The sequence below is a fragment of the Moraxella boevrei DSM 14165 genome, assembly GCF_000379845.1.
GTDB lineage: Bacteria > Pseudomonadota > Gammaproteobacteria > Pseudomonadales > Moraxellaceae > Faucicola > Faucicola boevrei.
In genome coordinates this window covers 1-57,671 of the sequence record NZ_KB903777.1, presented here as the reverse complement: position 1 = coordinate 57,671, position 57,671 = coordinate 1, and the positions used below count along the sequence as shown (strand labels likewise).

Sequence of the window (57,671 nt, the reverse complement as noted above, 5' to 3'; positions counted from 1 at the left end):
GATTTTCTTTATAATAGTGCCAATTTTTTATAATTTGGACAAAAAATGACACCTTATATTTGGCAAAAAACCAACTTAACCGAAGCGGTTAAAGCGTTAAATCCGAGCATTGTCGGGGATTTTGACAAAACTGCCACACGCATTATCACTGACACCCGCAAAATTAATCAAGGTGATATTTTTCTTGCTATTCAAGGTGATAATTTTGACGGGCATGATTATGTAGAGACTGCTAAAGATAAAGGGGCGGTGCTTGCCATTGTCAGCCGTCAGATTGACAGTGATATACCCCAACTCATCGTCAATGATACCAAACTTGCCTTAGGTCAGCTTGGCAAATATCGCCGTGATGCCCACCCTGATTTGACCGTCATCGCCATCACAGGGTCTAGTGGTAAGACGACTGTGAAAGAAATGCTTGGCAGTATTTTTAGCCAAATTGCCCCAACGCTGATTACTCGGGGTAATCTCAACAATGATTTGGGCGTACCGATGATGTTACTTGAGCTGACCGATGAGCATAAATTTGCGATCATGGAGCTAGGGGCGAACCATGTTGGCGAGATTGCTTATACCACCCGCCTTGTTAGCCCTGATGTTGCGTGTGTGTTGAATATCGGTACGGCACATTTGGGCGAGTTTGGGGGACGAGAAAATATCGCCAAAACTAAAGCCGAGATTTTTGAAGGCTTACAAGATCAAGGTATTTCGGTGCTACCGTTTGGCGATGAATTCTTTGACGTGTTAGCTGATAAAGCAAGTCAATTTAGCAATCACATCATCACTTTTGGTGAACGTCAAGTTCCACTCAAAGATGCTGGCGTGGATATGTCAAGCCTTCATGAACTTGGTCTAACCGAAGAAGACACTATCATGTTGGCGAGTGATGTCTTTGCCGATGATATGGAGATTTTTGCCGACCACAGCGAATTTAGCGTGAATATTAATCTGACCGAAGATGAGGTTAAAAGTGCGGATGTTTGTTTAAACTTTGCAGGTGAGCATAATATTAGTAATGCGTTATCTGCCACTGCCTGTGGGATAGCATTAAAAATTGACTTAACAGATATTATAAAAGGTCTAAACACTGCCAAGCCTGCCAAAGGTCGCTTGAATTTTAAACCTTTTGGTGAGCATTTGTTGATTGATGATACTTACAACGCCAACGTCCCTGCCATGCTTGCAGGGGCGAAAGTCTTGATTGAACAAGACGGCTACAAGGTTTTAGTCTTAGGCGATATTGGTGAATTGGGTGATGATGCCATTAGTGAGCATGAAAAACTGGGCGAAGCCTTAGCTGATATGCCGATTGATAAATTGTTGGTCGTGGGTGATTTGATGAAAAATACCGCTAAAGTTGCCAATCAAACCCGTGCTGATTTTGCCACGCATTTTGTCAATAAAACCGATTTAGCCAAACATTTACAAGCTACTTTAGCCAATCAAAATTGTGCGGTTTTGTTTAAAGGTTCTCGTTTTATGGCGATGGAAACGCTGATTGATGAAATTGTGGCGAAAGGATAAAGCTTAACAAGCATTGATTATTTTGCCAAAAAATGGTTAAAAAATTATTTAAAATAATGTTTCACAAACTTTTTAACAATTTAATCACTAAATGCTTAAAAATAAGGTGATTTTTTGGCAAAAATTTTTTACAATGGCAATTTTTTTAAACATGATGCGTATTTATAACTTATTTGATTAAAATAAATATCTATCCGTTTACCTATTATCCAAAAAATTTCCGTTCTTTGATAAAATGCCCAACAGGAGCAGTTGCCATGTTATTGTGGTTATTTGAGTGGCTTAGTCAGTTTTTTTCACCATTTTCAGCGGTTTCGTCACTGACGTTGCGAGCATTGTTGGCAGTGCTAACGGCGTTGGCTGTATGTATTGCTTGCGGTACGCCTGTGATTAACCGTTTGCACGCCTTAAAATTTGGGCAAGCGATACGTGATGACGGTCCGCAAAGTCACCTTGCCAAAAAAGGTACACCAACCATGGGTGGGGTGTTTATTTTGTTTAGTATTTTGGTGACAACCTTGCTGTGGGCGAACCTTGCCAATCCGTATATTTGGATTTTAATGGTGGTTTTGGTACTGTTTGGGGCGGTCGGTTGGGCGGATGACTGGCTAAAAATCAAGCATCGCAATCCAGACGGTTTGATTGCCCGTAAAAAATATTTTTGGTTATCGCTTGGGGCGTTGTTTGTCGGTGTTTCGCTGTATTATATCGCGACTAAGCAAACTGATGTTGCAATCACCAAAGCCATGCAAGATTTGTTATTCCCGGTGTTTAAACATTGGGATATTGCGTTTTCTGCGGTGCCGTTTGGTTTGGCATTTATCATTTTTACCTATTTTGTGATTAACGGGGCGTCCAATGCGGTGAACTTAACGGACGGTTTGGACGGTTTGGCGATTTTCCCTGTAGTGTTGGTATCGGCAGGTTTGGGGATTTTTGCGTATATTTCTGGACACGCCAGTTTTGCCGAGTATATGCACGTACCATTTATTGCCTATAATGCGGAAGTGGTGATTGTGTGTGCATCGATGATTGGGGCAGGGCTTGGGTTTTTGTGGTTTAATGCTGCCCCTGCACAGGTATTTATGGGGGATGTGGGGTCGCTAGCCTTGGGTGGCATGCTCGGCACGATTGCGGTGATGACCCGTCAAGAGATTGCCTTTGCGATTATGGGTGGGATTTTTGTGGCGGAAGCGGTATCTGTCATGTTGCAAGTCGGTTCGTTCAAAACTCGCAAAAAACGCATTTTTCGCATGGCTCCGTTGCATCATCACTTTGAATTGGGCGGTGTGCCTGAAACTCAAGTCGTTGCACGTTTTTGGATAGTTACTATTATTTTGGTGATTTTGGGCTTAATGACTTTAAAATTACGTTAATTATTGATTGTAAAAATATTAAGAGAGGGCAAGTGATTGCTCTTTTTTTAACTTGAAGCAGTTCATTTTTCAATACACGTTCTTAAAAATATGTTATACTCAATGACTAGTTGTTTTTTGTAAAGATATTTTACAAAGTATAAACAAGAATTGAATATTGTCAGGGAATGAACAATATTCTCTTACTTTTAAGAATTACAATCAAAGGTAATGCAATGCAAATTCATATTGTACAAAGAGATACACGGGCTAAGTTGTCAATTATTAATACCAACAAGGGCAGAGAGGCGTTAAAATGCGATGAGCCAACCCCACGCGAACGTCAGTTGCTACTCTTACTTGATAAAGAAGATAGTGAGCTGAGCAAACAAGCGGTTGAATTGTTATTAACAAAAGTAGACTTAAACAAAATCGCTCGTAAAGGTTGGGTAGAATATCATGTGCTAGATGACCATGCGGTAACGGTTAATCCAAGTGATAAGCATGATTTTGAGTTAAATTTTAGTCATGAAATTAACCAATCAGATGACCCAAAAGTAAGACAAAAAAAGATTAAAAGTTTTTTAACTGCATATTCTTCAGACGAACCGCCAGTTGTCACCCCGCTTACTGGGGATTTAAAAAGCCATCTTGAGGCTAAGCAAACTGAAGATACACCCTATCATACCAACGTGCAAATAGACCAAAGTCTTGATAAACAGATTATGATTAATCAAAATGTCGCACCGATTAGCTTGCCCGAGCCTGTGGCTGATAACTTTGATGATTTAATGATTATCCAAACACTATTAAATTTAGATTGATGATTATAGATAACTTACAGGCAAAATTGTTGTGTCCAATCTGCCAAAATCCGCTAAAAATTAGCGAAAAAACATGGCAATGCGAACAATCTCATAATTTTGACGTAGCAAAACAAGGCTATGTCAATTTGTTGCCTGTGCAACACAAAAAAAGTAAAAACCCCGGTGATACCGAACAAGCGGTACTCGCTCGCCAACGTTTTTTAAATCAAGGTTATTATCAAGCATTTTGCCAACAATTAACCGAATTTTCACAGCCCGTTATCGCTGATTTTGTCAAAAAACAACCAACTACGTCACTTTGTTGGCTAGATATCGGTTGTGGTGAAGGTTATTATAGCGAACATTTGTTTAAAAATGCCCAAAATTTATTGGCAAACACGCCGAGTTCTCAACAGTGCATTTCCCAACAATATATTGCCCTAGATATTAGCAAATCAGCGGTGATACATACTGCCAAACGTTTAAAGCCTTTAAACAATTTGTTAAAACAATCTGACAAAAATTCGTGTTGCTACAGTGTGGTCGCATCGGCCTCGCAAGTGCCGTTGGCAGATGATAGCGTTATGATGCTAAGTAGTATTTTTAGCCCAATTTTACCGCAAGAATTTGCACGTTTACTGACCACAGGCGGTTTTTTGCTGATTGGTAAGCCGAATGTATCGCATTTGGTTGAGATGCGACAGGCGATATTTGAACGCATTGACGCCCACGACTCGGACAAGTTTATTGAGCAATTAGCTCCCAGTTTTACCCTAATTGCTAAGCAACAAGTACGTTATCCAATGGATTTAACCAAAGAAGCGTTAACGGATTTGTTGGCGATGACGCCTTATGCGTACCGTGCAAAACCCGAAAAAATTCAACAATTATTGGCAACATTTGACCCAGCCAATCAAGCTGAACAACATAAATCCACCGTACGAATAACGGTGGATTTTGTGATGTATTTATTTAGAAAGAATTAATTTATTTTAACAAAAAGTTTACCAAATCACCAAAATCATCAAACGTCTGCGTTGGGTGAAAATCACGGATATCTTGCCCATAATTATAACCATACGACAGCCCAAGCGTGGCAATACCTGCATTTTGCCCTGCCAAGATATCATTTTTAGAATCGCCAATCATAAACACATCTGCCACGTCAAAGCCAAGCTGTTCTCGTACATGGTGTAACGGCGTTGGATCGGGTTTTTTAACATCCAAGCTATCACCGCCAAGCATGATGTCAAATAGCCCTTGCCAACCCAATTTTTCTACGATAACTGGCACAAATTGATAGGGCTTGTTAGTAACAATTGCAAGGGTAAAACCATGCTGTTTTAACTGGCGTAATCCCGTATCTACGCCGTCATATGGCATGGTTTTTTCACAAGTAAACGTGGCATAATGTTTAAAAAATAACGCCAATGCCTGCTCCAATTTTGTCACATCTTCGCCACTGGCTTTTAATACCCGTTCCATTAAAATCGGAGCGCCATTGCCGACCCAGTGGCGGATATGGCTTTCATCAAAATGCGGTAAGCCTAAGTCGCTCAAGCAAGCATTCACCGCCAAAGCAAGGTCAGGAACACTGTCAATTAGCGTGCCGTCAAGGTCAAAAATCAGTAAGGTTTGGTTTGGATTGATATTCATCGTTTTAATGTTAATGGGTAAAAGAAAACATCTAGTGTAACAAAATTTTTGGTAAAATCCTATATTTTTTAGCGATTTTTCTATAGATACAATATAGATACAATATAGATACAATATAGATACAATATAGATACAATATATATTAAATTACCCAAAAAAAAGATAAAAGTCTACCTAAAAAAATGACTATGTATTTCAAATAAAAATAATAAGAATTATTCTCATATTTAGATAAAAGGGATAAAATAGCAACTCGTTGACGTATTTATGTTAAATTTATACCATTTAAAATAGGATTTTTCTGATGAGTAATATTTTGTCAAATAAAAATTGCCTTTTGTCACTATTCATTTCATTTGGTTTTTTAACAGCTTGTAATCAATCACCAGAAAACACAACAACAGTTCAATCTAGTTCGGCTTCTGTTGATGATAATCGTTATAAAGTTGTTACTGAAGCCAATAACATTCCATTTGTTTATTTAGATGAAAAAGGCAAACCTATAGGGTTTGATATTGATATTATGCAGGCGATTGCTGATGACCAACAGTTTCAGGTAGATTATGAAGTTACTGTTTGGAGTGCATTGATGAATGATATGGCAAGTAATAAAGCTGATTTGGGGCTTGCCTCTATTAGTATTACTGATGAGCGAAAAAAAATCTATCAATTTTCTGAGCCTTATTTTCAATCGCAATTAGCAGTTTTAACCAACCCAATGCAAAAAACTGATAAAGCTTTAGATTTTAGTATTTTTCAAGGTAAAACAATTGGGGTAAAAGAACATACAATCGCTGATACAACCGCAAAAACCCTAAAGTTAACCACAAAACCACGAGCTGAAAATTTTTTGGCAGTTACAGATTTTTTGACAGGTAAAACCCAAGGCGTGATTGGTGATATCGGTATTTTGCAGTACTACCAAAAACAATATGCCGATAAAAATCTGGCTGTTGTTACAGAAAGTGATGTTAAAATAGATAATTATGGGATTATTGTTAATAAAAACAAACCAAATTTATTGATAAAAATTAATAATGGCTTGAAAAATATCAAGACCAATGGTAAATATCAACAAATTGAACAAAAATGGTTTGGTAATTCTTAGTCATATTTGTTAAATGTTATGCTAAGCAACGATTTACTTCGGGCGTGTTGAACGTTTATATTACTTCAATAAATCGTTGATTTTTTTTACCGTATCATTATTTAGGTTGCCTGTAGCTTTTTGCAAATCTACATAGGCGTTCAGATAGTTAAACGATGCCGTAATCAGCTGTCTGCGAGCCGAATAATACTGGCGTTGAGCGAGTAGGGTATCCACCATAGAACGCACGCCCAAATCATAGCCCGTCTGCGTGGCTTGATTGACTTTGGCATTGGCATCCACCGCCATTTGTTGGGCGATAATCGTGGTTTTATGCCCCATTAAATTTAGGTAGGCTTGACTGGTTTGGGTGAGTGTGTTTTGATAGGCGAACTTTAGTTGGCTCATCGCTGACTCAGTCTGATACGCCCCTTGTTGCAAGCCTTTAGTCGTGCGTCCACCTGTATAAAATGGCAACTGCATTTCAATACCAATACCGTAATTTGTACCATTATTGCCTAGTAAACCTTGATTATCTGTGTTTTGCCAACCGATATCAGCGACCAAATCCACTTTTGGGTACAAATGTGATTTTAACAACTCTTGATTTTTTTTGGCAAGGGCAACTTGACTTTGGGCGAGTAATAAATCAAAATTTTGCTGTTGAGCGGTGTTAAGATAAGTATCAATACTTTTCTCGGCGACCAAATCGGTGTTAATCGGCAAAGTTAACGGCTCAATGTCATCAATCGGGGTGCCTGTTAACAGAGCCAACTGTTGTTTGGCATTTAAAATCGCCACATCATTATTTGCCAATAACGCTCGCACGTTTTGGAGTTGGGCTTGGGTTTCTTCGGTGTCCACACGCGCGACCACGCCTTGCTTGAGGCGGGCTTGCATCATGTCGTTTTGGGCTTTTAGGGCGTTGTATTCGGCATTGAGACTTTCGGTCATGGCTTGGGCTTGTAACACGCCCAGATAGGCACGAATGACTTGTTCGGCAAGTTGTTGCTGTTGTTTTAATAACTGTAAATTATTGATATTGCTGGCGATTTTTGCTTTTTCTAGCGTTGCCCATTTATCCGCCCGAAATAATGCTTGGCGTAACCCAACTCCCAGTTGGCTCGTGGTTGAGCCGATATCAGGGATATTGTCATTTTTTGGATAAAATTGATTGTATTTGACACCGCTTTGCAAGCCAATTTGTGGTAACAAATCGCCCCGTGCCAAATCTTCATTAATCGCGTTGGCAAGGTAATCGTACTGCTGTGATGCCCAAACGCCATTATGATGTTGGGCGGATTGGTAAAGTTGCCATAAATTCTCGGCAAAACTGGGCGAAATTTGCCCAAAGACCAAGGATAAACCAAATAAAAGTTTGTTAGTTTTTTTGGAAAAAATAAAATGAATAAAAGTGGGGGATTTTTTTGTAACTGCTGTAACAGGTTTTGTGGGTTGAGTTGGATTTTTCATGAAATTATCAGAGTTTGGCAGAAAAACCCTTATCATACTGTTTTTTGGCAAAATGTGCTAGAAAAGTTTGTATCATTTTTTTAGAAAAATTTACCAAAACACACTATTTATTTTGGCAAAAATTTTATACCCTAGTCATTTTGGCGAAAATAGGAAGTGACTATGCGTTTTTCTGCACGTGCTTTGGCAAGTTCAACGGTGATGTTCGGTGTTTTTGGTTTGGCAAATACGGCTCATTCTGCCCCACAAGACCCACCCAATTTGAGCAATGCTCAATTTCAACAATGTTTATCAGGGCTAAAAAATTCTGGCAAATTCAATGGGGTATCATCATCAACCTTTGAACAATACCGTCCAAGCGAACCTGACCCAAGCGTGATTGTATCGCTAAATTATCAGCCTGAATTTCAAAAAGAAGTGTGGGATTATTTGGCAGGCTTGGTAGATGAAGAGCGGGTGCAAGACGGTATTCAAGCCAAAAACCGCCTACAAAGTACGCTAAGCCGTATTGAACAGCGTTACGGCGTGCGTGCCGGAGATGTGTTAGGCGTGTGGGGTGTGGAGTCCAATTTTGGCAAACAGCTTGGCAAAAAAGATTTATTTCAGTCACTTGCAACTTTGTCGTGTTTTGACCGCCGTCAGTCGTATTTTCGGGGTGAGTACGCCAGTGCGTTAAAAATCGTGCAAAATGGCGATATCCGTGCCGAAGACATGACAGGTTCGTGGGCAGGGGCGTTTGGACAAACCCAATTTATGCCGAGTACTTTTCTACGATTGGCGGTGGATTTTGATGGTGACGGACGCAAAGACCTAGTGAATAGTGAAGCCGATGCGTTGGCATCTACCGCAAATTTTTTGGTAAAATCAGGTTATCGTAGCGGTGAACCGTGGGGCTTTGAAGTGAAATTGCCGTCAGGTTTTTGGGGTGAAAGCAATCGCAAAAACAAACAATCTATCAGCTACTGGCGAAATCAAGGTATCACCCTTGCCAATGGACAACCGTTGCCAAACACTTTAAGCAGTGCAGGACTACTACTACCTGCAGGAAAACATGGACCTGCATTTTTGGTGGGTAAAAACTTTGATGCGTTTTATAGCTACAATGCGTCAGAAAACTATGCGTTGGCAATCGCCCATTTATCCGAAATGATACGCCAAAACCGCACGCAAAACGTGGGTTTTGCCACACCTTGGCCGACTGATGATGCAGGGATTAGCCGTCGTGAAGCCCGTGAAATTCAACAAGCCCTGATTAACCGTGGCTATAACATCGGTGCGGTGGATGGTATGATTGGCGATAATACACGCCGTGCTATTCAAGATTTTCAGCGTTCACAAGGGGTTAATCCTGACGGACGTGCAGGGCAAAAACTGCACCGTATGCTTGTAATGAATGGTAATCTTTCTGGGAGTTTTCGGCAACAAAGTCCAATCAACCAGTCAAACCAATCAACCCAACGTTACCAAAGCACCCAACAAAGCTATACTAGTGGCGGTAATGGGACTGTTACTCGGCTTGATAATGGGAGTGGGCTTATTATTTCTAAATAAATTGAGAAAAAAATAATCGCTTATTAGAAAATCCACCCAATGCGGTGGATTTTTTTGGTTTGGCAAAGCTAAGCATTAAGTAGTTTGTAAAATCTCAACCGCGCCATGGTCATCACAATGGTCGCCATGTTGGTGGTGCAAACGCCCATTGACGATATAGTCAATGTGGTCGCCGTGCGGTACCGCTTCGTGTCCACAACCTTCGCCATGTACGTGGTCGCCACAGTTAAATTCGTGATTGCACACATCTGGATTTTGCTCGTTCACGTCTAGGCTATGCTCGTCCACATGGTCGCCATGCACATGGTGCAAATGTCCGTCATGTAGATAATCAACATGGTCGCCGTGTTTAATGGCGGTGTGTCCACAGTTTTCGCCGTGTTGGTGGTCGTGATTGGCATGAATTGTACAGCTCATTTTCTTTTCCTTTTTTTGGTTACAATTTTTGAAAAATTGGTTGTTAAAGGTGTTGTTAAAAATTTTGGTAAACAATCCAATTTTGCAACGTTATATCATCACAAAAGCCGATATTTGTTTACTTCTAAGATTATTTTAGCGGTATTGAGCAAATTTGTAAAGCTAAAAACACAAAAAATCCGCCAAATTTGACGGATTCTTTAGTTTAAAAACAATAAGTTATATTATAACGTTTGTTTTTATCGAAAATTTTTATGCAAAGGCTTACATATTTGGATAGTTTGGACCACCACCACCTTCAGGCGTTACCCAAGTGATATTTTGGGCAGGGTCTTTGATATCACAAGTTTTGCAATGTACACAGTTTTGGGCGTTAATCACAAATTTGGCACTATCATTTTCATCTACCACCACTTCATACACACCAGCAGGGCAGTAGCGTTGGGCTGGTTCGGCAAAGATTTTTAAGTTGCGTTTAATCGGCACATCAGGGTCGGTCAAACGCAGATGACACGGCTGGTCTTCGGCATGGTTGGTGTTAGAAATAAATACCGATGATAGCTTGTCAAAGGTCAACTTGCCATCTGGTTTTGGATAATCAGGCTTAAACGCATGGTCAGCACGTTCTAGCATGGCATGGTCTGGGATATTGTCGTGAATAGTGAACGGCATTTTGCCCTTAAAGAAATTATGTTCAATAAAGCTAAACGCCCCTGCCCCAAATACGCCCATACGGTGCATGGCGGGCCCGTTGTTACGAGCTTTGTGGGCTTCTTCAAATAACCATGAGTTTTTGAATTTTTCTTCGTAGCCTGTGATTTCGTCGTGTTGACGCCCTGCTTGAATGGCTTCGTACACTGCTTCGGCAGCCAGCATCCCTGATTTGATAGAAGTATGTGTGCCCTTTAGTTTGGCAGGGTTTAAAAAGCCTGCATCATCACCGACCAACACGCCACCTGCAAAGGCAAGTTTTGGTAATGAGTTTAGACCGCCTTTTGCCAAGGCTCTCGCCCCATATGACAAACGTTTGCCACCTGTCAGAATATTGGCAATTAACGGATGCGTTTTTAGGCGTTGCATTTCGTCAAAGGGTGATAAATAAGGATTTTCATAGGCCAAATCCATTGCCAAACCGAATGATACTTGGTTATTTTCATCAAAATATAACCACCAACCACCCATCGTGCCTGTTTCGGTCAAGGGCCAGCCCGTACCATGCAGTACGACGCCTTCTTCATGTTTGGCAGGGTCAATTTCCCAAAGCTCTTTTAAACCGATACCATAATGTTGTGGGTCTTTACCTTCTGCCAAGTTAAAACGGCTAATCAAACGTTTGCCCAAATGCCCACGGCAACCTTCGGCAAATACCGTATATTTGGCAAGTAGTTCATAACCAGGCTCAAAACTTGGCTTGGCTTCCCACTTAGCATTTACACCCATGTCGCCTGTCACGATGCCTTTTACCGAGCCGTCATCATTGTACAAAATATCGGACGCACTAAAACCGGGGAACATCATTACTTCTAATTCTTCGGCTTGCAAGGCCAACCAACGTACGAGATTACCGAGCGAAATGATATAATTACCGTCATTGTGCATGGTTGGTGGTACGATGCTATCAGGAAATTGACGAAATTTTATCTCATTTTTTAGCATATATACACGGTCTTGCTTGACCGCAACTTTCACAGGGGCATCTTTTTGTTGCCAATCAGGGATTAACTCATTTAATGCACGAGGCTCCATCACCGCCCCTGACAGAATATGAGCCCCAAACTCCGAACCCTTTTCCACCACACACACGGTAAACTCAGGATTACCTTTTTCAATCGCTAATTGACGCAAGCGGATAGCCGTTGCCAAACCTGACGGACCACCGCCAACTACGACCACATCAAATTCCATCTGTTCACGCTGAATTTCTTGCATATAAACTCCTAACCATCATTCACTGGCAAAAGCTGGCAAATGTTGACTATTTATGATTGATAAAATAAATCTTGTCAAAATTCTGCTATTATAAAACAAAAATCATCTAAACAACATAGCCAACTAGTGTCAAATTTTGGCAAAAACTTACAAAAATCTGCAATCTTTTTTTTAAACTACGAAAAAAATCGGTTAAAATAAAGCAAAATTAGCAATTTTGCATTTTATTGTTAAAAATTGCTAAATAAAATTATTTTATTTTTGCAAAAATAATTTGTTAAAAATTTGGAAAAAATTAATATGAAAAAAGATTTTATTCAACAATTACAAGCGATTAACAACAACAAAAATAATTCACGAACAATTCCACCCTTAGAAAAATGGCATCCACAATTTTGTGGTGACATGGATTTAATCATCAAAGCCAATGGCGACTGGTGGCATGAAGGGCAAAAAATGACCCGTCAGTCAATGATTGATTTATTTGCCAAAGTGTTGTGGGCGGAAGTTGATAATGATAATCAAGTGCAGTATTTTTTGAAAACCCCGGTAGAAAAAGTGGCGATTTTGGTAGAAGATGCCCCATTGCACATCGTGAATATTGAACAAACCCAAGCCAATGGACAAACTTTTTTACAATTTACCACCAGTCAAGGCGATGTGCTGATTGCCGATAATGAGCATCCAATAAGATTTGGCTTGCCTTTTGCCAATGTCGCCCCACACCAAGCTGAACAGCCGTATATCAAGGTGCGAGAGCAGGGCGGTTCAGTGTTGTATGGCTTAATTCCACGTTCGTTGTTTTATCATTTGATAACAATGGGCGAGTTGGTAGAAAATCCGCAAGGGCAAACGGTTTTAAGGTTGCAAAGTGGGGATTGTCGTTTTGAATTGTCTGGTTAATTAGTTAAAAAAATTGATAAATAATCATCAAAAATTTAGCAAAATCGAATAATTATCATAACGCTAGCGAAAAGCACAAAACTAGCGTAAAATACACAGGTTTAATGGGTGTTTTTTTACAACCACATCTAGATAAAAAATTTTGAAAAAAGCAACATGGTTGGTAACGCATGGCAATAACACAGACGACTGCTTCGCCGATTGGGGTGTTTGATTCAGGGGTAGGGGGCTTGTCGGTTTTTGCCCATTTGACCCAACAATTGCCGAATGAAAATTATATTTACCTTGCCGATACCTTAAATGTGCCGTATGGCTCAAGGCAGAGCGATGATATCCGTGAATTGACGGTGCAAGCGGTGGATTTTTTGGTAAAACAGGGCTGTAAATTGGTGGTGATTGCGTGTAATACCGCTTCGGCGTATGGGTTGCAGGCGGTACGAGAGCGGTTTGCTGATTTGCCGATTGTGGGGCTAGTCCCTGCGTTAAAACCTGCAGTTTTTACCACGCATACCAAGCAAGTAGCAGTGCTTGCAACCCCTGCGACTTTGCACGGTTATTTGTTAAATGATATTATTGATGAATTTGCTAAACCCAATGGGGTCAGTGTGCATAAGTATAGCGTGGCAAGCCTTGTGCCATGGGTGGAAGCAGGAATGCCAAGTGAACATCAAGCGGTGCTTGAGCTTGAGCAATTATTAACGGAAATTCAACAAAAAAATGTCGATGAGTTGGTACTTGGTTGTACCCATTTTCCTTTTTTTAAGCCCTATTTGGCAGAAAAATGGCAAAGTTTGTTTGTACATTCATCGTTACATATGATTGACTCTGGTCAAGCGATTGCCCGGCGTGTGGCATCATTACTAGCTATGCGAAATTTGGAAAACAGCAAAGAAAATAATGATAGTGAGCGGATGGCGTTGCAGTTTTTTAGCACCGCAAATCCACTCGGTACAAAACAAGTCGCAACTCGGTTGTTAAATCAATTTAATCGTGACATTTTGATTGATTTTTATCAGGTTTGACACTATATCAAATGGCTAACTAAAAATTACGACCAAAAATGAAAAACATTAAGTGAGGATGTTGTGCTTATTAGTCTTAAACAACGTTACCATATTCATGTTTGTTTGGTGCGAAACGAACATCCAGAATTTGAAAATGCGTTGCAACTTGCCTTGTCAGACGATTATTTTTTGACGTGGGATTTGATTGCTCATCCGATACAATTTATGGATTATAGCAAACAACAGATTGACCGATGTGATTATTTGATTTTTGCATTGGGCAATGGCTACGGGCATCTAAGTCCATCAGGGGTGAGTAATTTGCATTTAAGCTATATTTATGCGTCCACCAAGAAAAAACCGATGCTTGCTTTGATAAAAGCTCAAACCCCTGCGTTTGAATATTCACGTCAGCGGTTAGATTTGGCATCGCAAATTGAAAAAGACCTTGGCATGAATGCGATTTATTTTCAGCGTAGCCAAGAGGCGATTTTGTCGTGCAAGCAGATTTTGCAAAGTTTAGTCAATGAATACCCGACCACAGGTTGGGTGCGTGCCAAAGAGCCTAATCCGCCGATCCGCCAACCAAAAATTATCCAACCAAAAATCTTAGCCAATGGCGACACTGCCCCTGCCCCTGTGAAAAAATCGGTTGAACCAAAAATTACGATTAACCGTGATGATATCGTATTGGTAAATTATTCGGCTCACGCTTATCAAGACGGTAATTTGCAAGACGTCATCGCCGCACACACCTTTACTTGGGGTGAAGTGTTGGATTTGTTAAGCCGTTTACCACATCCATTCAGCAACGATATGATGTTAAAACAGCTCAATGAATCGCTAAAAGATTTGGCATTGGCAGAAGCCAACAAAATTTTACCAAACGTACACGCCGTATCTCGCTGCAAAATCAATGACGTGGATTTTCAATGGCTAAAACAGCAACTAGTCAGCAGTGGTTGGCTAATTTCTGCTAAAAGTGAACATAGCACTCGTGAATTGTGGCGAGTAAAACCACAATAAAATCAATGTAAATTTATGTAAAAAAGGAAAAGCGATGCAACATTTAACCAAAGAAGCCAATATTTTGGAAAAAGAAATTGACCATTTGACCGAAATCATGCACGATACTGAGCAGTTTCGTACGCTAGAAGAGCAAGTTGCGGACATGAAACGCCGTGGCATTGAACCAAGCGAAAGCTATGAAAAATGGGACGATGGAGAAGACGAAGACAAATAAGTAATAATTTTGGCTAAATTCATTTATTATTTATCTTGTTAAAAATTTTTGATTTTAATTAACTTAATTAAAAAATTATTGTAGGAAAATTTATGGCTCAATACATCTACACGATGAACAAAGTCTCCAAAATCATACCGCCCAAGCGTGAGATTTTAAAGGACATTTCGCTCTCTTTCTTCCCTGGTGCCAAAATTGGCGTTTTGGGGCTAAACGGTGCAGGCAAATCCACCTTGCTACGCATTATGGCAGGCGTGGACACCGAATACAATGGCGAAGCTCGCCCCCAAACGGACATTAAAATCGGCTATTTGCCCCAAGAACCCCAACTTGACCCCGCCAAAGATGTGCGTGGCAATGTGGAGGACGGCGTGCGTGAAGCATTGGACGCCCTTGACCGCCTAAACCAAATCTATGCCGAATATGCCGAGCCTGATGCTGATTTTGATAAATTGGCGACAGAGCAAGGCAAAATGGAGGACATCATACAGGCGTGGGACGCTCACAACCTAAACACTCAGCTTGAAAAAGCAGCGGACGCCCTACGCCTGCCACCGTGGGACGCTGATGTTTCGAAGCTGTCTGGCGGTGAAAAACGCCGTGTGGCATTGTGCCGACTGCTTTTGTCTAAGCCTGATATGCTCCTCCTTGACGAACCGACCAACCATTTGGACGCAGAAAGCGTGGCGTGGCTTGAAAGATTTTTGAAAGATTATTCAGGCACGATTGTGGCGATTACCCACGACCGCTACTTTTTGGACAATGTGGCAGAGTGGATTTTGGAGCTGGACCGTGGCTATGGCTATCCGTATGAGGGCAATTATACCGAATGGCTAGAACAAAAAAATAAACGCCTAGAACAAGAGCAAAAGCAAGAAGAAGCCTTTGCCAAAGCCTTAAAGCAAGAACTAGAATGGGTACGTAAAAACCAAAAAGGTCAGCAAGCCAAATCCAAATCTCGCCTAGAACGCTTTGAAGAAATGAACTCTCGTGAGTTTCAACAACGCAACGAAACGGCTGAGATTTACATTCCACCAGGACCAAGACTTGGCAACAAAGTCATTGAAGTTAAAAATATCTCCAAATCCTTTGACGGTCGCTTGCTGTATGAAAACTTATCATTCACCGTACCGCCAATGGCGATTGTGGGGATTGTTGGTCCAAATGGGGCAGGTAAAACCACGCTGTTTAATATGATTACAGGCAAAGACACACCTGACACAGGTACAGTAGAAGTGGGTGAGAGCGTCAAAGTCGCCTATGTGGGGCAGGTGCGTGATAATCTGGACGACAAAAAAACCGTGTGGGAGGAAGTGTCAGACGGCTTGGATATGATTACGGTGGGCGAGTACACCACGCCAAGCCGTGCGTATATCGGACGCTTTAACTTTAAGGGGCAAGACCAACAAAAACTGGTTGGTAACTTATCAGGCGGTGAAAGAAATCGCTTGCAACTTGCCAAAACCCTAAAACAAGGCGCCAATGTCATCTTGCTTGACGAACCGTCCAACGACCTTGATGTGGAGACCTTGCGTGCCTTAGAAGAGGCAGTAGAGGTGTTCCCTGGTACGGTGATGGTGGTGTCGCACGATAGATGGTTCTTAGACCGTATTTGTACGCATATTTTGTCATTTGAGAATGAACAGCCTGAATTTTTTGACGGCAATTATTCAGAATATGAAAAATGGCGTAAAGAAAAACTAGGTGCAGACGTAACACCTAAGAGAATGAAATATAAGAAGATTGGGGGTTAATCTTAACTCGCCTTAGCATAAATGCCTTGCACGATTGTAGGGCATTTATGTTTTTAATCAATGAATTTTAAGGGTTAAAAATGAAAGTTAAACAATTACAGTTACAAAATTATGGGCGTTTTGATGATTTAACAATGGAATTTGCCCCCAATGGAGAGACAAAGGGCAATGTTACCATTATTGTAGGCAATAATGGGGCAGGGAAATCGCAGATTTTGCAGGCATTGGCAACTGGGTTTAGTTGGTTTGTGGGTGGCATTAAAAATAAAAGTGATGGTTTTGAAATTGATAAAAAATTCATTAAAAATGGATTTAATGATACTTGTGTAAATATGTATGTGGATTTTAATAAATTTAATTATAAAAATCCATTGCCTTTTGATGATGTAGATAAAAAAGAAACAAAATGGCGATTTATGACCGTAAAAGATGGCAGAAATTCTTTTTTTAAAAATCAAAAACACGAATTGGATAAAGTAATTGAGAATTATCGTGAAAATTTAACCGATGATATAAACCTATCTCTCCCTTTGATTATTTATTATCCAGTAGAGCGTTCTGTTATTGGTAATTCACAAGCAGATATTTTGAGTAGTGATTTTGAGCAATTTGATGCTTATTTTGCTTGCACTGATGGTTTTGGTATTGATTTTTATGATTTCTTTAAGTGGTTTAAACAAAAAGAAGATTTAGAAAATGAAAAACAAAGATATTCTAGCCAGCAATTATCAAAATTATTAGAAATATTTGAAAAAAATAAAGGTCATCAAATTTTAGATGGTATTATTGATAATATTCAAAATATAGAAATTGGTGATAGGCTATTAAATGAAGTGCGTGAAGCCATTGAACGCTTTACCGATTTTAAAAATATCCGTATTGAACGACAAGGCACACCCAAAATGGTGGTAGAAAAAGACGGTGAAAAATTAGATGTCAATCAGCTTTCACAAGGTGAAAAATCCTTACTTGCCTTAGTGGGTGATATTGCTCGCAGATTGGCAATTTTAAACCCAAGCCTTGATAATCCCTTACAAGGCGAAGGGGTGGTATTAATTGATGAAGTGGATTTGCATTTGCACCCCAAATGGCAACAAAATCTGATTGATAAACTGACCAAAACTTTTCCTAATGTCCAATTTATTTTAACCACCCATTCACCGCATATTGTGAGTGATAATCCTGATGTTTTGGTTTATGCTCTTGATGACGGTCAATTGCATAAATTCGGTAATGTTTATGGTGAAGATGTCAATACTTTATTAAATGATGTGTTTGATGTTTCTCGTTTTACGCCAGAAATTGATAAAAAATTTAATGACATTCGTCGAGCCATCAGTCATCAAGAATTGGATAATGCCGAAAGTTTAATCAATCACTTAGCCCAAGAAGTTTCGCCAAATCATACAGAATTATTAAAAATGCGTTTAATGCTTGCCCAAGCCAAATTAACTTTAAATCAGGCGGATTAAAATGCAATATATTGATAAAAAACTTACTATGCCCATGGAAGTGCAAAATTGGATTAAGAAAAATAATCCAAAAGAATGGTTGAGTGATAAAGAAGAAGAGATTTATATTATATTACGGGAGCAGTTACGCCAAGAGCAAAATAATTTGTGTTGTTACTGTTGTCAAGCGTTAAAAGAATATGTAAAAATTGAACATATCAAAAGTAGAGATAAATATAAAAAACTCATTTATAAATATGATAATTTATTGCTATCTTGCACCACACCAAAGCAATGCGATAACGCCAAAGGCAATCAAGATTTATTATTAACACCCTTAATGCAAGAATGTGATGATGAATTAAAAATTAACTTTGCAGGGGAACTAGAAGCTAAAACTGACCGAGCCAAACAAGCCATAGAAATCTTAAATTTAAACAATCGCAAACTGTGCGAAAAAAGAAGGGCAAAAATTGATATGATAAAATTTACCTTTGACCCCAATTCCATATTAATGCCACCTGTTAAAGTTTTGGATAAAGATACTTTACATTCAATGATTATAGGTGAGCAGTACTTTGAATTTCAGTATATTTTAAAGAAATTAAATTAAGAAATTAAAATGACACCCCTAGCCAATTTCCACGCCCTATTCACATATCATCACTCGTGGCAAGGGGTAATTTAAATAGTGTTTTGCAATTAAAACAGGGTGTTTAACATAGGTTAGACGAATGTAATTTTTTGGTGGTTTACCTTATCTAACAGTGACCGCAGAACATAAAGACTTATAATATCAAAATCTCATTCATCTCAAGATTTATCCATGATAAAACGAGCATAAAATATTGTCAAAAATGGCATAATGAACATCTGGATTTTAACAATCATCTTTAGAATTTGATTAAAAATGATTAAAATCAATCTTCATCATCAATAACAATTCTCATTATCATCGATTTACCCCCTTAGTATTATTCCCCTTAGCCGTCAAGTTAATATTTTAATTGGTATAGATTGGTTAAAGTAGCACTGTGAAATTTTGTCTAAATAATTGCCAAGCATGCGACAAACGATTGGCAAAACTAGCAAAAACTATTAGCCAACGCCCTAAGGGGGAATTATGAGCCATCTACTTGACCAATTTAAATTTTTTAAGAAAAAAACAGGCGAATTTGCCGATGGACACGGTGAACTCCGCAACGAAAACCGTGAATGGGAAAACTCGTACCGTGCCAGATGGCAGTTTGACAAAGTCGTCCGCTCAACGCACGGCGTAAACTGCACAGGTTCTTGCTCATGGAAAATTTTTGTCAAAAACGGCATTGTTACATGGGAAACCCAACAAACCGACTATCCACGCACACGCCCTGATTTGCCTAACCACGAACCCCGTGGCTGTCCGCGCGGTGCGTCCTACAGTTGGTATATGTATTCTGCCAACCGTGTCAAATACCCAAAAGTGCGTAAGCCATTGTTAAAATTATGGCGTGAAGCCAAAGCCAAATATTCAGACCCTGTGGACGCATGGGCAAGCATTGTTGAAGACCCTGCCAAAACCGTTGAGTACAAATCAAAACGTGGTCTCGGTGGTTTTGTGCGTTCATCGTGGAATGAAGTCACCGAAATTATCGCATCTGCCAATATTTATACAGCTAAGCAATACGGCCCTGACCGAATTATTGGTTTTTCGCCCATTCCTGCCATGTCCATGCTAAGCTACGCATCGGGTGCCCGTTATTTATCCATGATTGGCGGAGCGTGCTTATCGTTTTATGATTGGTATTGTGACTTACCACCAGCAAGCCCAATGATTTGGGGTGAGCAGACCGACGTTGCTGAGTCTGCTGACTGGTATAACTCGGACTACATCATTGCGTGGGGGTCTAACGTACCACAAACGCGTACGCCAGACGCTCACTTTTTTACCGAAGTACGTTATAAAGGCACAAAAACCGTTGCCATCACGCCTGACTATGCTGAAATTGCCAAACTTTGTGACCTTTGGTTAAATCCAAAACAAGGCACGGATGCAGCCCTTGCCCAAGCCTTCTGCCATGTGATTATCAAAGAATTTTACATCAAATCGCAAAGCGATTATTTTTTAGATTATGCCAAACGCTATACCGACTTGCCAATGCTTGTGATGGTTGAAGGTGAAGGCAAAAACGCTCGTGCGGGACGCTTTTTACGGGCCTCAGATTTGGTTGACAATCTAGGTCAAGAGAACAAACCAGAATGGAAAACCATCGCCATTGACAATAACGGCGAATTGGTTTCACCGTATGGCTCAATCGGCTATCGTTGGGGCGAAAAAGGTCGCTGGAATCTTGAAAATAAAGAAGGTACGTGTAACGGTGACGTTGATTTAAATCTATCACTCAAAGGCTCAGAGGAAACTGTGGAACTGGGTTTTGATTATTTTGGTGGGGACGAACACCCCTACTTTACCGCCATGCCGGGTGATGATATTCAATATAAAACCTTGCCATGTCGCACCATTTTACTTGCCAATGGTCAAACTGCCAAAGTGGTAACTGTGTTTGATTTGATGGTGGCAAACCTAGGTGTTGATAACGGTCATGGCGGTAGTAATGTTACCGATGATTATAATAATGCCAATATCGCAGGTACACCTGCTTGGCAAGAGAAAATTACAGGCGTGAGCCGTGAAAAAGTCATTCAAATCGCCCGTGAATTTGCTGAAAATGCCCACAAAACCCATGGTAAATCAATGGTCATTATCGGGGCGGGTATGAACCACTGGTATCACATGGATATGAACTACCGTGGCGTGATTAATATGCTTATGCTCTGTGGCTGTATCGGTCAATCAGGCGGTGGCTGGGCACATTATGTCGGACAAGAAAAACTGCGTCCACAAGCAGGCTGGGCACCTGTTGCCTTTGGGTTAGATTGGCATCGTCCACCACGCCACATGAATGGCACAAGCTTCTTTTACAACCACTCAAGCCAATGGCGTCATGAAAGTGTGTCTGCTCACGAATTATTGTCCGCTCATGCTGACAAATCACAGTTCCCAGAGCATATGCTTGACTACAACATTCGTGCCGAACGTGCAGGCTGGCTACCGTCCGCCCCACAGCTTAATCGCAATCCATTGAGCATTGCCAAAGAAGCTAAGGCTCGTGGCTTAAGCGTGCAAGATTATGTGGTGGAAAGCTTACAAAACGGCTCACTGCGTTTTGCCTGTGAACAGCCTGACAATCCACAAAACTTCCCAAGAAATTTATTTATTTGGCGTTCTAACTTACTCGGTTCATCAGGTAAGGGGCATGAATATATGCTGAATTATTTGCTTGGCACCAAGCACGGTATTTTGGGCGAAGAAACTGTTCACGACGGCTTAAAACCAACCGAGATTGACTTTGTGGAAAACGCCCCAACGGGTAAATTAGACCTTGTGACAACGCTAGATTTTAGAATGTCGTCCACTTGTCTATATTCGGATATTGTCCTACCGACCGCAACTTGGTACGAAAAAGAAGACATCAATACATCGGATATGCACCCATTTATCCACCCACTCACCGCCGCCACTGACCCTGCGTGGGAGTCAAAAACCGACTGGGAAATTTATAAACTGATTGCCAAAGAATTCTCACGTCTGTGCGTGGGTCACTTAGGTACAGAAACTGACGTGGTCACCTTACCAATGCAACATGACAGTGCGGACGAATTAGCTCAGCCATTTGGTGGTACTGACTGGAAAACTATGGGCGAAAAACCCGTACCAGGGATTAACTGCCCGAACATTAAGGTTGTTGAGCGTGATTATCCGAACACTTATGCGAAATTCACATCGCTCGGACCTTTGATGGACAAACTTGGCAATAACTCTAAAGGGATTGATTGGAACACAAGCGAAGAAGTTCATCAATTAGGTGATTTAAACTACCGTGTCACTGATGAGACGATTGCCAAAGACCGCCCACGCATGAACAGCGTGGTGAATGCCATCGAAACCGTGCTTATGCTTGCCCCAGAGACCAACGGTCATGTGGCGGTAAAAGCGTGGGCAGGCTTGTCAGAGAAAACAGGGCGTGACCATACGCATTTGGCAAAATCATCGGCACATGAAAAAATCCGCTTTAATGACATTGTCGCCCAGCCTAGAAAAATCATTTCTAGTCCAACGTGGTCGGGTCTTGAGTCCGAAAAAGTCAGCTACAACGCAGGCTACACCAACGTGCATGAGCTAATTCCATGGCGTACATTGACAGGTCGTCAGCAGTTTTATGTGGAACACCCATGGATTCAAGCCTTTGGTGAGCAAATGCAACAGTACCGTCCGCCGATTGATACCCGTACGACCGAAGCCCTAAAACGCTATAAGTCTAACGGCAATAAAGAAGTGATTTTAAACTTCTTAACGCCACACCAAAAATGGGGTATTCACTCAACCTATTCAGAAAACTTACTTATGCTGACGCTCTCTCGTGGTGGACCGATTGTTTGGATGAGTGAAATCGACGCTCAAAAAGCAGGCATTGCCGATAATGATTGGATTGAAGTGTTTAACCACAATGGGGCAATCACCGCACGTGCTGTCGTCTCTCAGCGTGTCAAAGAAGGCATGACCATGATGTACCACGCCCAAGAAAAACTGGTGAATATTCCAGGCTCTGAAAACTCAGGCACACGTGGCGGTATCCATAACTCAGTCACTCGGGCGATTTTAAAACCCACGCACATGATTGGCGGTTATGCCCAGTTCTCGTACAGCTTTAACTATTATGGTACGGTCGGCTGTAACCGTGATGAGTTTGTGGTGGTGCGTAAGATGGCAAATATTGACTGGCTAGAAGGTAAGCCTGACGACAGCTTGCCACGTCCATTGCCTACCACTTTAGAGCAGGTATAAGTATTTAGATGAATGGTTTGGATTTGAGTAATTTTTTATAATTGCTCAATCCTAGAAAATATTTAATTAGATTGAAAAGGAAAACCGTTCGATTGAGCTAAGTTGAAGTGTAGATTTAGGTTTGCCAAGCTCACCACGAACGGAAAATTTATCCAACTTTTAATCTAATTGACCTAATAATAACAACTTTAAATCGGAGCATCCACCCATGAAAATTCGCTCACAAGTAGGCATGGTGCTTAATCTTGATAAATGTATCGGCTGCCACACCTGTTCGGTTACCTGTAAAAACGTCTGGACCAGCCGTGAAGGTATGGAATACGCATGGTTTAACAACGTAGAGTCTAAGCCAGGTATCGGCTTTCCCAAAGAATGGGAAAACCAAGACAAATGGAAAGGTGGCTGGATAAGAAACGCAGACGGCTCAATCAATCCAAAAATCGGCGGTAAATTTAGAGTTTTAGCGAATATCTTTGCCAATCCTGATTTACCAACGATTGATGATTATTACGAACCGTTTGATTTTGATTATCAGCATCTGCACACCGCCCCAATCAGTGAACATCAGCCAATTGCCCGTCCACGCTCGCTTATCACAGGGAAGCGTATGCAAAAAATCGAGTGGGGACCTAACTGGGAAGAAATTTTAGGCTCAGAATTTGCCAAACGCCGTATTGATAAAAACTTTGATGCTATCCAAGCCGACATTTATGGACAATACGAAAATACCTTTATGATGTATTTGCCACGTCTGTGTGAACACTGCCTAAACCCAACCTGCGTGGCATCTTGCCCAAGCGGTGCGATTTACAAACGTGAAGAAGACGGTATTGTCTTAATTGACCAAGACAAATGCCGTGGCTGGCGTATGTGTATTTCAGGTTGTCCTTACAAAAAAATCTACTACAACTGGAAATCGGGCAAATCTGAAAAATGTATTTTCTGCTATCCACGCATTGAGAGCGGTCAACCAACGATTTGCTCTGAAACCTGTGTCGGTCGTATCCGTTATTTGGGTGTATTATTGTACGATGCTGATAAAATCAAAGAAGCAGCAAGCACACCGAACGAAAAAGATTTGTATAAGGCTCAATTAGATGTATTCTTAGACCCGAACGACCCCAAAGTGATTGAGCAAGCCTTAAAAGATGGTGTACCAATGAGCGTGATTGAGTCTGCCCAAAAATCCCCTGTGTACAAACTGGCAATGGATTGGAAATTGGCACTACCGTTACACCCAGAATATCGCACCTTACCAATGGTGTGGTATGTGCCGCCACTATCGCCAATCCAAAACGCCGCTGAAGCAGGTCAAGTCGGTATGGACGGACTTATCCCTGATGTGGACAGTCTGCGTATTCCGCTACGCTATCTTGCCAATATGCTGACCGCTGGCGATGAAGAGCCAGTACGACTTGCTCTAAAACGCTTACTTGCCATGCGTTCTTATAAACGTCTACAACTGGTTGAAAAACAAGATGCTCAAAGCGTGCTTGATGCGGTGGGCTTAACCAAACTACAAGTGGAAGAAATGTATCGCTATCTTGCCATTGCCAACTATGAAGACCGCTTTGTCATTCCAAGCTCTCACCGTGAAGAAGCAATGAGCGATGCGTTTGCTGAGAAAAATGGCTGTGGTTTTACCTTTGGTAACGGCTGTACAGGTGATAGCGACACACATATGTTCGGACAACGCAAAACCAATCGCCGTGAGATGATTGACACCGTGCAGACGTGGGAGCTGTGATATGGCAGATTTTAAATTATTAAAAGTCATCAGCCTACTCATGGATTACCCAAGCCATGAGCTATTCGCTGATGATACGCTTGATGAATGTAAAACTATTGTCAATGCGTCTGTGCTAATCAGCCCAGAAGTTCGCAGTGAAGTGATTGATTTAATTAACTATCTACAAAACTTAGGCGAACTTGAAGCTCAGTCTGTGTATGATGGCTTATTTGAGCGTGGGCGTTCATTATCACTGTGGCTTTTTGAGCACGTTCATGGCGAAAGCCGTGACCGTGGACAGGCGATGGTGGATTTGATGGACCAATATCAAGACTTAGGCTTTGAGATTGATGTTAAAGAATTGCCCGATTATTTGCCGATGTATTTGGAATTTTTATCGTATAAGTCAACACAAATTGATGACGACATTGAAATTCGCATGGATATTGCCGATGTCAGCCATATTATTGCTATACTTGGCGCAAGATTAAAACAGCGTCACAGTCCGTATTTGGCACTGTTTTATGCGTTATTGCAAGTGGCTGGTAAACCGATTAGCCTTGTTGATGATGAAATTGTGAAACTCACAGGCGAAATCCCTGACGATACCAAAGATGCCATAGACAAAGAATGGGAAGAAGAGATGGTGGACTTTATGAGTGCCGAGCAGGAAAATAGCTGTCCAAGCAACCAAACGAATAAACGTATCGCTGAATTACAAGGCATTCAAGCACAAAGTCATGCTGACGTACCTGTGCATTGGGTCGGATTTGACAAAAGCCCTAAAAACGCTAAGGCAATAGAACAAGGAGCAACATTATGAATACCATGATTGCAGAAAACTGGTGGCACGTTTTTTTATTCGGAATCTATCCTTATATCGCTTTGACGGTGTGTATTTTCGGCTGCTGGGCAAGATTTGACTTGTCGCAGTACACATGGCGGGCAGGTTCAAGCCAAATGTTATCCGACAATTATATGCGTACGGCGAGTAACTTATTTCATGTTGGCATTATTGTGGTGCTTTTGGGGCATTTTTTTGGTATGTTTACCCCGCATTTTATCTATGAGCGGTTCATTAGTGCACCACATAAGCAATTGGTTGCGGTGATTGTCGGCGGTATCGCAGGTGTGCTGTGTTTGATTGGGCTTGTCATGCTCATTTGGCGACGTTTCACAAACCCACGCATTAGCCATACGTCTACTTTTGGCGATAAAATGCTGCTGGTGATTATCTTGGTGCAGCTGCTCATGGGGCTTGGCACGATTTGGTCATATCCTGCTCACAAAGACGGTGAGCTGATGCTAAGCCTTGCCAGCTGGGCACAAAACCTTGCCATTTTACGCCCTGTTTACGCAGCGTCGCTCGTGGAACACGCAGGGTTGATTTACAAACTGCACATGTTCTTAGGCACGACCTTGATTCTACTTGTACCATTTACCCGACTTATTCATATCATTTCAGCACCGATTTGGTATCTAGGTCGCCGTTATCAAATTGTACGTCAAAAAACATCGCAATGATTGAATAAGTAATTTGACAATGATTTGAAATTTTTAAAAAACAAAATTTACCGTTTTTCGCCACACATCATCCCAGCCGATGTGTGGTGTTTTTTATGGGACTGATTATCATGCGTTTATATCAGTTGAGAATCATTGGATAAATTTTGGTAATAAAAAATCAACAGAAAGTCAACAAAATATTAACTTTTCTATAAAAATGATGTATCATTAGCAAAATTTTTATTACTAACAACCAAATATTTTTTGCAACAAAAAAGAGAAAAATTATGGCAAATAAAGCAGTTAAAGTAACCAAAATTCCTAGCAAAAAACTAGTCATTATCCAACAGTCAAAAACTCAAAATACCGAACTAATCGAAACTATCCAAGTTGAAGGTAATACGAAATACCAAATTTTTAACAAAGATGATCAATTGGTGAAAAATCCAAAAACTAAATTAGTTAACGAAGATCTTTGGGTGTATTTGGAAGGTAATAATAGCCAAATACCTGATGTTATTTTAAAAGATTATACAACGTCATTCCCAATCAATAATGCAGAATATCTAAGTAGTGCAAACAGCACCTTTGCAACTGCAGAAAATCTTGCCAATAATGTGGCACAAGCCACCCAAATCTCAAATCCTGCTTCAACAGGAGCATTGGAAGGTTCTTGGATAGCATCTAATATTGGAGTGATTGGTGCAGGTGTTTTGGGTGTTGGTGGCGTTATTGCACTGGCAAGTGGTGGTAGTGATGATGATAAAGCCAGCGACAATCAATCGCCAAAACCTACCCCAACACCAGTTAAACTAACCACCAGTGTTAGTCTAGACCCGATTGATACGGTCAATCAGCAAGCGAGCAACGGTAAAGTTACACTAACAGGTAAATTAACGGTTTCTGATACTTCAGCAACCACAGAAGTGATTTTAACAATTAATGGTGCAACTNATAAAGCTCAAGTAACAGGGAGTACTTGGTCAGTTGTGGTTGATGGTAAAGAACTTGCATTTGCACAGGGCAATCAAGCCATTACGGCAAATATTACTGCTAAAACCGCCGAGCAAACCGCAACCAATAATGCTCAAGCGACNTATTTAGTGGATACTGACATCGCTAAACCTGAGATTATTTTTGATAAGATTACCGAAGATAANATCATTAATCTAGTAGAGTCTAAGCAGACCACAACCAAAGTTTCAGGTAAGGTTAAAAATGCTAATAATGGCGATGAAATTGTCATTACTATCGGTCAAGCCACTTATAAAGCGACTGTAAACAACGATACATTTAGCACTGATGTTGATACTAAAACCTTATTATCGCATGGTAACGTGACTGCGACTATTTCTACGCAAGACATCGCAGGCAATGTTGCAAGTGATACCGAAAGTCATAATTACACAGTTGATTTGGGAGTACTGGAAAAACCTGTCATTACAATTGACAACATAACCGCAGATAATATTGTCAATAAAAAAGAATCTGAAGGTAAATTAACCGTTACAGGTAAAGTTGACAATGTGGCAGTTGGCAAGATGATTGTTGTGTCTTGTGGTTGTGCTACCTGTGGTGGCTTGAAATGGATTGATTTTGAAACGACCATTAAGGAAGGTGGTAAATTTGCTGTTGACTTTAACGGTGCAGATATTGTCAAAGCTGATACAATTAAAGCTGTAGTTAAGGTAGAAGATAATGCCAAAAATACCTATGAAGCGACCGAAACCAAATCTTATACTACGGATGTCACCCCACCAAATGCCGATTTAACCTTAAATCAAGTTGGTGGCGATAATCTGTTAAATAAAGCCGATATGGCACAAGTCACAACAACTATCAAAGGCACGTTGCATAACCTTGCGGATGGCGATAGTGTCAAAACCTTAACCCTTTTTGTGAATGGTCAATCTTATCAAGCCAAAGTTACAGGCAATCAATACGAGGCTACGGTGAACACCACCGACCTTGCTAAGGGCACAAAAGTGATTGCTAATGCAATAGTTGTCGATAAGGCAGGTAATGAACAAACATTAAGTAAAGAGCAAATTTATCAAATTGATAACATTGCTCCAACGGCGACCATTAACATTAAAACGATTGCCCAAGACAACACGTTAAACTTAAATGAGTTAATGATAAATGTTGAGATTGTAGGTCAGGTAATAGGCGAGTTTAATGTTAATGATGTGGTCAAAATCCAAATTGGCACAAATAGCTATGACGCTAACATTACCAATACCAATGGCGATTTTAGCGTACAAGTACCTGCCAGCGTGTTACAACAAAACACCAGCAAATCTATTACCGCTACGCTAACTACAACCGATAATGCAGGTAATGTCTCTGAGCTTATCACAGCGACAAGAGATTACGAGATTGAAACCGCTCCGATTATTAAAGGTGAGATTTTTGTTGAATTAACTAGTATTGCTAATGACAATCTTATCAACGTTACCGAAGCTCAAAAAGACGTGACGGTTACAGGCGTGGTAACGGGTAAGGATAGACTTGCCACAGGTCAGACAGTGGATTTATTGTTAAATGGCAAAGTTGTCAAAACCGTTGATGTCGGTGCGGACGGTAAATTTAGCACCATGTTGAGCGGTAGCGAGCTTGTCAATGGTCAAAATTATATCTTAACTGCCAATGTAAAGGGTTCAAATAATGCCCAAAATACAGGCTCGTTACAATATAAAGTCGATGCGAATACCGCTGCCAAAATTGATATTCAATTGATTGACAATGATTTTGGTCTGGATAAAGCTGATACCAACGGTACGATTCGTTTGTATGGTAAAGCGACTTTTGAAGGTGAGTATGCCAATGCTAATAACGCCAAACTTGTGCGTCAGCTTGAAGCCAAAATCGGTGATAAAACTTACACGGTTGGTGTGCGTGATGGGGCGTTTTTCTTAGATATTGATGAAAAAGACTTAAAAGCACTAGATGGCAAAGCAATTGAATATACATTTAAAGCAGAAACATGGCGATACAACAGTAATGGCGAAGCGTATTTGATTGGCAATAACTCAAACAACACGACTTACAATATTGATGTTAAGGCAACTCAAGTGAGTTTTGATGCCAATCCGTATATCAAAACTTCTGGCACAACGACTAGCATTGCTTACACCGAAAATACTACAAACGTCACAGGCATAGTCTCTGGCACTGCAAAAGTTGATGATGTGATTGAATTAAACATCAATGGTAGTCTTGTAACTACCAAAGTCTTAGCGGACAATAAATTTAGCGTGAATGTGGCTACCGACTTGTTAAAACAAGATGCAGACAACATCATCACAGCTACTTTAAAAACCAAAGATTTGGCAAATAATGATATCAAGGTCTCAGATACAGAACATCTATTTATTGCTAAAGATACCACGAAAGCGGGAGATTTTGTTTCTCGCCACACTGAAAGAGATGGTGTTCCTGATGACTATTTTGTGCGTGATATTGGTCATACTAAATATTTATCACAAGGTTACACGATTCCTTCATATAAAATTCCCGTTGGAGGCAAAGCCGATAATTCAACGCCTGTCGTTAAATTTTATTTCGCTAATAAAAATGACTATGATACACATTTAACAGACCCTAAAATTAGCTCTGCAAGAGGGGAAATCATTGAAGCTACAGTCGCTACTTATACCGAAGAAATTAAGCAAATTATTCGTGAAGCGTATAAACAAATTGGCGATTACATCAATGTTAAATTTGAAGAAGTATATCGTTTTGATGAAGCGGATGCCAGATTGTTTTATGCAGATTTTCCATCACAGGGTACATTGGCATTTGCTTCTAACAGTGGTGATTTATGGTGGAATGCGAGAGCGAATACAGACGATAAGGCAGATATGTACTACACGGCCTTGCATGAGATTAGTCATACGTTGAATATGACGCATTCTCAAGATACTTTTAAAGATTATTTTCGCAATATGGAAGAAACCCCAGAATTTACTTATATGAGTTATCGTGCGTATGTCAATAATTATGCCTTTAAAAATATGAAAAACTTGCGTGTTTACGATTTAGCGTATCTGCATTATCAGTTTGGTGTGAGCAAAACTGCTCGTGCGACTGATGATACTTACACGTTTAAAGAATACGACATGTACAGCGATGATGCTGACCGTTACATTTGGGACGGAGCAGGGATTGATACCTTTGATGCCTCAAAAGAAAAAGATAAAGTCACCGTAGATTTAACGCCGGGCTCGTGGATTTATGTAGGTAATAAATCCACAAATCTATTAGTGGACAAACAAACTTTGCATAAAGATGTTGCAGATAAGCAAGGATATTACTCACGTACCGATGACGGTTTTTATAATTCTGCGGTTACCAATAACACCTATACCAAAGGTCAAGCCTACATTGGTTATGGTACACAGATTGAAAACCTGATTGGCTCTGATTATGATGACACGCTAACAGGTAATAATGCCAATAACATTATCTCAGGTGGTGCAGGCAATGATACAATTAGTGGTGGTTTAGGCGATGACCATTTAGACGGCGGTATAGGTGATGATAAGTTAATTGGTGGTACAGGTAATGACACTTATGTGGTTGATAGCGTGAATGATACGATTACCGAATTAAAAGATGAAGGTAATGACAATGTCTTTAGTACGGTAAATTTGACCTTAACTGATAATGTAGAAAATCTATGGTTATTAGGAACGACTGCTACCGTCGCGACAGGTAATGCACTTGCCAATACTTTGATTGCTAATAATGTCGGAAATACCTTAAGTGGTCTTGATGGTGATGATAAACTCATTGGTGGTTTAGGTGCAGATACGCTAATAGGTGGTAAAGGTAATGACACCTTTGTTTTTGATAGTGCATTAAATGGTACAATTGACACCATTACTGACTTTATGAAAGACGGTGTAGACAAAATTGAGCTATCGGCTAATGTATTCAAAGGTTTAGTCAGAGGAAATAATAGCAATGTCTTAGACTTTATCAAATACGATAAAAACACAGGTATTTTATCATATGATAGCGATAAAGCAGAAGGTATTGCAGATGCGATTGACTTTGCGAATATTGGTAAAGGGTTGGATATTGATAAAAATTTATTTACAATTATTTAATATTTTATAATATATAAAAAAGAGTATCAATAGATACTCTTTTTTATGCTAAAATGTGAAAATCCTGATAAAAAAACAGCCATTTTATGAAAAAAACTAGCAAAATCACCGACGGTAAACTTAATAGTGCCGAGTTTATCGCATCGCCGAATTTTGGCAAACGCCCTGAAAATAGCGAAATTTCGCTGATTGTCATTCACAACATCAGCCTACCGCCGAGCGAATTTGGCAAAACTGACCAACACGGACAGCATTTTGTGAAAGCCTTTTTCCAAAATCAGCTCAACCCAAGCGATCACCCTTATTTTCAAAATATTTATCAGCAACAAGTTTCTGCACATTTATTGATAGAACGCTCAGGCAAAATCACCCAATTTGTCAATTTTAACGACCGAGCGTGGCACGCAGGGCAATCTAGCTATTTAGGGCGGGAAAATTGCAATGATTTTTCCATTGGCATTGAGCTAGAAGGCGATGATTACAGCGAGTTTGATGAACGCCAATATGTGGCATTGGCTCAGGTGATTTCGGCAATTTACCAAACCTATCCAAAAACCAAATGCCATTTAGCAGGGCATAGCGACGTGGCTCGTAGTCGTAAGTCCGATCCAGGGGCATATTTTGATTGGCAAAAATTACGTCATTTAGTACATAAATTATCACCACAATGACCGCCAAAAATGGGCAACCAATTTTCCAACATCATCAGCCCAAAAACGCTGCGCCTAGCTACCCAAACGCCCCACAAAATTTAGGCAAATCCACCGCCGTTGTCAGTTTTTTTACGCTGATATCACGGATATTGGGCTTAATGCGAGATGCGGTATTAATGGCGGTATTTGGGGCAAGTGGTTTAATGGATGCGTTTTTGGTCGCTTTCAAGCTCCCCAATTTTTTACGAAGATTATTTGCAGAAGGGGCATTCGCCCAAGCCTTTGTGCCTGTGTTAACCAATTACCAACAAAAATCTACTTTTTCTGATTTGCAACAGTTTATCAGCCGAATGGCAGGGGCGTTATTACTGATTTTGTCGTTGTTAAGCACGGCGGTGATTGCTTTTGCACCGTGGATTATGGCGGGATTTGCGGTTGGGTTTAGCAAGGATAGCGAGCAATTTCGGCTGACGTTGCAGTTATTTCAGCTTACATTCCCTTATTTATTATTAATTACGCTGACAGCATTTGCCAGTAGTATTTTGCAAAGTTATCAGCGATTTATCATTCCTGCGATTACACCGATTATCTTAAATGTTTGCTTAATTGTTTTTGCACTATGTATTTCACCAGCTTTATATCAGCCGATTTTGGCGTTGGGTTATGCGGTGTTATTGGCAGGCGTGTTGCAGTTATTATTACAATGTGTGCCAATTTACCAACAAAAGTTGTTGATCTTGCCAAAATTAGACTGGCAACATCAAGGCGTGCGACAGGTGTTAAAGTTGTTATTGCCTGCGATTTTTGGTGTGTCGGTGCTGCAGATTAATCTGTTGTTAAATACCGTGATTGCGACCTTTTTGCCGACTGGTTCAGTGTCGTGGCTGTACACGGCGGAACGCATGAGCGAATTGCCGTTGGGGCTGATTGGCGTGGCGATTGGAGCGGTGATTTTGCCGACGTTAAGCCGTCAAGTCAACAGTGATGACCCACAATCGTTACAACGCACGCTAGACTGGGCTTGTAAATGGGTGTTGCTCGTGGGCGTACCTGCGTCGGTGGCGTTGGTGCAGATTAGTCAGGTGCTGATGTTCACGTTGTTTGTGCGGGGTGAGTTTGGAAGGCAAGATGCGACGATGAGCGGTCTGGCGTTGCAAGCGATGTCGCTTGGGATTTTGCCTTTTATGCTGATTAAGGTGTTTGCCCCTGTGTTTTTTGCCCAAAAAAATAGCCGAATCCCTGTCAAATGGGGTCTTTGGTCGGTTTTGGCAAATGGCTTATTTGGGTTGGCTTTGTTGCTGATTTTTTGGTATCAAGGTGTAGCACTGCACATAAGTTTGGCATTGGCGACTAGCTTGTCAGCGTGGGTGAATGCGGTCGGTTTGTATTGTAGTTTACAAAAACGGCGGATTTTTTCTTTTGCTAAACCTTGGCGAGCGTTGGCATTGCGTTTTTTATTGGCAAATCTAGCGATGAGCGTGGCGTTACAATGGCTGTTACCGTTGTTTCCATTATCAGCAAATCAAGCAAGTAAAATTTTGGCATTATTGGCAATTTGTGTCGCTGGGGCGCTGGTGTATGCGGTGGCGTTATTATTAAGTGGATTTAAAATTAATTGGTTAAAATATGGATAATTTTTTGTTAAGCAATTTGTTAAACAGAAAGGCAAATCGTGTAATTTGCCCTTTTTGATAAATATTTACCCATATTTTGTCAAACAAAAATTATTTTTTAGTTGCGGTTTGACATTCTGGGGCATCGCACATACCGTACAATACCAATGAATGTCCCGACAATTTAAAGCCATACTCTTTTGCCACTTTGTCTTGTAATTGTTCAATTTCTTCTTTATGAAATTCCACGATTTTGCCACAATGGTCACAAACCAAGTGATCGTGATGTTCGGCTTGAGCAATTTCAAACACCGATAAATTATTTTCAAAGTTATGGCGTTCCACGATGCCCGCTTGCTCAAACTGGGTCAAAACCCGATACACGGTTGCCAATCCCACGTCTTCGCCTTGCTCAATCAAAGCTTTATAAACATCTTCGGCACTCATGTGGTGATGTTCGGCATTTTCCAATAACTGTAAAATCTTTAGGCGAGGTAGCGTAACTTTTAAGCCTGCACGGCGTAAATCTTGATTGGTAAATGTCATTGTTTTTCCTTTTTGTTTTGATTTTGCTTATCTTACCATAAAAATGTTAAAATAAGAACCTGTATTCATAACGTTTTTGCAATGAAAAATGCGATAAACCGCCCGCTTTTCAAGGAAAAAACGCAGGTTGATAGTGATTCTATCAAGCAAGTTTTGACACAGATTGATACAGAAAAGTAAGATTTCGCCAATTTTCATGCAAAAGCAAACTTTTATTAATTATTTTTAAAAAAATTAAGTTGCGTAAGGTTGTGCATACAGGTTTTAATATAAAATCCACAATAAATAGTAGGCATTTTGGCATAAATGACGTATGATAGTGGGTATGTTTATGGTTCAATTCAGCCATTTTGCGGCTAAAATAGGAAAAAATCTAATGCAAATTTTGACGAAAATCACCAAAAAATGTTGTCAATTACCGCTGTTAATTGCGTTGGCAAGCGTGAGTGTGTTGCCTGCCTGTTCATGGTTTAGCGTGTATAAAATTGACATACCACAAGGTACACCGATTAGCGATGACAAACTCGCCCAAGTCCAAGTCGGCATGAGTGCCAACCAAGTGTTGTATCTACTCGGTAGCCCTGCGGTGCAAGATACGCTAAACCCTAACCGTTGGGATTATCTGTATGATTTTACCGCAGGTACGGTGGCAAAGCGTGAGAAAAAACCAAGCATTCACAACGCCAGTCATTATGTCAAAATCTACTTTGACCAAACGGGTCGTGTTGCAAAAATTGAACGCCCATCACGCTAAACTTTCATGATAACATAGCCTTTTTTGGCTTTTAACATCATTTTTTTGGCACGTTTTTGCATGGGATTGATGGTTAATGGGCGATAAATTTCCAATCTATCGCCGTCTTGTAATACGGTTTGCCAGTCAATTTTATGCGAAAAAACCCCCACGGCAAAATCTTGAATTTGTGGAAATTGTTGCCACCAACCAAGTATTTCCACCGCTTGTTGGGCGGTTGTTCCGCTTGCTACGCTTAATTTTTGGTGCAGTTGCTCGTTTGGCGTGGGGCAAAACATCACTTCTATCTGTTGGGTTGTTTGTTGTTGTGTCATTTATTTTACCAAGCTCACTATTTTACTAAACCCATAATCCAACCGATTAACGCAAGTACAATGGCAAGTGGTACGACAATTCGCATGGCAATTCGCCATAGGTTATACACCATTTCTGAACTAAAGTTGAGTGATTTGCGTAAGTGGCTGATTTTCATTTGCCAACCTGCAAAAATCGCTAACCAACTGGCGGTTAACAAACTTAGCACGATAACTAATTGATTTAATGCCCAATTTGGCAACATTGCTAAGCCCAAACTAATCACCAACGCAATAACCAATGCCAAAAAATTAAAGGATTGTTTAGAAATTTTTAGTGAAACTTGATAAGTGATTAGGTGTAATAAATAACTTGCCCCTGCTATCATCGCCAAAGCATAGCAAATCGCCGATGCTTGGCTAGTTGGTTGCAAGGCAAGGGCGACCAATGCACCGCCTACTATTTGAAAACACCAAATCGGCAAGACAAAACGACTGGCGACTGGTTTGTTGTCTTTATTCACGCTTTCATTATTGACCAATAATTGATTGGCTCGGCTATGCCAAAACAGCCCAGTTCCTGCTCCCACGCATACCAATGCTAACACAACAGCGAGCGACCATTCGCTCAGCGATGTGGCGGTCATTTGCCACGTTGCCATACCGTTTTGGCTGACGTTTAGCATCAATGCTACGATTGCTAAACCGACCGCCAACCAACCTGACAAATGTTTGGTAAAACTTAAACCTAAAGTAATTAACGCCATGATAGCTAACAGGGCAGGGCTGGCAATGGTACTGATTGGGGAAAAGTTGGGTTGTAAAACTTCGGCAGAACTGCTCAGCAAATGTCCAACAACTGTCATTAATAATAACACCGTTAACCAACCAAATCCCCGCCATACCGTTGCGACGTCGGCTTCACGGGTCAAGGTTGACAAACCAACCAGTGGAGTCGTGCCACTGCGATGTGCCAAGGCAATCTCGGCAAATACCAATGGCAAGCCAACCAACGTCATCGCCACGAGCCACAACAGCCAAAAATCAATCTGACCTGCCACGTCACGGGTAAACCACGCAAAAATCAATAATGGCAATAAACCTGCAATAAGCAATGGTTGCAAACGGTGAATTGTCATAAAGTTATCCTTTTGATAAATCTAGCAAATTTGGTGAAATTTTTAACAAACCTTATTATAACAAAAGAGCGTATAAAATACGCCCTTTTATTTTATCATTCAAGGTAGATTACGAATTAGCTTGACGCTTGTTATAAGCGATAGAATTTATCACCGCCCACACAATAAAGGCAATCCCAATCAAACCTGTGATGATTTCAGGCACTTCAATGTGCATGGTAGCAAGTAGCATGATAATCGCTAACGCCCCAATCGCATAGTGAGCCCCATGCTCTAAGTACACAAACTCATCTAAAGTCCCTTTTTCCACCAAGAAAATGGTCATAGAACGCACAAACATCGCCCCAACAGCTAAACCTAACATGATAATAATCACATCATTGGTAATGGCAAAAGCCCCAATCACGCCGTCAAAACTAAAAGATGCGTCTAACACTTCCAAATATAAAAATCCAGCAATACCGCCTTTGGCAATCGCACCTGCAACTTCCTTGCCTTCAACCATTTCTGTTTCTGGGTCATCATCATCTGCACCTTCAAGCAAACTTGACAGCACATTTACCCCCAGATATACCAAAATACCAAAAAAGCCTGCCATAAGCACTGCCCCTTTGTGAGCTTCTTCAACGCCCAGTAAAAACAACGCCAAAATCACCATCGCCACGAATACGCTCATCGCATCAACTTTACCAAATCGTACCAAACGGCGTTCTAACCATTCAAACCAATGGATGTCTTTATCATCAAATAAAAAGTTTAAAAACACAAGAAGCAAAAACATACCACCAAATGCCGCAATCTCAGCATGATGTTCCATAAGTTTTGCGGAGTATTCTTTGGGATTGTACAACGCCATATTAATAACGTCCATCATACCCATATCAGCCGTTACCGCCACGATAACGATTGGGAACACCAATCGCATACCAAACACCGCAATCAACATACCAATTGTTAAGAAAATCGTTTTCCAAAACTTATCCCAATGCTTTAATACAGACGCATTGACAACCGCATTGTCAAACGATAACGAAATTTCCATGACTGCCAAAATCATGGTAATAAATAAGGCGGACATCATCGCCGAGACACCGCCATGTGAATATCCCCACCAACCTGCAACCATAAGTGCGACTATCGTAAACACGATGTCAAAATAAAAATGCTTTAAATTTTTCATCATAACAATCAAATTCCAAAAGTGAAAGGTGATAACCAATGATTGAATTAACAGATTAAACAAATAGCAACGCAATAAAAAAGTGGTACATTAACCTTTGCACCACTTTTTTTGCAATTAATTTTTATGTTTTATCACAACTTGGTTAATCTGCTTATTTTCAAGATAATTGAACAAAAAACAAGTAGAAAAACGTAAAAAATGGTAAATAATTGCAATTTTTTTTCCAATGATTTAACTTTTTTGGCAAAAAAACTACCGATTTATGCTTTTTTGGCAAAAAAATTTCACGGTTTTAGCTAAGATTCACGCCATATTGGCTGCACATCGCCAACAAACCACCCGAATACCCTTGCCCCACAGCACGGAATTTCCACTCGCTATTGTGGCGGTACACTTCGCCAAATACCATGGCGGTCTCGATCGAATAATCTTCCGCCAAGTCAAAACGCACCACTTCCGCGCCTGTTTCTTCGTTCACCACACGGATAAAGGCATTGGCAACTTGCCCAAAATTTTGGTTGCGAGCTTGGGCGTCATGAATGGTCACGGTCAACATAATTTTGTCCACATCGGCAGGGACGAGTGATAGGTTGACTTTGATGACTTCATCGTCGCCGTCACCTTGTCCTGTGCGGTTGTCACCTGTGTGTTCTACCGCACCATTGTCAGATTTTAGCTGATTGTAAAAAATAAAATCATGGTCGCCACGCACACGCCCATTGCCCGCGAGTAAAAATACGCTGGCATCAAGGTCAAATTCCGCCCCTGATGTGGCACGCTCGTCCCAACCCAGTCCGATTAACAGTTTGTTCAGATTTGGGTCGGTTTTGGTCAGGGATAAATTACCGCCTTTGCTTAGTGAAATTGCCATATTTTTTCCTTAAAAGTGCTGTTAAAAAAATGCTAAAATAAACGGATAAAAACGAATTTTATCTTAACAAAATTATGGTTAAAACGCACGTTTTTTTGCCAAAAATACCAAAATTTTGCCAAAAATTCCCTTTTAACCACACGACGAAAGGTATAAAATAACGCTTTTGGATAATTTTGATAAATAAAAGCCTATGTTAGATAATTTTTTGACGTTAATTTTGATTTTATCACCGTTAATCGTGGGTTTTTTTCTGCCATTGCCGAAAGTCTTGATGCCATATATGGATAAATTGCTCGGTTATTTGGTGTTTTTGATTTTGTTTTGTATTGGGCTGTCATTGGCAAATGTGCCAAATCTGGGGCATCAGCTAGGTTTTATTGTAAAAAATGTGGCATTGTTAGCAACGTTGACGATGGGCAGTGGGCTATTGGCATTGTGGTATTTTGATAAAAAATATCCGTATTATACCCACGCCACCACATCGCACCCAAAAGCCCAAATTAGCGTGGTAGGGACGTTGGTGCAGTTGGGTTGTGTGGTGGTCGGTTTAGTGGTGGGACAATTTTTACCGCTTGAACATTCGCCTATTCATGTTGATATGATTATCAAAGGTTTACTGATGTTGTTGATTTTGCTGGTAGGGTTTAGTTTGTCGCATGCAGGCATGAGCTTACGGCAGGTACTGATTAACAAGCGTGGCGTACAGATGAGCGTGATTTTTTGTGTCAGCGTGAGTATTGGTGGTGTGTTGTTTAGTTGCTTGACGGCAGATGTGGGCGTGATGCAGGGATTGGCGTTGGCGTCTGGTTATGGTTGGTACTCGTTGTCAGGGATTATTATGACCGATGCGTATGGGGCGGTGTGGGGCAGTGTTGCGTTGCTTAATGATTTGTTGCGTGAGTTTATGGCGTTGCTGTGTATTCCACTGTTGATAGGGCGTTATCCGAGTACGGCGGTGGGGCTTGGTGGGGTGACGACCATGGATTTTACCTTGCCAATTATCCAAGCGAGTGGAGGTAATGAAATCGTCCCGTTGGCGATGAGTTTTGGTTTTATTGTTAATATTATTTCACCTGTACTAATGGTGATATTTAGCAGTTTTTGATAATGCTGTAAAAAATTTGGCAAAATTGCTATCAACGCAAAATTTAGTTATAATACACCCAACTTTTGAAAAAATGTTTGAAAGCGTAACCATGTAATTAACAAAAAACCCACTGGTTAGGGGGATTTTCCTAGCGGTGGGTTTTTTTATAGCATTGCTTTTTAAAGTTTTGTTAAAATAAACCCTTAAAATCAATGATTTATAATCAAGTTTACAAATGTAAACTTGATTTTTTTAAAACTTCTTTTACAATATCATCAATTACACAGAAAATATACGTATGGAAAAGTTTGAAACGCCCAATACTCCAATCAGTCAATCCGCTCGTTATGCGGTGATTTTCCCCGGTCAAGGCTCACAAAGTGTGGGTATGCTCACGGATTGGTATGATAATTTTCACCAAGTGCGTGAGATTTTTAACCAAGCCAGCGATGCTTTAGGCTTTGATGTGTGGGCGGTCGCTCAGGGTAAGGATACGAGCCGTAACTTGGATCACACGGCATTTACTCAGCCTGTGTTGCTCACTGCGAGTATGGCAATTTGGCACGTGTTGCGTGCTGAACTTGCTATTGAACCTGCGTATTTGGCAGGGCACTCGCTCGGGGAATACAGTGCCTTGTGTGCGTCAGGCGTGCTTAGTTTTGATGATGCGGTGCGGTTGGTGTATCAGCGTGGGCAATATATGAAAGACGCCATGCAACACCAAGATGGCAAAATGTCCGCTGTGCTAGGGCTAGACGATGAGCAAGTGCGGTTAATTTGTGAACAAGTCGAAGAGTTTGAAAGTGATGCGATTGTCAGTCCTGCGAATTTTAATGCCGTTGGGCAAGTGGTAATTGCAGGCAATGCGTTGGGCGTCGACTTGGCAAGCGAACAAGTGGCAAGCCTTGGTAATAAAGCAGTACCGTTAAAAGTATCCGTACCGTCGCATTGCCGTTTGATGCAACCTGCGAGTGATAAATTAGCGGATAGCTTAAACCAAATTCGCTTTAACGCACCGAACATTTCTGTTATTCAAAACCGCTACGCTCGGGTAGAAAGCGATGTTAATGCGATTAAACAAGCCTTAATTGAACAGTTAAGCCTGCCTGTCTTGTGGTCAAATATCCAAAATAAACTGGCGGATAAATATATGCAATTTCAAATTGAATGCGGTAGTGGCAATGTGTTAACCAATTTGGCAAAACGCCAAGCTGAAAAAATTCCGACCATTGCCACCGATAAAGTGGCAAAACTGGCAGAAATTGCAGAAATATTACAAAAACATCAAAATGATGTGGATTAATTTAAATTATTTTCTGATAAAAATATTTTTAAATTTGATAATTTGATTGAAAAATAAACACTTAGGAGTGCGACATGAGCCGACATATTGCCCTAGTGACAGGTGCGAGTCGTGGGATTGGCAAAGCGATTGCCCAACGTTTGGCAGAAGAAGGCTATTTTGTGATTGGCACTGCCACGAGCGAAAAGGGCGTGGAGATCATTGAGGAATACCTACACGAGACAGGCGGTATCGGACGTGAGCTAGACGTGCGTGATGCCACTGCGATTGATAATTTATTTGAAGAAATTGAAAGCGTTTACGGCTCAATCCATGTGCTTGTCAACAACGCAGGCATTACCCAAGATGGCTTACTGATGCGAATGGACGATACTGCATGGGAAACTGTGCTAGAGGTGAATTTAACGTCTATTTATCGCATGAGTAAACGTGCCATTCGTGGCATGATGAAAGCTCGTGCCGGACGGATTATCAGCGTTACATCGGTGGTTGCCGAAATGGGCAATGCCGGGCAAACCAACTACGCTGCTACCAAAGCAGGCGTGGAAGGCTTTACCCGTTCATTGGCACGAGAAATCGGCTCACGTCAAGTTACCGTGAATTGTGTCGCCCCCGGTTTGATTGAAACCGATATGACCGATGAACTAGATGAACGTTTGATTAACTCGATGTTAGATGCCGTACCGCTTGGACGGTTAGGGCAACCGAGCGATGTGGCGGCGGCGGTGAAATTTTTAGCCAGCGACGAAGCCAGCTATATCACAGGTCATGTTCTTGCCGTCAATGGCGGAATGTATATGTAATTTTTATCATAAATATTTTTAATCAATTTAACAAAAATGTTAAAGCTATCAAATTTTGTCAATGTAACGCTTATTTAACGGCTTNGCAAAAAATGGTAAAACCTAACAAAAGTAAGGGTATTTTTTGTCAAATCTATGTTAAAATTAACACAATATTGGTAAAAAATCCAAAAATTGCTAACGTGATAAGCCTAAGAACCTGTATTCATAACGTTTTTGCAATGAAAAATGCGATAAATCACCCGCTTTTCAAGGAAAAAACGCAGGTTGATAGTCATTCTATCAATCAAGTTTTCGACGCAAAAAAGCAAGATTTAGCCAGTTTTCATGCAAAACCAAACTTTGATTTTATTTTTCAAAGTGAAAATTAACTGCGTAAGGTTGTGAATACGGGTTCTAAGTTTTGCTAAATATCACGTTCGCTAAATTTAACAATCACCACTCAAACTAGGAGAATTAACATGAGTAACGAGATTGAACAAAAAGTAAAAAATGCTGTTGCTGAGCAACTAAGCTTAAAAGCTGATGAAATCAGCAATGACGCATCATTTATTGATGATTTGGGTGCTGACTCGCTAGATTTGGTAGAGTTAGTGATGTCATTTGAAAATGAATTTGGCTTGACCATTCCTGACGAAGACAGTGCGTCATTAACCACCGTACAAAAAGCAGTTGATTACATCAGCTCAAAAGTAAATTAATATTTTTTAAAACATTAATTTAACAAAAACCCTTAATTTATTTGAATTAAGGGTTTTTTGTGCTTAAATTTTAGGTTTTTAACATTTTTGCCAAATATCGCTAAACAATCTGCCTATTTTGCGGTAAAATACAAGACATTTTATTTAAATTTTGGAGTATTTATGAGTGCATTAGACAACTTATCCCCCACCTACAACCCTGCCGATATTGAAGCAGGTATTTATGAAAACTGGGAACAAAAAGGTTATTTTGCCCCCACTTTGGACAAAGACAAATCCTTTTCTATCGTGCTACCACCGCCCAATGTAACAGGCTCGCTTCATATGGGGCATGGCTTTAACAACGCCATTATGGACGCACTCACTCGCCACCAAAGAATGCTTGGCAAAAATGTCTTGTGGCAAGGGGGTACTGACCACGCAGGCATCGCCACACAAATGGTGGTGGAACGCCAGCTTGGTTTGCAAGGGATTAGCCGACACGATTTGGGTCGTGAAAAATTCTTGGACAAGGTGTGGGAATGGAAAAATGAATCAGGCGGTACAATTACCCGTCAAATTCGCCGTTTGGGGTCAAGCGTGGATTGGAGTCGTGAACGCTTTACGATGGACGATGATTTGTCTGATGTCGTTAAAGAAGTATTCGTCCGTCTGTATGATGAAGGGCTGATTTATCGCAAAAAACGGCTGGTGAATTGGGATTGTAAACTCCACACAGCTTTATCGGATTTGGAAGTAGAAAATCACGATGAACAAGGCAATTTATGGCATTTTAATTATTATTTTACGGATAAAAATTTAACCACAAAAGACGGTAAAAATTATCTCACCGTTGCCACCACTCGCCCAGAAACCTTACTTGGCGATACTGCCGTTGCGGTCAATCCAAACGATGAGCGATATAGCCATTTGATTGGTAAAACGGTTATTTTGCCGATTACAAACCGTGAAGTGCCAATTATCAGCGACGATTATGTGGAAAAAGAATTTGGTACAGGCTGTGTCAAAATTACCCCTGCCCACGATTTTAATGATTATGAAGTGGGGCAACGCCATCATTTACCGCTTATCAATATTTTTGATATCAATGCCAATATTTTAAATGAATTTGAAGTTTTTGAAACAGCAGAACAAAAAACGCCCACTTTAATTAGCACGCCAAATGATTATCAAGGGCTTGACCGCTATATTGCTCGCCAAAAGGTCATTGAACAAGCGACCAATGAAAACTGGCTAGAAAAAATAGAACCGCACGCCCTAAAAACGCCAAAAGGCGATAGAAGTGGCGTGGTGATTGAGCCATTACTCACCGACCAATGGTATGTCAAAATTGACACACTTGCCAAACCTGCGATTAAAGCGGTAGAAAATGGCGATATTCAATTTGTGCCAGAACAATATACCAATATGTATATGGCGTGGATGCGTGATATTAAAGATTGGTGTATTTCTCGCCAATTATGGTGGGGTCATCGCATTCCTGCGTGGTATGACGACAATGGTAATTTTTATGTGGGGCGAGATGAATGTGAAGTTCGCCAAAAATACAATTTGGGCGATATATCTTTACGCCAAGATGATGATGTTTTGGATACTTGGTTTAGCTCCGCTCTTTGGACATTTAGTACGCTTGGTTGGAAAGGCACGGATAAAGATTTTGACAATCAAATTTTGCAAACTTTTCACCCCACAAGTGTATTAGTTACAGGTTTTGATATTATCTTTTTTTGGGTTGCCCGAATGATAATGATGACTTTGCATTTTGTCAAAGACAAAAACGGCAAACCGCAAGTTCCCTTTAAAACCGTCTATGTACACGGGCTTGTGCGAGACGGACAAGGGGCAAAAATGAGCAAATCAAAAGGCAATGTCTTAGACCCCATTGATTTGATTGACGGCATTGATTTGGAAAGTTTGGTTGCCAAACGCACGACAGGCTTAATGAATCCCAAAGACGCTGACAAAATCAAAAAAGCCACACAAAAAGAATTCCCAGACGGTATTAATAGCTATGGCACAGATGCACTAAGATTTACTTTTTGTGCTTTGGCAAATACAGGGCGAGACATTAAATTTGACCTAAAACGCATTGAAGGTTATCGCAATTTTTGTAATAAAATTTATAATGCCACACGCTTTGTTTTGATGAATGTGGACGCTAAACAAATCCACCAAACGGCAAACCCCAATCTTTGGGAATTGCCAGAACAATGGATAATGAGCCGATTACAAAAATGTGAGCAAGCGGTTAAATTGGCCTTTGAAACTTATCGTTTGGATTTGGCAAGCAATGCCATTTATGAGTTTATTTGGAATGAATATTGCGATTGGTATGTGGAACTTGCCAAGCCTGTATTAAATGACCCTGATGTATCCGATGAACGACACGCCCAAGTGCGATTTGTGTTATTGTCGGTATTGGAGACGGCATTAAGGTTGGTTCACCCCATTATGCCATTTATCACAGAAGAGCTTTGGCAAACCATTGCCCCAATGATAAATCGTGCCAAAGAAAATAGCGAAGACAGTATTATGCTTACCCCCTATCCAATCGCTGATGAAAGTTATATAAATGAGACCGCCGAAAATGATATGAATTGGCTACAAAGTTTGATTGGGGCGGTGCGAAATATTCGTGGCGAGATGAATTTGGGCAATAGCGTCAAATTGCCTGTGCTACTACAAAATCTACAAGACGATGAAAAAGCACAAATCCAAAGAATTGAGCCATTATTTAAAGCCCTTGCCAAAGTGCAAAGTGTGGCGTTTTTGGGCGATAATGACAAAGCCCCTTTGTCGTCATCAAGCGTGATTGGGCAGGCGGTGGTGTATGTGCCAATGAAAGGGCTGATTGACCCCAAAGTGGAGCTTAATCGCCTAAATAAAGAGCTGGACAAACTCACCAAGCAATACGAGCAAATCAACAGCAAACTTGCCAATGAAGCCTTTGTCGCCAAAGCCCCTGCCAATGTGGTAGAAGCCGAAAAAGCAAAACTGGCTGAGTTAGAGGGGCAGATTGGGAAGGTGAGGGAGAGTGTGGGGGAGCTACAAGCTCTTTGATATTGCTCTAAAGTTTTAAAATAACCTGGGATTTGGTGTTTTGCTAAATCCTAGTTTTGGAGTTAAATATGAGTGATTTAGAAATTTTATTTAAAAAAATTGATGAGTATCAAATTGATAGCCTAGAAGCTACATTCGGTAAATTAGACGGTTTATTTGTTCATCATTTTGACTGGTTTAAAATAAATATTTTTGACGTATTTTGCGAAAAGATGGATAAAAAATCACTTCAAGATAAGGCTTTGAGATTATTTTTACTAAAAAAGGAAATAGAATTGCCATATATTCTTTCTGATAAGAGAAATGAATATTTTAATAAACCATCGATAGATAATTTAAATAAAGAGCTAAAAATTAAAAATTTTAATGATTTGGTTGATTTTTTTGTTAGTCAAATGAATTTATCGACTATTATTAGAGATGATTTTTTAAATAGAAATCGAGATTATAAATATAATGATATTAAAGATTATTATCCAATGTTGCAAATTTTAAAAATATTCTACCAAGAGAGAATTTCTATAATGAGTAAGACTGATATTTTGAATATGAAAAGCAATAACAGATTGATAGAAATTTATGGAAATATTGGCATAGATATAAAAAATGATTTAAAGAATAATTATGGTTTATTGGCATTTGATAGTAGACATATGAGTATTCGTTGCGATAAAGACAATCAGAATTTGATTGATTGCAGGGTTGTTGAAAAATTCGAGAAATTTTTTTCTGTATTATTTGGAAAAAGATTACTATTAGAATGTTTAAATCATTTATTTAATGTTGAGAAGATAATAAAAAATTTATATTTTAGGATTGATGGAATTTCAGATAATTATTCTCTATCATTGGAGGAGTTTGATTTTGGGGCAAAATTAAAAATGGATATTGATAATTTACCAAAAATATCAAGACTTTATGATTTAGATAACCCAAAAGATAATTTTTGGATTTTTCACGATAATCAAGGGCAACAAATATCATTTGAAGAGTTATATGATGACTTTGAATTATTTAATGATGATGTGGTAACTCAGCTTGTTCATTTAGAATATGAAAAAACTGGTAATGAGTATTTTATTACGCACATTGACCACGAATATATCATTTATAATTTCGATGAATATGAAAATAGGTTATTAGACAATACCCAAAAAGGGTACAAAAAAGTTAAAACATTTAAAGTTGATAATGCAAAAATTCCATTTTTTTATCAATATGAACATCATCAAAATTGTTATGAAAGTGGCAATCAAATAGCAGTAAAAGATTATTTTTTATTTATTGTATTGGATAGCTTTTTTAAACATAAAGAGTTGCTAAAAGAGTACTTTGAAAATGTAAATAAGGAGCAAAAAAAAATGATAACCCAATCCCTGCATTTTAAAATCACAGGACAAGACGCACAGCGTTTTGCTTACTTACAAACCTAAAAACCCAAGGTAACACAAATGCACCTATTTACCACCCACGCCACCACACTTTCCCCACTATCAGAAAAACCCTTTAAGCTAGAAAAAGAAATACAAACTTTATTTGAGAGTAATCTATCTACCATAAGCGGTTTTACTTTGATTAAATCTGAATTTACGATTAAAAACCGCCGTATTGACACTTTGGCATTTGATGATGAAAATAAATCCTTTGTGATTATTGAGTATAAACGAGATAGAAATTATAGCGTGGTAGACCAAGGCGTATCGTATCTAAATTTAATGCTAGAATACAAAGCAGAGTTTATCGTGGAATATAACGAAAGACTTAATAAAAATCTAAAAAGAGACGATGTAGACTGGTCGCAAAGCAAAGTAATTTTTGTTGCCCCAAGTTTTAGCGATGACCAAAAACAATCCACCAATTTTAAAGATTTTGCCATTGAACTTTGGGAATGTAAACGCTTTGGTAGTGGTGTGAATAACAACGATATCGTTTTAATTCACCCCATCACAAAAACCAAATCCGCACCGAGTATTAAAGAAGCCAAACCCAAGCAAATCACAAACGATAGTGTCATTGCCAATATCATCAAAGAAGTCAAAACCTATGACGAAGACTATCATTTAGATGGTAAATCCGATGAGGTCAAAGAGCTGTATCAAGCATTTAAAACCGCCATTTTAAACTTGAGTGATGACATTGACATAAAAGTAACCAAGGTTTATATTGGTTTTAAGACAAAATCTAATGTTTGTTCTGTTTCTATTTTAAAGGACGGTTTAAAACTTTGGATAAATGCCAAAAATGGCACTTTAAAAGATGAAAAGGGTTTATCTCGTGATGTGAGCAATATCGGACATCATGGGCTTGGCGATTATGAATTAAAAATTAAAAACACTGAGTACAAAGAATATATTATGAGCTTAATTAAACAGGTGATTTAAAAAAACTACTCTACTGTACTATATAATAGCCTATATACACAACCTTACGTGATTAAAATTTATTGTAAAATTAATGAATAAAAATTTGCTTTTTATTGCAAAAACGTTATGAATTCAGGTGCTAAAAATGATGATAATGTTAATTTATCGTATCGCTTTGCTCCAAAACTGCCTGTGGCGTCGGGTTAAGGTACAAATAAATTTCGTACGCCAACAACAACAACACCGCCGCCAAAAACGGCAAAATATAATACATCAAGCGAAAGACCAATAATACCGCCAGCATTTGAGCTTTGTCAACTTGGGGCAAGGCGGCAATCATGGTTACTTCAAACACACCAAGCCCACCTGGAACGTGGCTCAAAATCCCCACCGCCATAGATTGAATAAACGCTGAAAAAGTCGCAAAATAACTGATATGCTCAGACGGTGGTAACAACAAATACAGCACCAATGCCACGGTACTTAAATCCAAAATAGAGATGAATATCTGTTGAATCAATACTTTAGCAGGGGGTAAATCAAACCGCCAACCTTTTAACACCACATGACGACCGTTTTTTCCCGCAAAGATGATAGTGCCAATAATCAACGCCAATATGGTTAAACCTAACCCACGAATATAAATCACATTATCAAAAAAGCCGAGTGATTTGTCTAATTCACTTAACAGTTGTAAGGTAATTTCGGGGTGAATGCTAAGCGATAACCCAATCAAGGTAGAAATGCCAAAGGTAAACGCCATTGAAACAAGCCAAACAATATTTGCAATTTGATGATGATTAAGCCCCGACTGGCGATAATGCCGATAGCGAATGCCTGTCGCTGTAACCAAGTTTGCCCCAACGGTATGACTAATCGCATAAGCGGTAAATGACGTCAATGCTACGCTTGGGTAGGGGAGTCTTTTGCCAAGCTGTCGCAACGCAATTACGTCATACCAAGTTAACAGCACATAACCAAATGCTACCACGAGCAGTGCAATGAAAAGGTGCAAGGTGGGAATACCTTGTAAGGCCAATAAAACCTCTTGTAAGTCAACGCTTTGCGTTAATCGATACAATGCACGCATGGCTAAATAAAAAATAAACACCGCTACCCCTGCGAGTATTGCTTGCCATGTGTATTTTAGCCATGTTGTTTTCATACAAACCTATTTAAATAAAATGAAGCAAAAATGATAGTTTACCATTTTTTGTAGGTACTTTTCCAATAAATCAAGCAAGGATTACAACTAAATACCTATTTTTTGCTAAAATTTGCTAAAATAAGCGACTATGTTAGCGGTAAGTTGGAAAATCCGTGAGTAAGTAATTTTGTGATAATGTTTTTAAAGCCAAACATTCACCAATTTTTGGTGGGGCTTTAGTAACTTCTATTTTTTGGATGCATTGATGAAAAAATTAATTGCCATATTAGGATTTATGATTTGCAATATTGTTATTGCAAATGATGGTTTGAAATTTACCTATAAGGAGTCTTTACTAGGATTAGCTAGAACTGCAGAATCTGAGCGAACAGTGACAATACCCACAGTTGAAAATACCGAATTAAATTGTTATATGTTTAATGACGCTGATGAAATAATAATGGAAAGCACGGATAATGCAGCTATCTTGCCAGATGAATACTATATTACTGAAAATCTGTTACAAAACACCAAAAAATTTGTCAAACAGGAACAACCAATATTAACTTATGAGTTATTTTCGGTTATGGTTGGCGAAGACTTGAACTCATATGATGCCACAACACACCCAAAGCGAGTTTTGTCTATTGAACTGATTGAGCCAGTCGAATTTCCAACATCTCTTAATCATTTACCAAGAAGTATTATTGACGATCCCATGATTAGCTTTCCTGTTAAAGTTACCTTAAAAGAAATTGATAATATTGGGGAAACAGTCATCAATCAAGAGATTTTAACCGCTCAATGTGGGTTTTATCGCTAATTATTTGACAATAATTTGCTATAATAACCGCCCTTACTTAACGATTTGGAGTAAGGCATTTACCGATAATTTATCTATTCAAATTATCATTTCTCAAACTTGATACTAAGGAACAATCTATGTGCGGTATCGTCGGTGGCATTCGCAGTAATGCCAATATTGTAGATTTTTTAACAGATGGCTTAAAACGCCTTGAATATCGTGGTTACGATTCATCAGGCATCGCCGTGCATACGACAGATAAAATCGTGCGTGTTCGCCGTGTGGGGCGTGTGCAGAATATGGAGAACGCCAGTCGTGCCAAGGGCTTGACAGGCTCTCTTGGCATTGGGCATACCCGCTGGGCGACACACGGTGGCGTTACCGAGCCAAATGCCCACCCGCACATTTCAGGCGGTTTGATTGCCGTGGTGCATAACGGCATTATTGAAAATTTTGAAAGTGAAAAGGGGCGTTTGCAAAATTTGGGCTATGAATTTGAATCGCAAACTGACACCGAAGTCATCGCCCACAGCGTGAAACACGAATATATCAACAACGGTGGTGATTTATTTGACGCTGTAAAAAAAGCAAGCCAAAACTTTCACGGTGCGTATGCCATTGCCGTCATCGCCCAAGATAACCCAAATGAGATGGTCGTTGCCAGGATGGGTTGTCCACTCTTAGTTGCTTTTGGTGAAGATGAGACTTTTATTGCCTCCGATGTCTCTGCCGTCATTGCCTTTACTCGCAAAATCAGCTACTTAGAAGATGGCGATATTGCCCTATTAAACGCAAATGGTATTGTCAAATTGACCGATAAAACAGGCAGTCTGGTTAATCGCAACATCAAAACTTCCGAGCTGTCATTGGCAAGTTTGGAGCTGGGTGGTTATAACCACTTTATGCAAAAAGAAATTTATGAACAACCCAAAGCAATCGCTGATACTGCCGAAGTGTTTTTGGACGGTGGCTTTGAAGCGATTAATTTTGGCGAAAATGCCGAAAGTGTATTCAAAGAAATTGACAGCATTAAAATTTTGGCGTGTGGCACTTCTTATTATTCTGCCTTGACCGCCAAATATTGGCTAGAAGCCATCGCCAAAATCCCAACCGATGTGGAAATTGCCAGTGAATACCGCTATCGTGAGGTGATTGCCAATCCCAAACAATTATTAATTACCATCAGTCAGTCTGGCGAAACGCTTGACACCATGGAAGCCTTAAAATACGCGCAAAGTTTGGGGCATATCCATAGCTTATCTATCTGTAATGTCATGGAATCTGCCTTGCCACGAGCAAGCGAGCTTGTGCTGTATACCCGTGCAGGGGCGGAGATTGGCGTGGCAAGTACCAAAGCCTTTACCACGCAACTTGTGGTATTGTTTGGTTTGGCGGTAACTTTGGGCAAATTGCGTGGCTTTGTGAATGATGAACAAATCGTCGATTACACAAGTCAATTACGCAATCTACCCAATGATGTTCAGCACGCCCTAAACCTTGAACCGCAAATTGCCTCGTGGGCGACTAAATTTGCGGGTAAACCATCTGCGTTATTTTTAGGCAGAGGTATTCATTATCCGATTGCTTTGGAAGGGGCATTAAAACTAAAAGAAATCACCTATATCCATGCCGAAGCCTATCCAGCAGGTGAGCTTAAGCATGGACCGCTTGCTTTGGTTGATGAAAATATGCCTGTGGTGGTCATCGCTCCTAATGACAGCCTGCTTGATAAGGTCAAAGCCAATATGCAAGAAGTAACCGCTCGGGGTGGAGAGTTATTTGTCTTTACCGATTTGGATACAGAATTTGTTGCCGATGACAATGTGCATTTGATTCGCACACCTCGCCATATCGGGGTATTATCGCCGATTGTGCATACTATTGGCGTACAATTACTATCCTATCATTGTGCCTTGGCAAAGGGGACAGATGTGGATAAGCCGAGAAATTTGGCGAAGTCGGTTACGGTTGAATAAAAGGAAACAATATGCAAATTATTTACATTCACGGGCTAAACAGCAGTCACTTGGCACAAAAGGGGCAATTATTAAAAAACTTTTGCGAAAAAAACTTTCCGCATATCAGCGTGCATTGCCCAAATTTAAATCATTCCCCTGACAAAGTTGTGCAGATTTTGACCGAATTAATCGCCAAAGACCCACAGACAGGCTTGGTCGGCAGTTCGCTCGGTGGCTATTTTGCCACCTTACTTGCCAATCAGACCCACTGCAAAACCGTGCTGATTAACCCAAGCACGAACCCTGCCAACAGTTTGACACGCTTTTATGATGGTGATGTCAATACCCTAGCCGATGATTTTGTGCTGTACACCACGTCAGGCGGTTGGCAAATTACCAAGGCGGATTTGGACTGGTTAAAACACAATCGCCCCAAAGTCGCTAAAGACGCTGATAAATTTTTGGTGTTGTTAAAAACAGGTGATGAAGTACTAGATTATCGTCAAGCCGTTGATTTTTATAGCCAAAATCAACATCAAGCCCATTTGGTAATCGAAGATGGTGGCGAGCATAATATGAGTGATTTTGACAGCAAACTTGAGCAAGTTGTGGCGTTTTTATTTGGGGAAATGTTGGGTTAATTGCTGACTCATACCAAAAAAGGGATTGGCAGTTTACCAATCCTTTTTTCGTTAAAAATTAAGCAGTTGTGATAAAATCCACTTTTTGAAACCCTTTTGGCAACTGTCTGCCACGTCGTCCACGACTGCCTTTAAAGTTGGCAATATCGTTCGGTTTTAGCGTAATGGTGCGTTTGCCTGATGTGATGATAAGATTATCACTGTCCCCAAAAGTCGTCATAGCAACAATCGTTTCATCATTTGTTAAATCCATCAGTTTATTGCCTTTGCCTTTTTTTAACATCGGCAATTCATCAAGCTTGTAAATTAGCAAAAATCCGCTGGAATTGACCACCGCAAACAGCGTGTTATTGTCGCTGATTTTGTGGCTTAAAAGCTCAGCTTTATCGTCAAAATTGATAATGGCTTTGCCTGCTTTTTGGGCGGTGTCAAGCTCGGATAAGGTATTGACAAAACCGTAACCGTGCGTACTTGCCAGTATGATTTTATCAGTATCATTGCCAGTAAAAGCGGTGACAAAACTTGTCCCACTTGGTGGTTTTAACAAACTTGTCAAAGGCTCGCCCTGCCCACGGGCTGACGGTAAGGCGTGGGCGTCCAACCGATAGCTACGCCCTGTGCTGTCCATCAGATACACTTTATCGGACGATTTGCCGTGTGTGTGCGTGAGATACGCATCGCCTGAGCGATAGCCCATGTTGGTTGGGTCAATGTGTCCTTTTGCCGAGCGGATAAAGCCCGCTTTTGAGATGATGACCGTGACAGGCTCAGACGGGGTCAAATCGCTGTCGGTTAAGGCGACGGCTTGGCTACGTGCTACGATTGGCGATTTGCGTTTGTCACCGTGGGCTTTCATATCTGCGGTGAGTTCGTCAACCAATAGCCCTGTTAAAGCATCAGGGTTGTTCAGATAATTTTCAATCATGGCTTTTTGTTTTTCAAGTTCATCACGCTCAGCGTTTAGTTCAATTTCTTCTAATTTGGCTAACTGACGCAAACGTATGTCCAAAATAGCATTTGCCTGAATGTCGCTCAAACCGTAATTTGCCATTAACACTGCCTTGGGGTTGTCTTCTTCACGAATGATTCGGATAACTTCGTCAATGTGCAAATAAGCAATCAAAAGACCTGCGATAATGTGCAAGCGGTCGTTAATTTTAGACAAACGGTAATTTAAACGGCGAATCACCGTCTCACGGCGTACCGATAGCCACTCGGTGAGAATGGTTTTTAAGGGTTTGACGTGTGGTTTGCCATTGGTGCCTATCATGTTGAGATTGACCCGAAAGCTGGTTTCAAGGTCGGTTGTGGCAAACAAATGCCCCATTACCATGTCGGTGTCTACACGGTTTGAGCGAAGTTCTAGCACAATTCGGCATGGATTTTGGTGGTCGGATTCATCATGAATATCAGTTACCCATGGCAATTTTTTGCCAGTCATAAGACTTGCAATCTGCTCAATCACTTTTTTGCCAGAGACTTGATAGGGCAGGGCGTCAATGATAACCAAATTTTTTTCTTTTTCATCAATGTGGTAGGTCGCTCGCATTTTGTAACTGCCACGCCCTGTTGTGTAAATTTGCAGTAAATCATCAGGGCTTGAGATAATCTCAGCAGTCGTTGGCAAATCTGGGGCAGGAATATATTTTAATAACTGCTTATCAGAGAGTTCAGGATTTTTTAATAAAGCGATACAGCCTTTCACCACTTCGGTCAAATTGTGTGGTGGAATATCGGTCGCCATACCCACCGCAATGCCTGTTGTGCCATTTAACAAAATATTGGGTAAACGAGCAGGCAAGGTAACAGGTTCGCTCAATGTGCCATCAAAATTATCCTGCCAATCGGTCGTACCCTGCCCAAGTTCAGCCAAAAGCGTGTTGGCATAATCAGACAATTTGGCTTCGGTGTATCGCATGGCGGCAAAGGATTTTGGGTCGTCTGGCGAACCAAAATTACCCTGACCATCAATCAACGGATAGCGGTAACTAAACGGCTGGCTCATTAATACCATGGCTTCATAGCAGGCACTGTCGCCGTGTGGGTGATATTTGCCAATCACATCACCGATGGTACGAGCCGACTTTTTGGGTTTGGCGGTATTTTTTAGCCCAAGTTCGCTCATGGCATAGACGATACGCCGTTGCACAGGTTTTAAGCCGTCTGCCACATGGGGCAAGGCTCTGTCCATGATGACGTACATGGCGTAATTTAGGTAAGCTTGCTCGGTAAATTCGGCAACAGAGCGAGTTTGTAGGTCGTGAATAGGCTGGGTCATAATTTCTCTAATCTGTCAAACTTTTATCAAAATGCGGTTAAAAATCGTTTGTTACAATCTTTTTTAAAATAAATAGGCTATGATAATTCATAATTCAAAAAAAACAAGTAAAATCCTATTTATCGTAATGATTTGCGACAATGATTGTCGTTTCTTAACGTTTTACCAAAAATTCATTGTTTTTGTATGAAAACCGTTCGCACTGAGCTAAGTTGAAGTGTTGTTTTTTTATGATGTTTGACAAGCTCACCATGAACACAAATACAGAGCCAGTTTTCATGCAAAAGCAAATTTTTGTTTTATATCTTCAAAGTAAAATTCAGTTGGGTAAGGTTGTGAATACAGGTTCTAATATTTCACCAAAAAAAATCTACTATTTAAGCTTGTTACTTTAACAAGTTAAATAGTAGATTTTAGATTTTTTGTTAAATAAATTTTAACTTGGCATTTAGATATTTGCGTTAAAGGTATCGCACTGATTAACATCGCCTGTTTGTAAGCCTTTATTAAACCACGTCATGCGTTGTTGGCTTGTGCCATGTGTAAAGCTGTCTGGCATGGCGACTTGTCGATGATTATGAGCCAAACGGTCATCACCGATTTGCTCAGCGGCATGAATGGCTTCTTCAATATCGCCCTGCTCCAAAAACTGCACTCGCTGTTGGTTGCGGTTCGCCCACACCCCTGCAAAACAGTCCGCCTGTAGCTCTTGGCGTACCGATAGATTGTTGGCTTGAGCTTTGCTAACCTGACGGCTGGCTTCGTTGACTTTTTGGCTGATGCCGAGCAAAGTTTGCACATGATGCCCAACTTCGTGAGCGATAACGTAGGCTTGGGCAAAGTCACCTGCTTTGCCTTGATTTTGGGCATCGCCAGAGCCTTGTTGGTCGCCTGCGATGCCAAGCTGTTGACGCATATCCACAAAAAACGACGTGTCCAAATATACTTTTTTATCCGCAGGGCAATAAAATGGCCCAGTCGCTGATGTCGCCGAACCGCACGCTGACTGTACACGCCCATTAAACAAAATCAATTGTGGCTCTTGATAAGTCATGCCGTTTTCTTTAAAAATCTGATGCCAAACCGCTTCCGTATCAGCTAGCACCACTGACACAAAACGAGCATCTCGGTCGGCAGTTTGTTGGTTAACCGTGGTGGTAGTCTGCTGTCCGCCACCTGTCACTTGTTTGCCCGTCTGCATCGCCGTCATCGGGTCCATGCCAAATACTAGCCATAAAATCAAACCAATAATAATACTGCCAATCCCACCACCGACTGCTTTACCACCGCTCATTCGCACGTTTTTACTGCCCGTTCTGCCTTCCCATTTCATGTCAAAACCTGCCAAAAATTATCAAACACTGTTAAAAACTGCCAGAATAATAATGCCTATTATACCCATAAAACACCAAAATAATTGTAGTAATTTATTAATCATAAAAAATTTGTGCATAAAATTAAAAAGGCGTATGATATATAAGTTTTATTAAACAGCTGACTTGATAAAATAATCTAGTATTTTAAATAATTTTTAAACAATTTTTTGATAAATTTTTAGGTGGATTTTATGAAAAAACTTTTAACTTTAACCACGCTAATCCTTGCGATATCCGCCCAAGCTGGCGTGAGTTTTAACACCACTGACATGGTGTACACCCCACCTGCCAAACTCATAAACTTATGCAAAACCGTCATCAACCACCGCATAAATGACGCCAAACAAGCAGGCGAGCGTGTGGGCGACCTTGACAAAAACCCCAAAACCGCTTGCATGACTGTGGACATTGAGCTTGTCAAAACAGGCGAGGTGTGGCTTGATGACGAATTAAACGCCTATTATCTTCGCCCTGAGACGAAAAAATTTATTGACGATTCTAGCGAATGGACGAGCGAATATTTTAGCGAGCCTGACAATCAAAATAGCCCCTTATCTTATAAATTTTCAAGCGATGCCGAATTAATCAGCGTATCTGACAAAACCGTGCAGATTGTCCGTGAAGATTATTTGTTTGACTTTGGGGCACACGGTATGCCGTCTGTTGAGTTTTATGTCATGGATTTGGCAGATAAAAAACGTCTAAAACTCGATGATGTGCTTATAAATCCTGCCAAAAAATCTGAACTGGAAAATTTATTAAAGCAACAATTCACAAAAGAGTTAAAAATTAAAATGGGGCTGACGGACGATGAAGTGCAAAGCCATTTTGACTTTTGGGAATTTGTCATCACGGATAATTTTTACTTTTCGCCAAAAGGCATGACTTTTGTCTATATTCCTTATGAAATCGCCCCTTATGCGATGGGCTTTACCGCATTAAACATAAGTAAAGCACAATTAAAAGGCTTGATTAAAGATAAATACATCAATCAAAATTTTGACCAATTTGATGATAATCAATGGAGCAAATCAAGCCAAATGCAGTAAGTTTGATTGAAAAATCAAAAAATTTAAACCCATAATTTTTAAGGAGTATTTATGAAAAAACTTTTACTATCCGCCATTTTTGCCACCGCTGTATTTTCTAGCCCTGCCATAGCAAAGGTAGTCCCTGACATTATCCGCACCACTTATGGCGATTTTGACGCAAACGGGTATTTATTATCCGCCAATGAAACGGCTTTAAAAGCAATGAATTTTAAAACCGTTCAGAAAAAAGCCAATAAAGGCGACAAAGATGCTCAATATCATCTTGCCAAAATGTATGAACTTGGCGTTCATACCCAAAAAGATGAGAAAAAAGCGATAGAATGGTACAAAAAATCTGCCGAAAATGGCAATGTCAATGCGATGAATAATTATGCCAATTATTTAAGCGAAGATGACGCCTTAGCATGGTATAAAAAGGCGAGCGAATTAAATCAACCGCACGCCAAAATGGCTTTGGCAATGTATTATATTAACAGCAAAAGCAATATTCAAAAAGGCGTGGATTTGTTATTAGAGCTTGGTGAAAATGGCTTTGCTCCTGCTTATCTTTTATTATCGCAATTGTCTGACGAATTGCCTACGGACATTTATCAAAAACTGTATCCCAATAAAAAAGGCTCAGTCCATCATATCATCAAATCTGCCGAAATGGGAT

45 protein-coding genes are annotated in these 57,671 nt (G+C 40.2%); 33 read left to right on the top strand and 12 right to left on the bottom strand.

All coding sequences use genetic code 11. The features are described 5' to 3' along the window. Positions 1 to 45 precede the first annotated feature (45 nt). The 4 genes from A3G3_RS0104420 (at position 46) to A3G3_RS0104400 (ending at position 4,671) form a co-directional block, all read left to right on the top strand. Positions 46 to 1,524 (top strand): UDP-N-acetylmuramoyl-tripeptide--D-alanyl-D-alanine ligase, encoded by a 1,479-nt coding sequence (locus tag A3G3_RS0104420; RefSeq protein WP_019519337.1) that lies wholly within the window; start codon positions 46 to 48, stop codon positions 1,522 to 1,524. Positions 1,525 to 1,781: 257 nt separating this feature from the next. Continuing rightward, positions 1,782 to 2,900: a phospho-N-acetylmuramoyl-pentapeptide-transferase gene (gene mraY / locus A3G3_RS0104410; protein WP_019519335.1), complete on the top strand. Its 1,119-nt coding sequence runs from the start codon at positions 1,782 to 1,784 to the stop codon at positions 2,898 to 2,900. A 215-nt stretch (positions 2,901 to 3,115) separates the two neighbouring features. After that, positions 3,116 to 3,703: a hypothetical protein gene (locus A3G3_RS0104405; RefSeq protein WP_019519334.1), complete on the top strand. Its 588-nt coding sequence runs from the start codon at positions 3,116 to 3,118 to the stop codon at positions 3,701 to 3,703. Between the two features lie 29 nt (positions 3,704 to 3,732). Beyond that, the gene (locus A3G3_RS0104400; RefSeq protein WP_019519333.1) at positions 3,733 to 4,671 is read left to right on the top strand and encodes a putative RNA methyltransferase; all 939 of its coding nucleotides are present in this window, start codon (positions 3,733 to 3,735) and stop codon (positions 4,669 to 4,671) included. Position 4,672: 1 nt separating this feature from the next. Here A3G3_RS0104400 and A3G3_RS0104395 read toward each other — a convergent pair whose 3' ends face one another. After that, on the bottom strand, positions 4,673 to 5,341 hold the full coding sequence (locus A3G3_RS0104395) for a phosphoglycolate phosphatase (RefSeq protein WP_019519332.1): 669 nt from the start codon (positions 5,339 to 5,341) through the stop codon (positions 4,673 to 4,675). 304 nt (positions 5,342 to 5,645) lie between these two features. On the opposite strand from A3G3_RS0104395, the gene A3G3_RS0104390 reads away from it, so the two are divergent. After that, the gene (locus tag A3G3_RS0104390) at positions 5,646 to 6,449 is read left to right on the top strand and encodes a transporter substrate-binding domain-containing protein (protein ID WP_019519331.1); all 804 of its coding nucleotides are present in this window, start codon (positions 5,646 to 5,648) and stop codon (positions 6,447 to 6,449) included. 60 nt (positions 6,450 to 6,509) lie between these two features. Here the strand turns inward: A3G3_RS0104390 and A3G3_RS0104385 are convergent, their stop codons facing one another. Next, positions 6,510 to 7,901 (bottom strand): TolC family protein, encoded by a 1,392-nt coding sequence (locus tag A3G3_RS0104385; protein WP_019519330.1) that lies wholly within the window; start codon positions 7,899 to 7,901, stop codon positions 6,510 to 6,512. A gap of 162 nt (positions 7,902 to 8,063) precedes the next feature. Between A3G3_RS0104385 and A3G3_RS0104380 the strand changes: the two genes are divergently transcribed. Then, positions 8,064 to 9,452, top strand: coding sequence for a lytic murein transglycosylase (locus A3G3_RS0104380; RefSeq protein WP_019519329.1), 1,389 nt, complete (start codon positions 8,064 to 8,066; stop codon positions 9,450 to 9,452). A 75-nt stretch (positions 9,453 to 9,527) separates the two neighbouring features. Here the strand turns inward: A3G3_RS0104380 and A3G3_RS0104370 are convergent, their stop codons facing one another. Both A3G3_RS0104370 and A3G3_RS0104360 read right to left on the bottom strand, forming a co-directional pair. Further along, positions 9,528 to 9,869, bottom strand: a complete 342-nt coding sequence (locus tag A3G3_RS0104370) for a hypothetical protein (protein ID WP_019519328.1) — start codon at positions 9,867 to 9,869, stop codon at positions 9,528 to 9,530. Between the two features lie 264 nt (positions 9,870 to 10,133). Continuing rightward, positions 10,134 to 11,798 (bottom strand): electron transfer flavoprotein-ubiquinone oxidoreductase, encoded by a 1,665-nt coding sequence (locus A3G3_RS0104360; RefSeq protein WP_019519326.1) that lies wholly within the window; start codon positions 11,796 to 11,798, stop codon positions 10,134 to 10,136. 300 nt (positions 11,799 to 12,098) lie between these two features. Here A3G3_RS0104360 and A3G3_RS0104355 point away from each other — a divergent pair, with 300 nt between their 5' ends. From A3G3_RS0104355 to murJ, 14 genes are all read left to right on the top strand, one after another. Continuing rightward, positions 12,099 to 12,701, top strand: a complete 603-nt coding sequence (locus A3G3_RS0104355; protein ID WP_019519325.1) for a DUF1285 domain-containing protein — start codon at positions 12,099 to 12,101, stop codon at positions 12,699 to 12,701. Positions 12,702 to 12,871: 170 nt separating this feature from the next. Beyond that, the gene (murI, locus tag A3G3_RS0104350) at positions 12,872 to 13,723 is read left to right on the top strand and encodes a glutamate racemase (RefSeq protein WP_019519324.1); all 852 of its coding nucleotides are present in this window, start codon (positions 12,872 to 12,874) and stop codon (positions 13,721 to 13,723) included. Positions 13,724 to 13,786: 63 nt separating this feature from the next. Continuing rightward, positions 13,787 to 14,731, top strand: a complete 945-nt coding sequence (locus tag A3G3_RS0104345; protein WP_019519323.1) for a DUF4062 domain-containing protein — start codon at positions 13,787 to 13,789, stop codon at positions 14,729 to 14,731. Between the two features lie 34 nt (positions 14,732 to 14,765). Beyond that, the gene (locus tag A3G3_RS0104340; RefSeq protein WP_019519322.1) at positions 14,766 to 14,948 is read left to right on the top strand and encodes a hypothetical protein; all 183 of its coding nucleotides are present in this window, start codon (positions 14,766 to 14,768) and stop codon (positions 14,946 to 14,948) included. 92 nt (positions 14,949 to 15,040) lie between these two features. After that, the gene (gene ettA / locus A3G3_RS0104335) at positions 15,041 to 16,702 is read left to right on the top strand and encodes an energy-dependent translational throttle protein EttA (protein WP_019519321.1); all 1,662 of its coding nucleotides are present in this window, start codon (positions 15,041 to 15,043) and stop codon (positions 16,700 to 16,702) included. An 80-nt stretch (positions 16,703 to 16,782) separates the two neighbouring features. Next, positions 16,783 to 18,174, top strand: coding sequence for an AAA family ATPase (locus A3G3_RS0104330; protein WP_019519320.1), 1,392 nt, complete (start codon positions 16,783 to 16,785; stop codon positions 18,172 to 18,174). A 1-nt stretch (position 18,175) separates the two neighbouring features. Next, positions 18,176 to 18,766, top strand: a complete 591-nt coding sequence (locus A3G3_RS13965) for a retron system putative HNH endonuclease (RefSeq protein WP_019519319.1) — start codon at positions 18,176 to 18,178, stop codon at positions 18,764 to 18,766. A gap of 510 nt (positions 18,767 to 19,276) precedes the next feature. Beyond that, entirely contained in the window at positions 19,277 to 23,038 is a 3,762-nt protein-coding gene (locus A3G3_RS0104320) for a nitrate reductase subunit alpha (protein WP_019519318.1), read from the top strand. 208 nt (positions 23,039 to 23,246) lie between these two features. After that, positions 23,247 to 24,785, top strand: a complete 1,539-nt coding sequence (gene narH / locus A3G3_RS0104315) for a nitrate reductase subunit beta (RefSeq protein ID WP_019519317.1) — start codon at positions 23,247 to 23,249, stop codon at positions 24,783 to 24,785. A gap of 1 nt (position 24,786) precedes the next feature. Next, complete coding sequence (gene narJ / locus A3G3_RS0104310) at positions 24,787 to 25,590, top strand: nitrate reductase molybdenum cofactor assembly chaperone (protein ID WP_019519316.1); 804 nt, start codon at positions 24,787 to 24,789, stop codon at positions 25,588 to 25,590. Beyond that, complete coding sequence (narI, locus tag A3G3_RS0104305) at positions 25,587 to 26,291, top strand: respiratory nitrate reductase subunit gamma (protein ID WP_019519315.1); 705 nt, start codon at positions 25,587 to 25,589, stop codon at positions 26,289 to 26,291. Before narJ ends, narI begins: the two co-directional genes overlap by 4 nt. 269 nt (positions 26,292 to 26,560) lie before the next feature. Continuing rightward, the gene (locus tag A3G3_RS0104300) at positions 26,561 to 31,387 is read left to right on the top strand and encodes an Ig-like domain-containing protein (RefSeq protein WP_019519314.1); all 4,827 of its coding nucleotides are present in this window, start codon (positions 26,561 to 26,563) and stop codon (positions 31,385 to 31,387) included. 86 nt (positions 31,388 to 31,473) lie between these two features. After that, positions 31,474 to 32,058, top strand: coding sequence for a 1,6-anhydro-N-acetylmuramyl-L-alanine amidase AmpD (ampD, locus tag A3G3_RS0104295; protein ID WP_019519313.1), 585 nt, complete (start codon positions 31,474 to 31,476; stop codon positions 32,056 to 32,058). Then, positions 32,055 to 33,674, top strand: coding sequence for a murein biosynthesis integral membrane protein MurJ (murJ, locus tag A3G3_RS0104290; RefSeq protein WP_019519312.1), 1,620 nt, complete (start codon positions 32,055 to 32,057; stop codon positions 33,672 to 33,674). Before ampD ends, murJ begins: the two co-directional genes overlap by 4 nt. Before the next feature lie 90 nt (positions 33,675 to 33,764). Here murJ and fur read toward each other — a convergent pair whose 3' ends face one another. Beyond that, positions 33,765 to 34,199 carry a ferric iron uptake transcriptional regulator gene (gene fur / locus A3G3_RS0104285; RefSeq protein WP_019519311.1) on the bottom strand — a complete coding sequence of 145 codons (435 nt, stop codon included), beginning with the start codon at positions 34,197 to 34,199 and terminating at the stop codon, positions 33,765 to 33,767. A gap of 376 nt (positions 34,200 to 34,575) precedes the next feature. Between fur and A3G3_RS0104280 the strand changes: the two genes are divergently transcribed. Then, positions 34,576 to 34,953 (top strand): outer membrane protein assembly factor BamE, encoded by a 378-nt coding sequence (locus tag A3G3_RS0104280; RefSeq protein WP_019519310.1) that lies wholly within the window; start codon positions 34,576 to 34,578, stop codon positions 34,951 to 34,953. Here A3G3_RS0104280 and A3G3_RS0104275 read toward each other — a convergent pair. The 4 genes from A3G3_RS0104275 to A3G3_RS0104255 form a co-directional block, all read right to left on the bottom strand. Next, complete coding sequence (locus tag A3G3_RS0104275; RefSeq protein WP_019519309.1) at positions 34,950 to 35,267, bottom strand: RnfH family protein; 318 nt, start codon at positions 35,265 to 35,267, stop codon at positions 34,950 to 34,952. The genes A3G3_RS0104280 and A3G3_RS0104275 overlap by 4 nt on opposite strands. 17 nt (positions 35,268 to 35,284) lie before the next feature. Then, positions 35,285 to 36,385, bottom strand: a complete 1,101-nt coding sequence (locus tag A3G3_RS0104270) for an SLC5/6 family protein (protein WP_019519308.1) — start codon at positions 36,383 to 36,385, stop codon at positions 35,285 to 35,287. 109 nt (positions 36,386 to 36,494) lie between these two features. Further along, entirely contained in the window at positions 36,495 to 37,565 is a 1,071-nt protein-coding gene (locus tag A3G3_RS0104265; RefSeq protein WP_019519307.1) for a DUF475 domain-containing protein, read from the bottom strand. Between the two features lie 295 nt (positions 37,566 to 37,860). Next, positions 37,861 to 38,439, bottom strand: coding sequence for a TerD family protein (locus A3G3_RS0104255; protein WP_019519305.1), 579 nt, complete (start codon positions 38,437 to 38,439; stop codon positions 37,861 to 37,863). A 193-nt stretch (positions 38,440 to 38,632) separates the two neighbouring features. Between A3G3_RS0104255 and A3G3_RS0104250 the strand changes: the two genes are divergently transcribed. The 7 genes from A3G3_RS0104250 to A3G3_RS0104215 all read left to right on the top strand — a co-directional run bounded on the left by A3G3_RS0104250 (position 38,633) and on the right by A3G3_RS0104215 (position 47,777). Further along, positions 38,633 to 39,547 (top strand): lysine exporter LysO family protein, encoded by a 915-nt coding sequence (locus A3G3_RS0104250; protein WP_019519304.1) that lies wholly within the window; start codon positions 38,633 to 38,635, stop codon positions 39,545 to 39,547. Positions 39,548 to 39,827: 280 nt separating this feature from the next. Next, complete coding sequence (gene fabD / locus A3G3_RS0104245) at positions 39,828 to 40,832, top strand: ACP S-malonyltransferase (RefSeq protein ID WP_019519303.1); 1,005 nt, start codon at positions 39,828 to 39,830, stop codon at positions 40,830 to 40,832. 74 nt (positions 40,833 to 40,906) lie between these two features. Continuing rightward, positions 40,907 to 41,635 carry a 3-oxoacyl-ACP reductase FabG gene (gene fabG / locus A3G3_RS0104240; RefSeq protein ID WP_019519302.1) on the top strand — a complete coding sequence of 243 codons (729 nt, stop codon included), beginning with the start codon at positions 40,907 to 40,909 and terminating at the stop codon, positions 41,633 to 41,635. A gap of 461 nt (positions 41,636 to 42,096) precedes the next feature. After that, complete coding sequence (acpP, locus tag A3G3_RS0104230; RefSeq protein ID WP_019519300.1) at positions 42,097 to 42,336, top strand: acyl carrier protein; 240 nt, start codon at positions 42,097 to 42,099, stop codon at positions 42,334 to 42,336. A gap of 162 nt (positions 42,337 to 42,498) precedes the next feature. Next, entirely contained in the window at positions 42,499 to 45,396 is a 2,898-nt protein-coding gene (locus tag A3G3_RS0104225; RefSeq protein WP_019519299.1) for a valine--tRNA ligase, read from the top strand. A gap of 68 nt (positions 45,397 to 45,464) precedes the next feature. Beyond that, a complete protein-coding gene (locus A3G3_RS0104220) occupies positions 45,465 to 46,829 on the top strand; it encodes a hypothetical protein (RefSeq protein WP_019519298.1) in 1,365 nt (454 codons plus the stop codon). Between the two features lie 18 nt (positions 46,830 to 46,847). After that, the gene (locus A3G3_RS0104215; RefSeq protein ID WP_019519297.1) at positions 46,848 to 47,777 is read left to right on the top strand and encodes an endonuclease NucS domain-containing protein; all 930 of its coding nucleotides are present in this window, start codon (positions 46,848 to 46,850) and stop codon (positions 47,775 to 47,777) included. Between the two features lie 139 nt (positions 47,778 to 47,916). Here the strand turns inward: A3G3_RS0104215 and A3G3_RS0104210 are convergent, their stop codons facing one another. Beyond that, the gene (locus A3G3_RS0104210; protein ID WP_019519296.1) at positions 47,917 to 48,924 is read right to left on the bottom strand and encodes a lysylphosphatidylglycerol synthase domain-containing protein; all 1,008 of its coding nucleotides are present in this window, start codon (positions 48,922 to 48,924) and stop codon (positions 47,917 to 47,919) included. 247 nt (positions 48,925 to 49,171) lie between these two features. Between A3G3_RS0104210 and A3G3_RS0104205 the strand changes: the two genes are divergently transcribed. From A3G3_RS0104205 to A3G3_RS0104195, 3 genes are all read left to right on the top strand, one after another. Beyond that, positions 49,172 to 49,729, top strand: coding sequence for a hypothetical protein (locus A3G3_RS0104205; RefSeq protein ID WP_019519295.1), 558 nt, complete (start codon positions 49,172 to 49,174; stop codon positions 49,727 to 49,729). A 119-nt stretch (positions 49,730 to 49,848) separates the two neighbouring features. After that, positions 49,849 to 51,687 (top strand): glutamine--fructose-6-phosphate transaminase (isomerizing), encoded by a 1,839-nt coding sequence (gene glmS, locus A3G3_RS0104200; protein ID WP_019519294.1) that lies wholly within the window; start codon positions 49,849 to 49,851, stop codon positions 51,685 to 51,687. Positions 51,688 to 51,698: 11 nt separating this feature from the next. Continuing rightward, positions 51,699 to 52,310 carry a YqiA/YcfP family alpha/beta fold hydrolase gene (locus A3G3_RS0104195; RefSeq protein ID WP_019519293.1) on the top strand — a complete coding sequence of 204 codons (612 nt, stop codon included), beginning with the start codon at positions 51,699 to 51,701 and terminating at the stop codon, positions 52,308 to 52,310. A gap of 58 nt (positions 52,311 to 52,368) precedes the next feature. Here A3G3_RS0104195 and parC read toward each other — a convergent pair whose 3' ends face one another. Both parC and ypfJ read right to left on the bottom strand, forming a co-directional pair. Beyond that, entirely contained in the window at positions 52,369 to 54,588 is a 2,220-nt protein-coding gene (parC, locus tag A3G3_RS0104190) for a DNA topoisomerase IV subunit A (RefSeq protein ID WP_019519292.1), read from the bottom strand. Between the two features lie 448 nt (positions 54,589 to 55,036). Further along, the gene (gene ypfJ / locus A3G3_RS0104185) at positions 55,037 to 55,921 is read right to left on the bottom strand and encodes a KPN_02809 family neutral zinc metallopeptidase (protein ID WP_019519291.1); all 885 of its coding nucleotides are present in this window, start codon (positions 55,919 to 55,921) and stop codon (positions 55,037 to 55,039) included. A 234-nt stretch (positions 55,922 to 56,155) separates the two neighbouring features. On the opposite strand from ypfJ, the gene A3G3_RS0104180 reads away from it, so the two are divergent. Both A3G3_RS0104180 and A3G3_RS13960 read left to right on the top strand, forming a co-directional pair. Then, on the top strand, positions 56,156 to 57,013 hold the full coding sequence (locus A3G3_RS0104180; protein ID WP_019519290.1) for an RsiV family protein: 858 nt from the start codon (positions 56,156 to 56,158) through the stop codon (positions 57,011 to 57,013). A 51-nt stretch (positions 57,014 to 57,064) separates the two neighbouring features. After that, the coding region (locus tag A3G3_RS13960) for a tetratricopeptide repeat protein (protein ID WP_019519289.1) at positions 57,065 to 57,671 on the top strand (607 nt) is incomplete at its 3' end.

Bases quoted from the DNA above. Each gene is read 5' to 3' on its own strand.
- A3G3_RS0104265 (WP_019519307.1), bottom strand. From the start codon at position 37,565: ATGAAAAATTTAAAGCATTTTTATTTTGACATCGTGTTTACGATAGTC.
- A3G3_RS0104420 (WP_019519337.1), top strand. From the start codon at position 46: ATGACACCTTATATTTGGCAAAAAACCAACTTAACCGAAGCGGTTAAA.
- ypfJ (WP_019519291.1), bottom strand. From the start codon at position 55,921: ATGAAATGGGAAGGCAGAACGGGCAGTAAAAACGTGCGAATGAGCGGT.
- ettA (WP_019519321.1), top strand. From the start codon at position 15,041: ATGGCTCAATACATCTACACGATGAACAAAGTCTCCAAAATCATACCG.
- A3G3_RS0104195 (WP_019519293.1), top strand. From the start codon at position 51,699: ATGCAAATTATTTACATTCACGGGCTAAACAGCAGTCACTTGGCACAA.
- A3G3_RS0104280 (WP_019519310.1), top strand. From the start codon at position 34,576: ATGCAAATTTTGACGAAAATCACCAAAAAATGTTGTCAATTACCGCTG.
- fabD (WP_019519303.1), top strand. From the start codon at position 39,828: ATGGAAAAGTTTGAAACGCCCAATACTCCAATCAGTCAATCCGCTCGT.
- fur (WP_019519311.1), bottom strand. From the start codon at position 34,199: ATGACATTTACCAATCAAGATTTACGCCGTGCAGGCTTAAAAGTTACG.
- A3G3_RS0104395 (WP_019519332.1), bottom strand. From the start codon at position 5,341: ATGAATATCAATCCAAACCAAACCTTACTGATTTTTGACCTTGACGGC.
- A3G3_RS0104225 (WP_019519299.1), top strand. From the start codon at position 42,499: ATGAGTGCATTAGACAACTTATCCCCCACCTACAACCCTGCCGATATT.
- A3G3_RS0104330 (WP_019519320.1), top strand. From the start codon at position 16,783: ATGAAAGTTAAACAATTACAGTTACAAAATTATGGGCGTTTTGATGAT.
- A3G3_RS13965 (WP_019519319.1), top strand. From the start codon at position 18,176: ATGCAATATATTGATAAAAAACTTACTATGCCCATGGAAGTGCAAAAT.
- A3G3_RS0104360 (WP_019519326.1), bottom strand. From the start codon at position 11,798: ATGCAAGAAATTCAGCGTGAACAGATGGAATTTGATGTGGTCGTAGTT.
- parC (WP_019519292.1), bottom strand. From the start codon at position 54,588: ATGACCCAGCCTATTCACGACCTACAAACTCGCTCTGTTGCCGAATTT.
- A3G3_RS0104385 (WP_019519330.1), bottom strand. From the start codon at position 7,901: ATGAAAAATCCAACTCAACCCACAAAACCTGTTACAGCAGTTACAAAA.
- A3G3_RS0104275 (WP_019519309.1), bottom strand. From the start codon at position 35,267: ATGACACAACAACAAACAACCCAACAGATAGAAGTGATGTTTTGCCCC.
- A3G3_RS0104340 (WP_019519322.1), top strand. From the start codon at position 14,766: ATGCAACATTTAACCAAAGAAGCCAATATTTTGGAAAAAGAAATTGAC.
- A3G3_RS0104380 (WP_019519329.1), top strand. From the start codon at position 8,064: ATGCGTTTTTCTGCACGTGCTTTGGCAAGTTCAACGGTGATGTTCGGT.
- ampD (WP_019519313.1), top strand. From the start codon at position 31,474: ATGAAAAAAACTAGCAAAATCACCGACGGTAAACTTAATAGTGCCGAG.
- A3G3_RS0104320 (WP_019519318.1), top strand. From the start codon at position 19,277: ATGAGCCATCTACTTGACCAATTTAAATTTTTTAAGAAAAAAACAGGC.
- A3G3_RS0104255 (WP_019519305.1), bottom strand. From the start codon at position 38,439: ATGGCAATTTCACTAAGCAAAGGCGGTAATTTATCCCTGACCAAAACC.
- A3G3_RS0104215 (WP_019519297.1), top strand. From the start codon at position 46,848: ATGCACCTATTTACCACCCACGCCACCACACTTTCCCCACTATCAGAA.
- A3G3_RS0104355 (WP_019519325.1), top strand. From the start codon at position 12,099: ATGAAAAAAGATTTTATTCAACAATTACAAGCGATTAACAACAACAAA.
- A3G3_RS0104405 (WP_019519334.1), top strand. From the start codon at position 3,116: ATGCAAATTCATATTGTACAAAGAGATACACGGGCTAAGTTGTCAATT.
- A3G3_RS0104180 (WP_019519290.1), top strand. From the start codon at position 56,156: ATGAAAAAACTTTTAACTTTAACCACGCTAATCCTTGCGATATCCGCC.
- A3G3_RS0104220 (WP_019519298.1), top strand. From the start codon at position 45,465: ATGAGTGATTTAGAAATTTTATTTAAAAAAATTGATGAGTATCAAATT.
- A3G3_RS0104270 (WP_019519308.1), bottom strand. From the start codon at position 36,385: ATGACAATTCACCGTTTGCAACCATTGCTTATTGCAGGTTTATTGCCA.
- A3G3_RS0104250 (WP_019519304.1), top strand. From the start codon at position 38,633: ATGTTAGATAATTTTTTGACGTTAATTTTGATTTTATCACCGTTAATC.
- glmS (WP_019519294.1), top strand. From the start codon at position 49,849: ATGTGCGGTATCGTCGGTGGCATTCGCAGTAATGCCAATATTGTAGAT.
- A3G3_RS0104390 (WP_019519331.1), top strand. From the start codon at position 5,646: ATGAGTAATATTTTGTCAAATAAAAATTGCCTTTTGTCACTATTCATT.
- narJ (WP_019519316.1), top strand. From the start codon at position 24,787: ATGGCAGATTTTAAATTATTAAAAGTCATCAGCCTACTCATGGATTAC.
- fabG (WP_019519302.1), top strand. From the start codon at position 40,907: ATGAGCCGACATATTGCCCTAGTGACAGGTGCGAGTCGTGGGATTGGC.
- A3G3_RS0104205 (WP_019519295.1), top strand. From the start codon at position 49,172: ATGAAAAAATTAATTGCCATATTAGGATTTATGATTTGCAATATTGTT.
- A3G3_RS0104210 (WP_019519296.1), bottom strand. From the start codon at position 48,924: ATGAAAACAACATGGCTAAAATACACATGGCAAGCAATACTCGCAGGG.
- narI (WP_019519315.1), top strand. From the start codon at position 25,587: ATGAATACCATGATTGCAGAAAACTGGTGGCACGTTTTTTTATTCGGA.
- A3G3_RS0104370 (WP_019519328.1), bottom strand. From the start codon at position 9,869: ATGAGCTGTACAATTCATGCCAATCACGACCACCAACACGGCGAAAAC.
- narH (WP_019519317.1), top strand. From the start codon at position 23,247: ATGAAAATTCGCTCACAAGTAGGCATGGTGCTTAATCTTGATAAATGT.
- acpP (WP_019519300.1), top strand. From the start codon at position 42,097: ATGAGTAACGAGATTGAACAAAAAGTAAAAAATGCTGTTGCTGAGCAA.
- murJ (WP_019519312.1), top strand. From the start codon at position 32,055: ATGACCGCCAAAAATGGGCAACCAATTTTCCAACATCATCAGCCCAAA.
- murI (WP_019519324.1), top strand. From the start codon at position 12,872: ATGGCAATAACACAGACGACTGCTTCGCCGATTGGGGTGTTTGATTCA.
- mraY (WP_019519335.1), top strand. From the start codon at position 1,782: ATGTTATTGTGGTTATTTGAGTGGCTTAGTCAGTTTTTTTCACCATTT.